We start from the raw sequence: 56,137 nt of genomic DNA, 5'->3' as shown, positions 1-56,137 counted from the left end.
TTCTCGCCGTGACCGTCGCCTCGATCGTACTGAACGTCACCGAGTTCGGCGGCATCCTGTCGATGCCGCCGTCGTTGGCGCCGACCTTCCTGCAACTGGACATCAAAGGCGCACTGGACATCGGTCTGGTCAGCGTGATCTTCGCCTTCCTGTTCGTCGACCTGTTCGACAACTCCGGAACCCTGATCGGCGTCGCCAAGCGCGCCGGCCTGATGGGCAAGGACGGCCACATGCCGAAAATGGGCCGGGCGCTGATCGCCGACAGTACGGCAGCCATGGCCGGCTCGCTGCTGGGCACGTCGACCACCACCAGCTACATCGAATCCGCAGCCGGCGTCAGTGCCGGTGGCCGCACTGGTTTGACCGCCATCGTCGTGGCAATCCTGTTCCTGCTGGCGCTGTTCTTCTCACCCCTGGCGGCCAGCGTTCCAGCCTTCGCCACCGCGCCAGCCCTGCTGTTCGTCGCCGTGCTGATGACATCCGGCCTGGCGGAAATAGACTGGGATGACATCACCGTGGCTGCGCCGGTTGTGATCACTGCACTGGCGATGCCGTTCACCTATTCGATCGCCAACGGCATTGCCTTCGGTTTCATCGCCTGGACCGCCATCAAGCTGCTGTCCGGCCGTGCCCGTGAGCTGAACCCGGCGCTGGTGATTCTGTCGATTCTGTTTGTGATCAAGTTGGGTTGGTTCAACGCATGAGTTTCGATTCCCAAGCCTACGCCGAACAACTCGAAGCCAAGGTCGCGCGCTTGCGTGAGCTGCTGGCGCCGTTCGATGCACCCGAGCCGACGGTGTTTGATTCGCCGTTGCAGAACTTCCGCCTGCGCGCCGAATTCCGCCTGTGGCGCGAGGGTGGCGAACGGCATTACGCGATGTTCTCTCAGGACGACAAGCGAACGCCGATCCTCATCGAGCAATTCCCGATTGCCAGCCTGCGCATCAATCAGTTGATGCCGCAGTTGAAAGCGGCATGGCAGGCCAGTTCGGCGCTGAGCCATAAGTTGTTCCAGGTCGAATTCCTGACCACGCTGGCCGGGGACGCGATGATCACCCTGTGCTATCACCGCCCGCTGGACGAGCACTGGCACGCGGCGGCGACTCGGTTGTCGGCCGATCTCGGCGTGAGCATCATCGGCCGCTCCAAGGGCAGGCGCGAAGTGCTTGGCCAGGATTATGTCGTCGAAAAGCTCGAAGTCGGCGGTCGCACCTTCAGCTATCGCCAGCCCGAAGGCGCGTTCACCCAGCCCAATGGCACGGTGAACCAGAAGATGCTCAATTGGGCATACGAAGCCTTGGGCGATCGCAGCGATGATCTGCTGGAGTTGTACTGCGGCAACGGCAACTTCACCCTGCCGCTGGCGACTCGCGTGCGCAAAGTGCTCGCTACCGAAATCAGCAAGACTTCGGTCAACGCAGCGCTGAGCAACCTCAGCGAAAACGCTGTGGATAACGTCACGCTGGTGCGTTTGTCCGCCGAGGAGCTGACCGAAGCGCTCAACGAAGTGCGCCCGTTCCGCCGCCTGCATGGCATCGATCTGAAGAGCTACGAATTCGGTAGCGTCTTCGTCGACCCACCGCGCGCCGGCATGGACCCGGACACCTGCGAACTGACGCGGCGCTTCGACAACATCCTCTACATCTCCTGCAACCCGGACACCTTGGCCGCCAACATCGCCCAACTGCACGACACCCATCGCATCACCCAGTGCGCGATGTTTGACCAGTTCCCGTGGACGCATCACATGGAATCGGGTGTGTTGCTGACCCGGCGCTGATTGCGGGTAGTTGAAATGAGAAAGCCGTCGTGATTGACGGCTTTTTTATGGGCGCTCTAAAAGATCGCAGCCTTCGGCAGCTCCTGCAGATAACCGCGTTCCACATGCAGGAGCGGCCTAAGGCTGCGATCTTTTGATCTGTGCGATTACCGAACATAAAACGCCAAGGTCATTTTTGTTCAATTGACCAATGTAACCACCTGGTACATTTTATCCCCACAGGCTGAAACCTCTCGGCCGATGCCAAAAACAAGAAGTGGAGTTGCCCCATGTCCCCTATCGTTCTGGTGCTTAACGGCCCGAACCTGAACCTGCTCGGCACGCGTGAGCCGGCGACTTATGGTCATGAAACCCTGGCGGATATTTCGGCGCTGTGTGGTCGCGCGGCTGACGAGTTCGGCCTGACGGTGGAGTTTCGCCAGACCAACCACGAAGGCGAGCTGCTCGACTGGATTCACGCGGCGCGCGGTCGTTGCGCGGGGATCGTGATCAATCCGGCCGCGTGGACGCATACGTCGGTGGCTATTCGCGATGCCTTGGTCGCCAGTGAGTTGCCGGTGATTGAGGTGCATCTGTCCAACGTGCATGCCCGCGAGCCGTTCCGTCATCACTCGTTTGTTTCCGGCATCGCCACGGCGGTGATGTGCGGCTTCGGCAGCCATGGTTATCGCCTGGCGCTGGAGCATTTCAGTCAGCGGTTGCAGGGATGAAGGCCATGTCACGTTCCAGGGTGATACTCGCCGGGCTGATTGGCGCCGGCATTCAGGCTTCGCGCACGCCCGCCCTGCATGAGCACGAAGGTGATGCGCAGGGCCTGCGCTATCTGTATCAGCTCATCGACCTCGATCAGTTGCGCCTCGACAGCACAGCCCTGCCTGACTTGCTGCAAGCGGCGGAGCGAATGAATTACACCGGGCTGAACATCACCTTTCCGTGCAAGCAGGCAATCATCCCGTTGCTCGATGAATTGTCGCCGGAAGCCCGGGGCATCGGTGCAGTGAACACGGTGGTGCTGAAGGACGGCAAGCGCGTCGGCCACAACACCGATTGCCTCGGTTTCGCCGAGGGTTTTCGCCGGGGTCTGACGGATGCTGCCCGCGAACGTGTAGTCCAGATGGGCGCTGGTGGGGCTGGCGCGGCGGTGGCCCACGCGCTGCTCAGCGAAGGCGTACGGCAATTGACGATTTTTGATGTCGACCGCGAGCGTGCCGAGAGCCTGGCAAACAATCTGAATCAACATTTCGGCCCCGGTCGCGCGCAGGCCGGACGGGATTTGTCCGGGGCGCTGGCGCAGGCCGAGGGTCTGGTCAACACCACGCCGATGGGCATGGCCAAGCTTGCGGGTTCACCGGTGCCGGCCGGGTTGCTGCGTAAGGAAATATGGGTCGCGGAGATTGTGTATTTCCCGCTGGAAACCGAACTGCTGCGCGACGCCCGTGCCTTGGGCTGCCGCACGCTGGATGGCGGCAACATGGCGGTGTTTCAGGCGGTGAAGGCGTTTGAATTGTTCAGCGGCGTGGTGCCGGATGCGCAGCGCATGCTTGAGCATTTTCAAAGCATGAATGGTTGAAGAGCAAAAGATCGCAGCCTTCGGCAGCTCCTACTGGAAACGGTGCAGGCGCTACCGAAGGCTGCGATCTGTTGACTGTCAGGCCTTCAAATAGCGCAACACCGATTCGCAGATCATCTCGCGATGACGCTTCTTGATGGTTTCGTCCGGCAGGTCGATCTGGAAGATCTCACCCAGCGTGTGACGGTTCGACACACGATAGAAACAGAACGAACTGATCAGCAGGTGCACGTCCAGCGCATCGATGCCACGCCGGAACACACCTTCGTCCGCCCCCCTTTGCAGAATCCCGCCCAAGGTGTCGAGGATCGTGTTGTTCAGCGCCTTGATCGCATCGGAGCGCTTTACGTACTCGGCGTTGTGGATGTTTTCGATGCTGACGATGCGCACGAAATCGACGTTGTGATCGTGGTGATCGAAAGTGAATTCCACCAGTCGGCGGATCGCCAGTTCAGGCGGCAGTTCGTCCAGATGCAGACGGTTTTCCGTGCTGCGAATATCGCCGTAGAGTTTCTCCAACACCTCGACGTACAACTGCTCCTTACTGCCGAAGTAGTAATAGATCATGCGCTTGGAGGTGTGGATGCGCTCGGCGATCGCGTCGACGCGGGCGCCGGACAGGCCCTGCTGGACGAACTCGACGATCGCCTCCTGCAGGATGTTTTCGCGGGTCTTTTCCGGATTGTTCTTGCGACTCTTGCGCGGCACTGCGTCGGACTCGACAGCAGCGGCGGAAAGTTCTGAATTCATGGTCATCGCGGGCTCACGGCCATCACTGCACAAGCTGGCGATTATGGGCCGCGCGGGACAGTGAAGGAAGCCGCGCAGCCGGTGTTTAATCCCGCGTTTACGAATTCCCTACAACTTCGCCTGCCGCACCGCACCGCTGCGCGATTTCGCCATCGCGGCCAACCGCACTGCAACGTTGGCCGCGCCGTAGCCGGCATAGCCATTCTTGCGCTGGATGATCTCGAAGAAGAAACGCCCTTCGAACGGCTCGGTGTAGACATGAAACAACTCACCGCCCTGGGCGTCGCGGTCGTAGAGCACGTTGTAATAGGCCAGCTCGCTGAGAAACTCATCGTCGAAATCAAAGCGCGCCGCAAGGTCGTCGTAGTAGTTGAGCGGGATGTCCAGCAGCGGCACGCCGGCCTCTTTGGCGCGACTGACCTGGGCGAAGATGTCGTCACAATCGAAGGCGATGTGGTGAACGCCGGAGCCGCGATAACTCGACAGTGCATGAGAAATAGCGGTGTTGCGGTTCTCGGAAATATTCAGCGGCAGCCGGATCGAGCTGTCGCGGCTGCGCAACGCGCGGCTCTTCACCAGGCCGTATGGATCGGGCAGCACCACCTCGTCGTCGGCCTCGAAATCCAGCAGGCTTTTATAGAACAGCACCCAACTGTCGAGGCTGTCGGCCGGCAACGCCATGGCCATGTGGTCGATACGCTTGAGGCCGCCGCTGGTTTGCGCGTCCGGCAACAGATTGAAATCGGTGCCGTACACGTCGGCGTCCGCATCGACCAGATAAATCAGGCTGCCGTCCGGTGCACGCACTGCCGCCAGTTCCAGTTCATTCGGCCCGACCAGCCCGCGATAGGGCTGCCCTTTGTAAGCGACCGCACGGGCCAGCGCACTGGCGCTGTCCTTGACTCGCACGGCCGTAGCGCACAGCGATGGGCCATGGGCTTCGAAAAAACTGTGAGCAAACGAATAAGGCTCGGAGTTGAGAATCAGGTTGATATCGCCCTGACGCAGCAGGCTGACGCTCTTGGAGCGATGCTGCCCGGCCTTGGCAAAACCCAGGCGTTGCAGCCAGTGACCGAGCTTCGCCCCCAGCGCTTCGTCGACGGCAAACTCGAGAAATTCAACGCCGTTGTATTCGCTGGCCTGCGGCGTTTCGAAAAGAATTTCACGGTGGGCCACCGGCGCCGCTTCCTGCTCAAGACGCTGACGGGTCTTCTCTTCCAGATACAGCAGCGAGCGCAAACCGTCGGCGGCGTTGGCCCGTGGCGGCGCGGCGCGAAAGCCGTCATTGAAGATTTCCAGCGACAGCGGCCCGGTATAGCCACTCTTGATGATCGGCGCGAGGAAGCCGGGCAGATCGAATTCGCCCTGCCCCGGGAAGCAACGGAAATGCCGACTCCACTCCAGCACATCCATGGCCAGGATCGGCGCGTCGGCCATTTGCACGAAAAAGATCTTGTCGCCGGGAATATCGGCGATCGCGCTCGGATCACCCTTCAGCGACAGGGTGTGAAAGCTATCAAGGAGCACGCCGAGGTTGGGGTGATCGGCCTGACGGACGATGTCCCAGACCTGTTGATAAGTGTTGACGTGCCGGCCCCAGGCCAGCGCTTCGTAACCAATCCGCAGACCACGAACAGCAGCGCGTTCGGCCAGCAGCCGCAAATCATCGACGAGGATTTGTTGATCGCCGACACTGTCCGGCGCGGCGTTGCTGCACACCAGCACCAGGTCGGTGCCAAGTTCCTGCATCAGGTCGAACTTGCGCTCGGCGCGCTCCAGGTTGCGGGCCAGGCGATCGCGGCGGCAACCCTCGAAATCACGAAACGGCTGAAACAGGGTGATGGCGATACCGAGATCGGCGCACATCTGTTTAATTTCGCGGGGGCTGCCGTCGTAGTACAGGAGGTCGTTTTCGAAAATCTCTACGCCGTCGAACCCGGCGGCGGCAATGGCTTCGAGTTTTTCCGGCAGGGTGCCGCTCAAGGAAACGGTGGCAATGGAACGCTGCATGTTTCAACTCCCGGACTGCGCCGCTTTTGTGTAGGAGCTGCCGAAGGCTGTGATCGTTTGATGTTCTTTTCAGATCGAGATCAAAAGATCGCAGCCTTCGGCAGCTCCTACAAGGGAATGGGTTTTTATAGTGAGGGAAATTATTGGCTGCATCCCCGCGCGCAGCAATTTAAAGTGTACTACCCGGTTAGTTTTGCGTGCGATTATCGAACACTAAGGCGATTTGGCGAATTGACGATTTTTTGTTCACTGCCCAACATCGGCTGCACATCGAGTCCGGCCCCTAACCACCGGACAAGGTGTTCGACCGTAAAGAACACCAAATAACAAATCCAAAAACGGGTGGAACACATGATTCCTTCACAGACTTCCCGCATGGCTCCGGCCATGAGCACTGCCACGGGTGGCATCGGCGACAAGATCCGCGGCGCCATGGCCGTCGGCAAGACCCGCTGGGGCATGCTGGCGCTGGTGTTTTTTGCCACCACCCTCAACTACATCGACCGCGCCGCCCTCGGCGTCATGCAGCCGATCCTCGCCAAGGAAATGAGCTGGACGGCGATGGATTACGCCAACATCAACTTCTGGTTTCAGGTCGGCTACGCGATCGGGTTTGTCCTGCAAGGGCGACTGATCGACCGGGTCGGCGTCAAGCGCGTGTTCTTCTGCGCCGTGCTGCTCTGGAGCCTGGCCACCGGCGCCCATGGTCTGGCGACTTCGGCAGCCGGCTTCATGGTCTGCCGCTTCATCCTCGGCCTGACCGAAGCCGCCAACTATCCGGCCTGCGTGAAAACCACGCGCCTGTGGTTCCCGGCCGGTGAACGTGCCGTTGCTACCGGCATCTTCAACGCCGGCACCAACGTCGGCGCGATGTTCACGCCGATGCTGCTGCCGCTGATCCTGCATGCGTGGGGCTGGCAGGCAGCGTTCCTGTGCATGGCCGCACTCGGCGGGATCTGGTTGTTGTTCTGGGGCTTGAAGTACTTCAACCCGGAAGATCACCCGACGGTGAAACAGTCGGAACTCGATTACATTCAGCAGGAAATCGAACCGGAACAGGCCCGCGTACCGTTCAGCAAAATCTTGCGCATGCGTGGCACCTGGGCTTTCGCCCTCGCCTACTCGCTGACCGCGCCGGTGTTCTGGTTCTATCTGTACTGGCTGCCGCCGTTTCTCAATCAGCAATACAACCTCGGCATCAACGTCACGCAGATGGGTATTCCGCTGATCATCATCTACGTCACGGCTGACTTCGGCAGTGTCGGCGGCGGGATTCTGTCCTCGTTCCTGATCGGTCGCGGCATGAACTCGATCAAGGCGCGGCTGCTGTCGATGTTGCTGTTTGCCTGCTGCATCATCGGCGTGGTGATGGCCGCAGGCTCGGCGAATCTGTGGGTGGCGGTGGCGGCGATCTCGCTGGCGATCGGTGCGCACCAGGCCTGGACCGCGAACATCTGGAGCCTGGTGATGGACTACACACCCAAGCACATGATGAGCACAGTGTTCGGCTTCGGCGGCATGTGCGCGGCGATCGGCGGGATGTTCATGACCCAGATTGTCGGCCACATCCTCACCGTCACCCACAACAACTACACCGTGCTGTTCACGCTGATCCCGGCGATGTACTTCCTCGCACTGACGTGGATGTACTTCATGGCACCGCGCAAGATTCCTGCCGTTACCGAATAACCTGCCTGCATCGCTTCTGTAGGAGCTGCGGAACGCTGCGATCTTTTGATCTCGCTGTTGAAGATCAAAAGATCGCAGCCTCGTTTCACTCGTCAGCTCCTACAAGGGATTTTTGCTTTTCCTCAGCGCCGGCTCTGCCGCCAATCCGCTGCACCAGAGATCCTGCCGTTAGCGAATAACCTGCCTGCATCGCTTCTGCAGGAGCTGCGGAACGCTGCGATCTTTTGATGTCGCTGTTGAAGATCAAAAATCGCAGCCTCGTTTCACTCGTCAGCTCCTACAAGGGATTTTTACTTTTCCTCAGCGCCGGCTCTGCTGCCAATCCGTTGCACCAGAGATCCTGCCGTTAGCGAATAACCTGCCTGCATCGCTTATGTAGGAGCTGCGGAACGCTGCGATCTTTTGATGTCGCTGTTGAAGATCAAAAGATCGCAGCCTCGTTTCACTCGTCAGCTCCTACAAGGGATTTTTGCTTTTCCTCAGCGCCGGCTCTGCTGCCACGCTGCCGCCAATCCGCTGCAGCAAATCACCGCAATACCAATCACGGTCAAGCCGCTCGGTGTGTGATTGAACAGCAGCCAGCCCAACAACCCCGCGAAGACGATCTGGCAGTAGCCGAACGGCGCCAGCAATGCCGGTGCGGCGTGGCGAAAGGCTTGGGTCAGAAACAGATGTGCCGTCATTCCGCAGCTGCCCAGCGCGAGCATCAGCGCGGCATGAGTCAACGTCGGCACTTGCCAGAAGAACGGCACCAGCGCGCTCATCACCAGGGTATTGCACAGGCCGGCGAAGAAGTTGCTGGTGGTCGGGCTGTCCACTTCGGCGAGCTTGCGCGTCAGCAACTGGTAGAAGCAGAAAAACAGCGCCGAGCAGAACGGCAGCAGGATCGCCGGGGTGAACAGTTCGCCCCCCGGGTGGACGATGATCAGCACGCCGATGAAACCGCAGATCACCGCGATCCATTGCCCGCGCGTCACCCGTTCCTTGAGCAGTGGCACCGACAATGCGGTGACCAATACCGGCGCGAGAAAGTTGACCGCCGTGGCTTCCGCCAGCGGGATGTACAGCAGCGCCGTGGTGAAAAACAGACTGGTGCCGAGCAGGCACAGGGCACGGGCGAGCTGCCATAACGGCTTTTTGGTGCGTAGCACACGCAGGCCGGACTGCGGCAAAAATATCCCCGCCATCAACAGGGTGTGCACCACATAGCGCGCCCACACCACCATCACGATCGGATAAAAACCGGAGAGGTATTTCGACAACGCGTCGTGGCTGGAAAACAGGAACGTCGCCACGACAATCAGCAGGATCCCCTTGAAGGGCTGGTTGACACCGGAGAGCGGGGTGCTGACGGTCATTGGCAATCTCTGAAAAAAAACCGGGCGAACGTTCGCGCTGGCGGCAATCGTTGTGGCAATCATAGTCGGCTGAGCTTTCAGCAAACGCACAGGTTGCAATCCTGCTCGCCGGGAAACTGCCGTTGAGTACAACCGTGACGCAAGATTCCCGCCACTTCGGCGCCAGGCAAGTGTGCAACATCACAGACTGCTGTCGAAACAGCCGGTTCATGAATTCGGCGGAAGAAATTCCTCTCGGGATTGAATTTGCCGCCGGGTCAACCGTCAATACCAAGCCCGCACCACGCGAGCGCGCGTAATTGGACGGACGACCGGACTGGCGCCACACTCACACAGCGGCAACACTCATCAGCACCAGACTCATCACCCGTAATAAAAGAGGATTCCCACATGCTATGGAAAAAAGGCCGACGCAGTGACAACGTCGTCGACGCCCGGGGTGATGATGCCGGCGGTGGCGGCGGCATGCGCTTCGGTGGCGGCAAGGGCCTGAGCCTGACCGCCATCGTGCTGATCGTCGGCATCGGCTGGCTCACCGGCCAGGACCCGATGCAGATCCTCGGTCAATTGACCGGGCAGATGGAGCAACCAGCGGCCACTTCGCAAACCCGTCAGGCGCCGCCGGCCAATGATGAACAGGCCGAATTTGTCCGTTCGATCCTCGGCGACACAGAAGATACCTGGGGTCCGATCTTCCAGCAGGCCGGGCGCCAATACAAAGACCCGACGCTGGTGCTCTTCAGCAACCGGGTGAACTCGGCATGCGGCATGGCCACTTCTGCCACCGGCCCGTTTTATTGCCCGGCCGACCAGAAGGTCTATCTGGACATGGCCTTCTTTCAGGAAATGTCGCAGCGTTTCAAAGCCGCCGGCGACTTCGCTCAGGCTTACGTGATTGCACACGAAGTCGGCCACCATGTGCAGACGCTGCTTGGCGTCTCGGCGAAGATGCAGACGGCGCGCCAGCAAGGTCGGCAAATGGAAGGCGACGGCGGCTTGCTGGTCCGCCAGGAATTGCAGGCTGACTGCCTCGCTGGTGTCTGGGCGTACAACGCTCAAAAGCGCCTGAACTGGCTGGAACCGGGCGACATCGAAGAAGCCTTGAACGCCGCCAACGCCATAGGCGATGATCGCTTGCAGCAACAGGGCCAGGGCCGTGTGGTCCCGGACTCGTTTACTCACGGTACGTCAGCGCAAAGGGTGCGCTGGTTCAAAACCGGATTCGCGCAAGGCCAGGTAAGCCAGTGCGACACCTTTGCGGCGAAAACCCTGTAAATGCATAAATGGCTTGTGGCGTTACTGTTCATTGCCGGCACCGCGCAAGCGGCCGGCGTCGATGCGATCAGCCCCGGTCGCTTGCAGCTGAAGGCCGGGGAAATGGCGGTGGGGATCGGCCCGGCGCCGGAGAAGATCGAGCGTGTACTGATCGTCATTCACGGTCGCCTGCGCAACGCCGAGACCTACCGCAAAAGCGCGCAAAGCGCCGCCGAACTTGCCGGGCAGACCGCGCACACGCTGGTGATCGCTCCGCAGTTTCTCAATGAAAGTGACGTCACCCTATATTCCTTGCCGCCGACGGTGCTGCGCTGGCAGGGCGACGAATGGATGGGCGGCGGCTTGTCCATCGGGCCCAATCCGCTCAGTTCCTATGCAGCACTGGATGAAATCGTCGCGCGGCTCAGCGATCGCAAACAGTTTCCGGACGTGAAGCAGATCGTGATCTTCGGCCACTCCGGCGGGGGTCAGGTGGTGCAGCGTTACGCCCTGCTGGCCAAAGCTCAGCCGGCGCTCAAGGCCAACGGCATTCGCTTGCGCTATGTGGTGGCCAACCCCTCTTCCTATGCCTACTTCAACGAACAGCGGCCAGTGGCATTCGATCACGCGCAATGCCCGGGCTTCAATCGCTGGAAATACGGGCTGGCGGACATGCCGGTGTTTGCCGGCGGGCAAACGCCGTTGCAGGTTGAGAGCGCTTACGTCAAACGCGAGGTGATTTATCTGTTGGGGCAGCATGATGTCGACCCGGAACATCCAGCGCTGGACAAGAGCTGCGCGGCCGAGGCGCAAGGGGCTTACCGCTTGATGCGCGGGAAGCTGTATTTCGGCTACTTATTGCGTCGGCACCCGGAAGGGGTCAATCAACGGCTGATTGAAGTGCCAGGGGTCGGGCATGACGGGGATGGCATGCTGACTTCGGCGGAGGGGCAGAAGGCTTTGTTTGATCAGTAGGTTTGTATTGAATGTGCCGGCCTTTTCGCGAGCAAGCCCGCTCCCACATGGGTGCTGTGCCTTGCACAAAATATCTGCGCACTGAAGATCCAATGTGGGAGCGGGCTTGCTCGCGAAGGCGCCCGGTCAGGCAATGAAATCTCAACCCTGAAGCATCCGCCGCAACTCAACACAATCCTTTGCATGCCAATCGGTCAATTCCGGCCACGGGTTATCCGGCAGATTCACCAGCACCGTCCGCGCGCCCGCCGCTCGGCCGCAATCGAGATCAAAGCGGTAATCACCCACCATCACCATGTCACTGGCCGGCACCTGCCAGGCCTCGGCCAGTTTCAGCAAACCGCCAGGATGCGGCTTCGGCGGTGCTTCGTCGCGACCCAGTACATCCTCGACCGCGAAGCAGTCGGCCAGGCCGATCGCCTCCAGCGTCACGTGCGCCAGCTCACGCGCATTGCGCGTGAGAATGCCGAGGCGATAACCGCGCGCATGCAGGTCGCGCACCAGCTCCACCGCGCCGGTGGCCGGGATCGAGCCCAATGCCAGATCGCGTTCATGCTCAAGCAACCAGGCATGCTTGGCCGCTGCTTCATCCGCTGGCAATGCAGCGAGATGGGTGAGGATGTCGTCCTCCGGAGGAATCGCCAACGCCACGCGAATCGCCGCGAAATCATGCACGGCGACAGTCAGCGTGCCGTCCATGTCGAACACCCAATGACGAACCTCGGTCAGGCTCATGCCCAGTCCTTGCGATGGCGGATCAGACCTTCCTGAGTCACCGAAGCGACCAGTTGCCCGGCACGGTTGAACACGCTGCCACGGGAAAAACCACGGGAGTTGCCGGCCCATGGGCTGTCCATCGCGTAGAGCAACCAGTCATCGGCGCGCAGATCATTGTGGAACCACAGCGCGTGATCGAGGCTGGCGACCTGCATGTCTTTCTGCCAGACCGACTTGCCGTGGGGCAGCATCGACGTGGTCAGCAGACCGAAGTCCGAGGCATAGGCCAGCAGGTATTTGTGCAGCGCCGGGATGTCCGCCAGGGCGCCATCGGCGCGGAACCACACATATTTCACCGGATCGGCCGGCTGCGGGTTGTACGGGTCTTTTTCGGTGACCGGGCGTACTTCGATCGGTTTCGGGCACAGCAGTTTTTCACGCATGTGCTCGGGAATCAGGTGCGCGCGCTGCTGGGTCAGTTCCAGCTCCGAGGGCAGGTTTTCCGGGCCGACCACCGCTGGCATCTGGCCCTGATGCTCGAAGCCTTTTTCGTCGTACTGGAATGAAGCACTGCAGGTGAAGATCGGGTGGCCCTTCTGGATCGCCGTCACACGGCGGGTGCTGAAGCTGCCGCCATCGCGCACGCGATCAACCGAATAGACCACCGGCAACTTGGCATCGCCCGGGCGCAGGAAATAACCGTGCAGCGAATGCACATGGCGCGCCTCCTCCACTGTCTGACTGGCCGCCGACAGCGACTGGCCGAGCACCTGACCGCCGAATAACTGGCGGAACCCCAGATCCTGGCTGCGGCCACGGAACAGGTTTTCTTCGATCGGCTCCAGGGTCAGCAAATCGACCAGATCTTCCAGCACTTGGCTCATTCAGACTCTCCTCACACAAAGCAATGGCCGCGCAGTCTTGGCTGCGGCGGACGATTCAGGTTCTGGCACGGGCCAAATACGATGGCGGCCATTGTAAACGTCCGTGTCGGCTTATTCATGCAAGGTTTGCAGCCATTGTTCGCGGCTGATGCGATACAGGACATGGCGGCGCAACGGGTGATCGAGCGCTAGCTTGGGGTGATCGAAATCGTCCTGCGGATCGTGGTGCATGCCAATCGCCTGCATCACCTTTTCCGACTGCGCATTCTGCCCGGCGGTAAACGAGACGATTTCCTCCAGTTTCAACTGGTCGAAACCCGCGCGCAGTGCGGTCCACGCCGCTTCGCTGGCGTAACCCAGGCCCCAGTGTTCCTTAGCCAGACGCCAGCCGATCTCCACCGCCGGGGTAAACGGCGCATCGAAGCCGACCACGCCCAACCCGGTGAAACCGATGAACTCGCCCGTGTCCTTGCGCTCCAGCGCCCACAGGCCAAAGCCGTGCTCGGCAAAATGTCCGCGCACGCGGCCGATCAATGCGGCGCTTTCCAGCCGGGTCAACGGCGCCGGAAAGTAGCGCATCACCTGCGGATCGGCGCACATCGCGGCGAATGCCGGCAAATCCTCGTCCTGCCACTGACGCATCAACAACCGCGCGCTTTGCAACTCCAGTATCGGCTCCATCGTCCCCTCCATTTCCATGCCGTTGAGTCTACATCGCTGGTAGGATCGTTCATTCTTTCCCTGGTTCTGCGCGAAACAAGCCATGCCCTTGCCGTTGATCTATCACGAAGACTACAGCCCCGAGTTTCCCGCGGATCACCGCTTTCCCATGGACAAGTTTCGTCTGCTGCGCGATCACCTGGTCGACAGCGGCCTGACCCGCGACGCCGACCTGCTGCGCCCGCAGATCTGCCCCAACGACATCCTCGCCCTCGCCCATGACCGCAGCTATATCGAACGCTACATGAGCGGCGAGTTGTGCCGCGAAGACCAACGGCGCCTCGGCCTGCCCTGGAACGAGGCGCTGGCGCGACGCACCGTGCGCGCGGTGGGCGGTTCGATCCTGGCGGCAGAGCAAGCGCTGGAACATGGCCTGGCCTGTCACCTGGCCGGCGGCACCCATCACGCTCACTACGATTACCCCGCCGGCTTCTGCATCTTCAATGACCTGGCGATTATCAGCCAGTACCTGTTGCAGAGCGGCCGGGTCAATCGCGTGCTGATCTTCGATTGCGACGTGCATCAAGGCGACGGCACCGCGCGGATTCTGCATGACACGCCGGAGGCGATTACCGTTTCCCTGCACTGCGAAAAGAATTTTCCCGCACGCAAAGCCGAAAGTGACTGGGACATTCCGCTGCCCAAAGGCATGGGCGATGCCGATTATCTGCAGGTGGTCGATGACACGCTCAACTACCTCCTGCCGCTGTATCAACCGGATCTGGTGCTCTACGACGCTGGCGTCGATGTGCACAAGGACGATGCCCTCGGTTATCTGCAACTGACCGACGCCGGGGTGGCCGAGCGCGATGAACGGGTCATGCGCCATTGCCTGGGCCGCGACATTCCGGTGGTCGGGGTGATCGGCGGCGGCTACAGCAAGGATCGCCACGCCCTCGCCCGCCGCCACGGCATCCTCCATCACAGCGCGCAACGGGTCTGGGATTCACACGGCTGTCATTGAACCGTGCTGCGTTACCCACAATCGCTGTGCAACTGCCTGTGGATAACCCGTAGGAGCTGCCGAAGGCTGCGATCTTTTGATCTTGCTGTAAAAATCCACAGCAAAGATCGCAGCGTGCGGCAGCTCCTACAGAGGGCTCGGCTGTTAGAATGCGCGCCTTGTCCCGCCATACCGCAGCGCACGCCCATGACCCAGAATTCCGCCCCCGCCAACACCCACGTCGCCATCATCGGCGGTGGCCCCGCCGGCCTGATGGCCGCCGAAGTGCTGAGCCAGGCCGGAATCCGCGTCGACGTGTACGACGGCATGCCCTCGGTCGGGCGCAAGTTCCTGCTGGCCGGGGTCGGCGGCATGAACATCACCCATTCCGAAGCCTACCCGGCATTCCTCTCCCGCTACGCTGAGCGCGCACCGCAAATCGCCCCGCTGCTGCGCGCATTCGATGCCGATGCGCTGTGCCAGTGGATCCACGAACTGGGCATCGAAACCTTTATCGGCAGCTCCGGCCGCGTGTTCCCCACCGACATGAAAGCCGCGCCACTGCTGCGTGCCTGGCTCAAGCGCCTGCGCGACAGCGGCGTGGTTATCCACACCCGCCATCGCTGGCTCGGCTGGGATGCAAATGGCGCAATGCGCATCGACAGTCCCGAAGGCGAAATCCGCGTAACCCCCGACGCCACGCTGCTCGCCCTCGGCGGCGGCAGTTGGTCGCGGCTGGGCTCGGATGGCGCGTGGATGTTGCCGCTGGAACAGCGCGGCGTGGATCTGGCGCCGTTGCAGCCAAGCAATTGCGGCTTCGAGGTGCAAGCCTGGAGCGAGCTGATGGTAAGCAAATTCGCCGGCGCGCCGCTGAAAAACATCGCCATCGGTTTGAACGACGATATCCCGCGTCTGGGCGAATGCGTAATCACCGCGACCGGTATTGAAGGCAGCCTGATCTATGCGCTGTCGGCGCCGATACGCGAAGAGATCAATCGCTATGGCGCGGCGGTTATCCACATTGATCTGCTGCCCGGCCGGCCTGTGGATAAATTGCAGGCGGCGCTGAGCAAACCACGTGGCTCGCGCTCAATGGCCAAGCATCTGCACAGTCAGGTGGGGATTGATGGGGTTAAGGCAGCGTTGTTGCGCGAGCTGACCGATGCCGAAACATTCGCCGATCCCGCACTTCTGGCGCGAGCGATCAAGGCATTGCCGCTGACCTTGGTGAAAACCCGTCCGCTGGACGAAGCGATCAGCAGTGCCGGTGGCGTAAGGTTCGAAGCGATGGATGAGCGCTTGATGCTCAAGGCGTTGCCGGGGGTGTTTTGCGCGGGGGAGATGCTTGATTGGGAAGCGCCGACGGGCGGGTATTTGCTGACCGGGTGTTTCGCCAGCGGGCGCGCGGCGGGGTTGGGTATTGTGCAGTGGCTCAAGCACACAACCTTGTAGGAGCTGACGAGTGAAACGAGGCTGCGATCTTTTGATCTTCAAAAATCAACATCAAAAGATCGCAGCGTGCCGCAGCTCCTGCAGGGAAACGCATTCCCCTTGTGGGAGCGAGCCTGCTCCGAAGGCGCCATTACAGACGCCACATCAAATCAAGGCTTGCGCTTGCGCGGCCCGGTATTGAACACCGGCACTTTGCGCACCGGCTTGATCGACGGCTCCGGTGCCGAGGTCTCGCCGCTGTCGACCCACTTGCCCAGATTGCGTTTTCCACCGCCACCGCCCGAGGCTTTCGGCTTCTTCGGTTTTTTCGGCTTCTTGATCACCTGACCACTGGCATCGGTGTCCGGCACGCGGTGCTCGGGTTCGAAATCCGGTTCGTTCTGGCGCTTCAGGTTCTGCCGCGTCAGCATTTCGATCGCCGAGAGCATGTTCACTTCATCGGCACATACCAGCGAAATCGCCTCACCGGTGGCACCCGCGCGGCCAGTACGGCCGATGCGGTGAATGTAGTCCTCGGCGACGATCGGCAGATCGAAGTTGACCACCAGCGGCAGGTCTTCGATGTCCAGACCACGGGCGGCGACGTCGGTCGCCACCAGAATCTGCACTTCGCTGAGCTTGAAACGGTCCAGCGCGCGCTGGCGCGTAGCCTGCGGTTTGTCGCCATGGATGCCGTCAGCATTCACACCGAGGCCCTGAAGTTTTTCCACCAGCGCATCGACGCCGTTGCGGGTCTTGGCGAACACCAGCACCTGCTTCCACTTGTTCTTGCGCATCAGGTGCACGAACAGTTCGGCCTTGCGTTTCTTGTCTACAGTGACGATCCACTGCTTGACCGTGTTGGCAGCGACGTTACGCGGGCTGACTTCGACGCTTAAAGGATCGTTGAGCATCTGCCCGGCCAGCAGGCGAATGTCATCGGAGAATGTCGCCGAAAACAACAGGGTCTGGCGCTTTTTCGGCAGCATGCGGTAAATGTTCGCCAGTTCTTCGGAGAAGCCCAGATCGAGCATACGATCGGCTTCATCCAGCACCAGCGTTTGCAGCTGATTGAGTTTCAGCGCGTTCTGGCGGAACAGGTCGATCAAGCGACCGGGCGTGGCGACCAGCACATCGACGCCGCCGCGCAGCTTCATCATCTGCGGATTGATGCTGACACCGCCGTACACCGCATAAGTGCGCAGCGGCAGATTTTCCGCGTATTGGCGCACGGCTTCGTGAACCTGCTCGGCCAGCTCGCGGGTCGGCACCAGAATCAGCGCACGCGCCGAATTGGCGGTGACTTTCGGCCCTTCCATGGCCAGCAACTGCAGCAGCGGCAAGGCGAAACCGGCGGTTTTGCCGGTGCCGGTCTGGGCCGCTGCCATCAGGTCGCGACCGGCCAGCACCGCCGGAATGGCTTGCGCCTGCACCGGCGTCGGGGTCTGGTAGCCGAGCGTCTCGAGGGAGCGCAGCAAGGGTTCGATCAGGCCAAGGGAGGCGAAAGTCATGGGAGTACCGTAGGAAAAAATGACGCGGGGATGCAATGCCGCGCAGTTTACCCTAATTCGTACGCGCTTCCGTCGGAACGGCTTTCGCTTCCGCCCGTGTCTGCTGCGCGGGACGGCGCCACTGCGGCAGGCTGATCAGCAGCACCGCGCTGATGATCACCAGCATCGCCAGCGCTTCTTCGATGCCGATGGTCTCGCCAACAAACACCACGCCAAGCAATACCGCCACCGCCGGGTTGACGTAGGCATAACTGGTCGCTGCCGCCGGGCGCACGTGTTTGAGCAGATACATGTAGGAATTGAAGGCGATGATCGAGCCAAAGAAAATCAGATAGGCCAGCGCCAGCCAGCCTTCGATCGGCGGCAGCGCTTGCAGGTGCTCGCCGCTCAGCGCACTGCCGATCAGCAAGACCACGCCGCCAACGAGCATTTCCAGGGCGCTGGCCATCGCCCCCGCCGGCAACGGCAGGTATTTGCTCCACACCGAGCCGAACGCCCAGCTCGCCGCCGCGAAAATCAGCAACGCTGCGCCGAGCGGGCTCGATTGCAGGTTGGAGCCCATGTTGAGCATGGCGATGCCGAAAATGCCCAGCGCGACCCCGGCCCATTCCAGCCGCGTATTGCGTGCGCCCCAGAAGTAACCGAACAACAAGGTGAACAGTGGCACTGTCGCCACCGCCAGGGCCGCAACGCCGGAGGCCACGCCAGTGTGCTCGGCGACGCTGACCGCGCCATTACCGAAACTGAGCAGCAGAATGCCGACCAGCCCAGCCGCTTTCCACTGCGCCCAGGTCGGCGCCGGAGCCCCACGCCAGCGCAGCCAGGCGTACATCAAGCTGCCCGCAATGACGAAGCGCACCCCGGCCAGCAACAGCGGCGGCCAATATTCGACGCCGATGCGAATCACCAGATAGGTCGATCCCCAAATAACGTACAACGCAAAAAACGCGGCGATCAACGGCAGGGAAAAACGGCGCAAAGCAGACATGGGCGGCTCGACAGTCAGATTTCTGTGGAGGGCTTATTCTAGAAAGACTGTCACGCAAAAATAAGTTACAAAACCTGTTTTTCGCGCCGGTACACTTTTGCATCAAAGACATCCATCTTGGATCGTTCCCACGCAGAGCGTGGGAACGATCAGTCGGAGTGCCTGGAATCAGCGATAACGCTGCAGATGCTCGCCGACTTTCGCCGCAGGGACTTTCTGCAATTTGCACAGCAGGTCGTGATTCAGTTCGCGCACGCCATGCTTGCCCCGCAACTCTTGCGCCAGATGCGCCATCAGATTGGCCGCCATCTCCGCATCGGCCATGGCCCGGTGAGCCTGGCCGGTATGCGGCAACTGCGCGAAAGTGGTAAGCGTGCCGAGCTTGTGATTTGGCGCAGCGGGCATCAGCCGCCGCGCCAGCAGCAGCGAACAGGCGAAATTCTGCAGGCGCGTGCGCTTGATCCGGCCCAGTTCGAAATCCCAGAACTTCTGGTCGAACGAGGCGTTGTGCGCCAGCAGCGGCGTGCAGCCGACGAATTCGTTGACCTCCTCCATCACCCGCTCGGCTGGCGGCGCGGTGCGCAGCATGGCGTTGCTGATGCCGGTCAGTTGTTCGATGAACGCGGGGACGCGCACGCCGGCGTTCATCAGGCTCTGGTAACGCTCGACGATGCGGCCGTTCTCCAGCATGACCACGGCAATCTCCGTGGCGCGGCAGCTGCTGTTCGGCGACAGGCCAGTGGTTTCAAAGTCGATGACTGCAATGCGTTCCAAACCGGGAGGTACTCCGTTCAAATCTTCTATTCAGCTCAGCTCTTGAGCAACAGCGCGCCTTCGATCGGCACGTAGCGGCTGGCGGCGCGGATCAGCGAGTTGGCGGTAAGCCCAGGCACGCCATAAGCCACCGCTTGCACGCCGTGTTTGTTGATGATGCGTTCGAGCAGCATGTCGAAATCGCCGTCACCGGAGGCCAGCACCACTTCGTCGACATGGTCGGCGGCGTCCATGATGTCCAGGGTAATGCCTACGTCCCAGTCGCCCTTGGCCGAGCCGTCGCTGCGCTGGATGTAAGGCTTGAGCTTCACGGTGAAACCGAGGTTGCGCAGGATCTGTTGAAACTGCTGCTGCTTGCTGTCGCCTCGGTCGATGGCGTAGGCATAGGCCTCGACGATCTGCCCGTTCTTGCTGATGTCCGCCCACAGTGCGGCGTAGTTGAAGTGGCAACCATAGGCCTGACGCACGGTGTAGTAGAGGTTCTGCACATCGGCGAACACTGCGATTTTTTTCACCGGAGTTCCTGTGGGTGCGCGAGCGCACGAAGCGGGGTCAGGCGATCAGGCCCGAAAAAGGCGCTCAGTATGCCAGCCCGAAGGAGGGTTCCGCGAATAATCGGCCCGGAGCCCCGCAGGGCTCCGGACGAATGGTGAATCAGACGAAGGAGTCGTCGTCATCGAAGAACGACGAATTGTCGCTGCTGTAATCGGCGTCGCTGAAACCGCCCTGGTCATTGCCGGAAAAGCCGTTGTCCGCCACACGTTGATCATCGCCCCAGCCATTGCTGCTCTGGTCGGCGACCTGCGCCGGTTCTTCCTTGATGACCTCGACGATTTCTGCAGGTGCTTGGTTGTGATTGAACAGGCTGCTGATGCCCTGCGCCAGCATCACGCCACCGGCCACGCCGGCGGCGGTTTTCAGCGCGCCGCCGAGGAAGCTGTTGCCGGCCGCCGGAGCCGCCTGCTGCGCGTAGCTGGATGGCGCCGTGCCGAAACTCTGCTGCGGTGCCGGCGCTTGGTAGCTCTGTTGTGGGGCCGGTTCACGCCAGCCGCCAGTGGAGGACGGCGCGGCGTTCTGGCTCGGCGCCGGACGCGAATTGCCGCCGCCAAAAATGCTCGACAAGAAGCCACCGCCAGCGCTTGCTGCCGGTGCGCCATTCTGGGCCTTGGCCGCTTGCAGCTCGGCCTGCAGACGCTGGACTTGCTGGGTCAGCTGCTTGTTCTGCTCGTCGAGGCTTTTCAGCGCGGCCTCTTGCACCAGAATCGCCTGGGTCATGAAATAGCCTGCCGCCGGTTGGCGCGTCAGGTGTTCCTTGATCCGCGCCTCGGCCTGTGCGTCGCGCGGGGCTGCCTCCGTTTCGGCCTGTTGCAGCCGGGAAAACAGTCCATCGATCAGGGTTTGCTCTTCGCTGTTCATGGCGACCTCGTAGATTGCCGGTAATAACGTGCCCGCGCCCACTCCGGGCGCGGTGCTCTCCTGTAATGGAGACAGTGACAAAACGTTTCAATGACCTTTACCGAATGTTTACGTTTGTGTCGGCCCGCGTTGCATCGGTTAAAGTGAGCCACTGTTTTCGACCTGCGATACCGACTGATGAATGCCCTCGAAGTACTGCGCGACTCTTTGTATTTTTTCAAACGCCATTTGGGCAGCATCGTGCAGTTGTGCCTGCCATTGGTGATCGTCGAAGCCTTCCTGCAGCAGGCAGTCGATCACGCCACCGGGCCGGACACCTTTGCCGGGGTGAGCATCATCGTCGGCCTGCTGGTATATCCGCTGTACACCGCCGCGCTGATCCTGTTTCTCGATGCGCGCAGCCGTGGCGAGTCGCCGCGCAACCGCGACCTGCTGGCGATGGCGGCAACCCTGTGGCCGCGCTTCGCTGTGCTGACCGCCCTCAATACCTTGCTGATTCTGCTCGGCCTGTCGCTGTACTTCCTGCCGGGCCTGATGCTGATGGTCATGCTCGCCTTCGCTGAATATCTGCTGGTGCTGCGCGGTCTCGGGCCGTTGCAGGCAATGAAGGAAAGCCTGCGTCTGACCCGTGGGCATTTCTGGCGGATCCTGCTGTGCATTCTCTGTGTGATGACGCCGTTGTGGCTGCTCAAAGGCGCGACGCTGGCGGTGTACCCAGAGCCACAGAATCCATTGATCGCCGGGCTGATCGACAGCGCCCACAGCTTCCTGCAACTGTTCACCAGCGTGGTGCTGTTCCGCCTGTTCATGCTGATCAGCGAATTGCCTGACAAACGTAACGGAGCGGTCTGACCGCGCCATGCTTGGGCTTCGTTGCTGCCGTCAGGTATGCTCGGGGCCACTTTCTGTAACGCTATAAGCCGAGCCATGACCCGTCTGCTGCGCTACACCCTGCTCCTCGTCATCCTCGCCGTCGTCCTGTTCGGCGTGCTGCTGTTCAGCCTGACCTGGCGCCCCGACGCTCGCGAAACCCTGCCGGTCAGTTGCGGCACCACCGCGCCGACGCTGGTGCCCGGGCAAGCGCTGAAAGTCATGACCTGGAACGTGCAGTTCCTCGCCGGCAAGCGTTACGTGTTCTGGAATGATCTGGCTCAGGGCGACGACGAAGCGCCGACCCCGGAAGACATGGCGTTCAGCCTCGACGAAGTGGCGCGGGTCATCCGTGACGAACAACCCGATGTGGTGCTGTTGCAGGAGCTCGACGACGGCGCCAAGGCCAGCGATTACCAGAACCAGCTCAAGTTGTTGCAGGAGCGCGTCGCCGACCTGTACCCGTGCAGCACCAGCGCGTTCGACTGGAAGGCCGATTTCGTCCCTGAACCCCACATCTACGGCAGCGTCGGCCGCCAACTCGCCACGTTGAGCCGCTATCGCATCGAACACGCCGAACGTCTGCAGCTGCCCGTCGCCCCGAGCAACTTCATCAGCCGCCAGTTCCAGCCCAAAGACGCCTTGCTCGCAGTCAAACTGCCGCTCAGCGATGGCGGACAACTGACCGTGTTCAACACTCACCTGCAACGCGACAGCCAGGCGGACGGTAACGTGCAGGCGCAAGTCGCTGCGGTGGCTAAAGTGCTCGACAAGTATGAAAGCCAAGGCCTGCCCTGGCTGATCGGTGGCGATTTCAATCTGTTACCGCTCGGCCAGTACCGTCGCCTGCCCGTCGAGCGACGCACGCCCTACTCCGCCGACAGCGAACTGCATCTGCTGTGGGACAAATACCCGATGATCCCGACCAATAACGAAGCCGGCGGTATCGACCGGGCCAAATGGCTGACCCATTACCCCAACGACCCCGGCCTCAACGGCCCGGATCGCACCGTCGATTATCTGTTCCACAGCCCGAAGCTCAAGCGCGTGCAAGCGCAGGTGCGGCAGGACGATACCTTGCGCATCTCCGATCACTTGCCGGTGATCGCGCGGTTCCTGCTACCCGCTGCGCCGTAAGCGTTTTGCCCTTATAAACCGGGCGGAACGTAACCCGGAACATAGCGAACGTTAGCGCACTTGCCGTGCAGTATCCGCCCGTCTTCGATCAGGAACTGGGCGATCTTCTTCTGCTGATTGATCTTCGCCTGCAACTTGCAGGTAGAACTGTGGCCGACCTGTTGGTAGTGCTCGGTGTAGACCATGCCATTGCCGGTATGGGTCATCGAAGTGCCGGCCGCTTCGGTGGAACTCCAGCTCGCGGACTTGTGCCAGGTGAGCACGGCCAAGGGTTCGCCGTTCGGGCCGGTTTCCTTTCCCATCGAATCGGGTGTGCCGAACAGGTCCAGTGCTTCCTGGAGATCGCGGCCTTCCCAGCGGCTCTGCGCAATGGTCGAACAGCCGCTCAAGAGTAGACCAGCCAACAGGGTTGCCAGCCACAAACGTGTGTAAGTCATTGGAGTCCCCGGCTTATTTCTTGAGTTCGAGCAGGCTGTCGATGTTGTCCATCATCTGGCTCTTTTGCTGAATCGGCGCGAGCTTGAAGAACATCTGCTGCAGCATCTCGATCATTTGCAGGTATTCCATCTTGCCCACGACGGCCATGTCGTTTTTGGCACGACTGCCCGGTGCGCAGGCAAACTTCAGCGCTTGCTGGACCCAGAACTCTTTCGGGGTCTGCCACTGATTGGCAACTTTCAGATGACGCATGGTGTAAGCGAGACGCTCGATGGACTGGCCATTGATAAAACGTCCCTTGCCCGTAGCGCATTGGGCTTCGAGGTTATAAACGTCGATCATCGGTTTGCCGGGCTCTTCATACACCAGGGTCACCGCGACCATGGTCGCGCCTTTGGTTTTCTGCGAAGGCACTACTGAGGTGGCATCGGCGACGTACATGATGTTTTTCTGGGGCACGCCGTTGCCGTAGATAATCCACCAGTCGCCAATCGGGTTGGCTTCTTCGGCCATGGCTGAACTGGAGGCGGCCAATAGCGCAGCCGACAAGAAGATCAACTTCTTGAACTTGAAGAAAGAGGTCATGGGCAGTTCCGTTCCTTGGGCACAAGTTGTCAGGCAACAAGGCTTGTTATTGTTCAGGCGGCGATTCTGCGAGCCTGAACAACCAAGGGCAATTAGCACGGATGGGCTAATGGCGCGCTGCCATTGCCGGTCAGGTGCCCCGAGGTTTCGCCCGCGCCGTGGCTTCGGCAACCAAGGGATCGTCCGGCCAATAATGCTTGGGATATCGCCCCTTGAGATCCTTCTTCACCTCGGCATAGGTGCTGCGCCAGAAGTTGGCCAGATCCTGCGTGACCTGCACCGGCCGCCGCGCCGGCGACAGCAGATGCAGCTTGACCACTTGCCGGCCACCGGCGATCCGTGGTGTATCGGCCAGACCAAACAGCTCCTGCAAACGCACCGCGAGAATCGGTGGATGTTCGCTGTAATCCAGACGAATCGATGAGCCTGACGGCACGCTCAAATGATGCGGTGCCAGTTCGTCGAGCTTCTGCGGCAGTGGCCACGGCAGCAGATTGCGCACGATGCTCGACAGATCGAGGTTGGCGAAATGGCTGAGCCGCGAGACCTTGCCCAGATAGGGCATCAGCCAGTCTTCCAGCGTATTGAGCAATGCCGCATCGCTGACATCCGGCCATTGGCTGTCGTCCTGAGTGTTCAGATCGAGCTGGCGCAACAGCGCCACCCGCGCCTGCCACTGGCGCAGTTCCGGCGTCCACGGCAACAATTCCAGGCCCTTGCGCCGCACCAGATTGACCAGCGCCTGACTGCGTGCATTTTCATCCAGACCGGTCAATGGTTCACGGCTGAGAATCAGCTCGCCGACCTTGCGCTGGCGCTCGGCGCGCAATACGCCTTCACGCTCGTCCCAGTCGAGTTGATCGACGCTGCGCACTTGCTCGGCGAGCACCGAATCGAACAGCGCCGGATCGAAATCCGCCGCCAGGTAAATGCGTTCTTCGCGCTGGCCCTGACGGCTGCCGAGGTCGGCGATGACGATCCACTCGTGCTTCATCAGGCTGTCGGCCTCAGCGAACAGCGCGGCGCGACCGTTGGCCAAACGGTATTCAGCGCCGCCGTCACGCCGTTGCTGGGCGACGCGATCCGGGTAGGCCAGCGCCAATAGTGCACCGAGCCAGCGCGGATGCTCGGCATCTTTGACCGGTTCGCTCGGCTTGCCGCGCAGATAACCGCGATATTGCCGGGCCAATTGCCGGGCACGTTGCACCCCGCCCTGTGCACCACGACCGGCGCGCTCTTCACCGGAAAGCAGGACCAATCGGCTGTGCAGATCCGCGCCAGCGCCACGCAGGATATCGCGCTCGCCGAGCAGCGCCGCCACATCGCAGGCCATCGCCGCCAGCCCCAGCGCCTGACCGCGCAACAGCAAGTGCGCAATGCGTGGATGTGCCGGCAGCTCAGCCATGGCCTGGCCGTGGGCCGTCAGCGTATCGCCCTGCAGGGCGCCGAGACGTTGCAGCAAATCCTGCGCCTGGGCATACGCGGCGGCAGGCGGCACGTCGAGCCAGACCAGTTCGCCCGGGGTGACGCCCCAGCGCCCCAATTGCAAAGCTAGACTGGCCAGATCCGCCGAGAGAATTTCCGCGCTGCCATAAGCCGCCAGTTGTTCGTGCTGATCCTGCGACCACAGGCGATAACACACGCCCGGCTCCAATCGCCCGGCGCGGCCGGCACGCTGGGTGGCGCTGGCCTTGGAGATCCGTTGCGTGTCGAGGCGGGTCATGCCGCTGCCCGGGTCGAAACGCGGCACCCGCGCCAGTCCGGCATCGATGACCACGCGCACTCCGTTGATAGTCAGGCTGGTCTCGGCGATGTTGGTCGCCAACACCACTTTGCGCTGACCGGGCGGCGCCGGATCGATCGCTGCACGTTGCGCGTTGAGGTCGAGCTCACCGTGCAGCGGGCACAGCAAAACGTCTTTGCGCCCACCGATGACGTCGGCCAATTGCTGATGCACGCGACGGATTTCCGCTTGTCCCGGAAGGAACACCAACAGGCTGCCGGTTTCATCGTGCAGCGCTTCGAGCACGGTTTGCGTAACGCGCTGATCGATGTATTCGCCCGGCTGAAATGGCCGCCCCCAGCGCATCGTCACCGGGTACATGCGTCCTTCGCTGCGCAGGATCGGCGCGTCATCGAGCAAACTGGCGAGGCGCTCGCCTTCGAGGGTGGCCGACATCAGCAGAATCTTCAGCGGCTGTTCAGTACGAAACAGCTCGCGACCGTTCAGACTGAGCGCCAGCGCCAGATCGGCGTCGAGACTGCGTTCATGGAATTCGTCAAAGATCAGCAGGCCCACGCCGTCCAGCGCCGGGTCGTCCTGCAAGCGCCGGGTGAGGATGCCTTCGGTGACCACTTCGATACGGGTCTTCGGGCCGACCTTGCTGTCGAGGCGGATGCGATAGCCGACGGTTTCACCGACCTGCTCGCCGAGCTCGCTGGCCAAACGTTCCGCCGCCGCCCGCGCAGCCAGACGCCGTGGTTCGAGCATGACGATGGTCTGCCCGGCCAGCCAGGCTTCGTTGAGCAAGGCCAAGGGCACGCGGGTGGTCTTACCGGCGCCGGGCGGTGCTTCGAGCACGGCTTCGTGGCGTGACGCGAGGGCTTCACGCAGGGCGGGTAAAACATCGTCGATCGGCAAAGAAATCATGCTGGCTCCCAAACAGATCGGCGAGTATAACGGCGAACTGTTTGGCGTAGTCTGAACTCAAAACAGTAGCCGTTATTGTTCAGCTCTCAGGAGACATTTCCATGCGCTTACCCTCTCGCCTGATCGGCAGTGTTCTAGTCGCCACTCTGCTCACGCAACTCTCGGCGTGCGGTTCGATTTTCTACCCGGACCGGCGCGGCCAGATCGACGGCAAGATCGACCCGGCGATCGCCGTGCTCGATGCCGTCGGCCTGCTGTTCTACATCATCCCCGGGCTGATCGCGTTTGCCGTCGACTTCGCCACCGGGGCGATCTATTTCGAACCGGGCCACACCGCGCAGATCGATCCGGCCAAGCTCAAGCAAGCCATCGGCCCGGATGGTCAGGTCGACAATCACAAGTTGCAGGCGATTCTTGAGAGCGAACTGGGTAAAGACTTTCCTCTCGACGACCCGCGCCTGATCCAGCACAAGGGCAGCACTCAGCAACTGGCGATGTTCGGCCTGCAACCGGCCGCTTGAATAAGGACGTTCAATGACCTCCAGCCCCGAACACGCCCGCCTGCTGCGGCTGGCGACCCGCGCCTCGGTGGCGGTCGCCTGCACGCTGATCGTCGCCAAGGCAATTGCCTGGTGGTTCAGCGGATCGGTGAGCATGCTCGCCGGCCTCACCGACTCGGCGCTGGATGGCGTCACTTCGATGCTCAATCTGCTGGCGGTGCATTACGCCTTGCGTCCGGCCGATGACGATCACCGTTATGGCCACGGCAAAGCGGAATCGCTGGCGGGCATGGCGCAGGCGTTGTTCATCGGTGGCAGCGCGGTGTTGATCGCGTTCCAGGCCTACCAACGCTTGCAGACACCGGAGCCGCTTGGCGCGCCTTGGTTGAGCATCGGCGTGATCGTATTTTCGCTGTTGCTGACGGCGGCGCTGCTGATGTTGCAGCATCGGGTGATCAAGCAGACCGGCTCCAATGCCGTGCGCGCCGACTCGCTGCATTACCGTTCAGACCTGCTGCTCAACGGCAGCATCCTGATCGCGCTGCTGTTGGCCGGAATGGGTTTTGCGCAACTGGACGCGTGGTTTGGCCTGGGGATCGCCGCGTATATTTTCTGGAGCGCGATCCAGATCGCCCGGGAGAGTTTTTCGGTGCTGATGGACGAGGAACTGCCGACCGATGTCAGCCAGCACATGCTTGAGCTGGCATGCAGCGTGCCCGGCGTGCTGGGTGCGCATGACTTGCGCACGCGAATTTCCGGCAACCACTGGTTTGTGCAATTGCACCTGGAATTGCCGGGCGAACTGACATTGTCAGTCGCCCATGGCATCAGCGACCAAGCGGCGGCGGCGATTCACAAGGCCTATCCGAAGGCCGAGGTGCTGGTGCACGCTGACCCACAGGAAGTGGTGCTCGCCGCACGCGCTCAATAATTGACCTGATAACCGCGACTGCTCAGGCAGTTGCCCTGCGCTTGGCGATAGGCTTGAACCACTTCGGGCGCCGGTTGGTAGGTCGCGGTGCGCGGGTCGAAACCGCTTTGCTGCACCGCATACTGAGAGCACTGGTAACCGTCCTGCTGCACTTGCTGCGGCGACTGGCCGTTGGCCGGGTAGGCTTCGACGTCATAGCCTTGAGCTTGCGGCTGTTGCTGCAGCGGCGGCTCGACCACCACGTAATCCTGCGTCGCTTCTTGGTAGGCGTAATACGAGCCGGCGGCGAGGAACAGCAACGAACCACCGATCCACACTTCACGGGCGTAATCCGGCAGATATTGAATGCGGATCCCGCGCGGTGGCTGCACGACGATGTAGCGCGGGCCTTGCGGGCGATACCAGTAGCCGCCGGAATAGAAGTAATCCTGACCGCGATACGGCACGCGGTAATCACGATCCGGGAAACGGTCGATCACATGGCCCGGACGATACTGCGGGCCAGGCCCCCAGCCATTGCCATGACCGTTCGGCCGTCCCGGCCAGCGGTTGCCATCGGGACGCGGCGGCGTCTGCCATTGCTGATTGTGGTAACCGTTCTGCGGGCGCTCGTCGCGGTAGTAACCCTGACGCGGCTCCTGAGTCTGGTGCACAGCGTCGGGACGTGGCTGGATCGGCAGGTTGTTGCCCGGCTGGCGAGGTGGCTCTGGCCGATCATCAGGACGGTTGCGGTTCTGCCATTGACCGTCATTACTGCGCGGCTGTCCGTTGTGCTCGAACTGACGGCTGTTGTCGCCACGAATGATTTCATTGTTCTGCGGCCCATTGCCGGGCCCGCGACTCTGCGGCTCATCCGCCAGCGCTTGCACACTGACACCCACACAGAGCAAACCAACACCGGCCAGACGCCAGATGCGCGAATTCATGCTTTTCCTCACTGCGGGAGCCTGTCGTTGGGAGGGCCTGTTGCCAAGAGCTAAACAGGCCCAGCGGGTTGTGCAACAGGTTATCAGTCGCGCGACCTATTTATTGAGGCGCCAACATGAAATCGCGGGCAAGAAAAAAGGGAGACCCGTCGGCCTCCCTTCTGGAGAACTTCGTCCTGGCTCGACGCTTTTGACGTCGGCTCACCTCACGCCGTCTTCTGGACAGAGTGCAGCTCGGGGGCCGGCACATCCCCGGTGGGGGTGGCGGCCGCGGCGGGCCTGATTGGGCGGGCCGCGTGGACTGTGTTACCGAGCAGTGATTCTGGTGATAAGAATAAGCCCGAGGCCGCGACAGATGATTGCGAAGATTGCTCAAATAAACACCACTTGCGCAATTTTTAACCCTGGATAGATAATCCGCCGCAATAGTTACAGCCAAGGACAGATTGATGAGCAAACTCGACCGTTACGACCTGAGCATTTTGGCGGAATTGCAACGCGACGCCCGCATCTCCAACCAGGAGCTGGCCGAGCGCATCGGTCTGTCGCCCTCGCCTTGCTCGCGTCGGGTCAAGCAACTGGAAGACGACGGCTACATTTCGCGTCAGGTTGCGCTGCTCGATCGCAAGATGCTCGGGTTGAGCCTGACGGCCTATGTGCTGATCGGCATGGATCGGCATACACCGGAGCGCTTCGAGAATTTCGAAGCGGCCATTCGGACATTGCCGCAGGTGCTGGAGTGCAGTCTGGTGACGGGCGTGGATGCCGATTACCAGTTGAAAGTGGTGGTGCCGGATATGGATCACTATCAAAAGTTGCTGCTGGGGCATCTGACCCGGATCGAGGGGGTCACCAGCGTGCGGTCGAGTTTTGTGCTGAATCAGGTCCTCAACAGCACCGAACTGCCGCTGACCCATTTGCGTAGCTGATTTCGCTTTCGCGAGCAGGCTCGCTTTCACAGGGGATGCATTTCAACCTGTGGGAGCGAGCCTGCTCGCGAAGAGGCCGGCACAGGCGACACAGATCAATGCCCCGCCATCCGCCCTTGGCGTATACTCGCCGCCGCCCTTTCAGCCCGCCCCGCGCCGGAGATCGCCAATGGATCCAGCACTGCTCGAAGAATGGATGATGACCGGTCTGGTCAGCATCCTGATCATTTTCATGGGTTTCATCGTCTGGGATCTGGCGAAGAAGTCCAAGGCCGGGCGGTTCGGCTCGTTCATTCTGTTTTTCGTGCTGGGCCTGGGCGTGGCCGCGTTCATCATCAAGAGTGTGGTGATCGGCCTGATCGAGTCCGGCGCCTTATAAGCGCGCCGGCACTTCCCGCCACTGGCCCTGATCCAGCCCTTCAATCGTCCAGTCGCCTATCCTGACCCGCACCAGCCGCAACGTCGGTAAGCCGACCGCAGCGGTCATGCGCCGCACCTGACGGTTGCGTCCCTCGCGAATCACCAGTTCCAGCCATGCAGTCGGGATGGTCGCGCGAAAGCGTACCGGCGGGTTGCGCGGCCACAACTGGGGCTCATCCAGTTGCCGCGCTTCGGCGGGCAGCGTCATGCCGTCATTCAACTCGACGCCATCACGCAGGCGCTGCAACTGCTCGGCCGTCGGCTCGCCTTCCACCTGCACCCAATAAGTCTTCGCCAGTTTGTGTTTCGGATCGGCGATGCGCGCCTGCAACTGGCCGTCGTTGGTCAGCAGCAATAAACCTTCGCTGTCGCGATCCAGACGTCCGGCCGGATAAATCCCCGGCACATCGATGTAATCCTTGAGCGTCGCCCGCCCTTCGCCGTCGCTGAACTGCGTCAGCACATCGAAGGGTTTGTTGAACAGGATCAGCTTCGGCTCGGCCGGCGGCGCTTTGGCGACACGGCGTGGCGAGGAAGACTGCGGCTTCGCACCGGGACGGCGCGAAGGTGGACGTGGCGGACGGGACATAAGAAAGAGAACATTTAGCGATCAGGGCTGACAATGCTAGTGCCCCGACCGCCAAATGACCACGACTAACCGTTAGCGGAACGGCGGCTCGTCGAAGCTGCGCAGTTTGCGCGAGTGCAGCGAATTGAGTTCGGTGCGCAGCAGATCCACCGCTTCGATGCCGATCTTCAAGTGCTGGCTGACCGCGCGTTCATAGAAAGCGTTGGCCGAGCCCGGCAGTTTGATTTCGCTGTGCAGCGGTTTGTCCGAAACGCAGAGCAACGTGCCGTACGGCACCCGCAGGCGATAACCTTGCGCGGCGATCGTGCCGCTTTCCATGTCCACCGCCACCGCGCGGGACAGGTTGATCAGCGGTCGCTCCTGGGCCCAACGCAGCTCCCAGTTACGGTCGTCATAGGTCAGAACCGTGCCGGTGCGCAGGCGCTTCTTCAGATCGTCGCCCTTCTCGCCGGTGACATTCGCCGCTGCCTGTTGCAGGGCAAGTTGCACTTCGGCCAATGCCGGGATGGGGATATTCGGCGGTACCACGCGATCGAGAATGCCGTCGCGACGCATATAAGCGTGAGCCAATACGTAATCGCCGATGGTCTGCGACTGACGCAGGCCGCCGCAGTGGCCGATCATCAACCAGCAATGCGGGCGCAACACGGCCAGGTGATCGGTGATGTTCTTGGCGTTGGACGGGCCGACGCCAATATTCACCAGCGTGACGCCGTGACCGTCATTGGCGATCAAGTGATACGCAGGCATCTGATAACGGTGCCAGACCACACCGGCGGCGATTGCGGATGCCTCACCGTGGTCCATGCTCTTGTCGATGATCACGTTGCCCGGCAGGACCATGCGCACGAAACGCGGGTCGTTGCGCAGTTGCTCCAGGCCATGGACGATGAACTGATCGACGTAACGGTGATAGTTGGTCAGCAGAATCCACGGTTGTACATGGCGCCAGTCGCTGCCGGTGTAATGCACCAGACGGCGCAAGGAAAAGTCCACGCGCGCGGCGTCGAAAAGCGCCAATGGCAGCGGATCGGTGTTTTCCCAGTCGTAGAGTCCGTCGGCAATGCCATCGGTGGCGGCGGACAGGTCGGTACTCGGGAACACTCGCGCCAGCACCGCCGCAGTGACGCCGGAACCGGCCAGTTCATCGCCCTGCTCGACCACGTACGGATACGGAATGTTCTGCTGGCTGACGCCGACTTCGACGGTCACGGTGAAGTCGTGCATCAACGGCGTCAGTTGTTCGAGCAGGTATTTGCGAAATGCTGCCGGGTGGGTGACGGTGACGCTGTAAGTGCCCGGCAACTGCACCTTGGCGTACGCCCGGGTGGTCTGCGGGACTTCGCCCTGGCAGTGGTAGGTCAGACGCAGTTCGGGATAACGAAACAGGGCACGCTGTTCGGCGTCGGGCTCGACGCGGTCCTTGAGGTAACGCTTGAGGGCAGAATTCAGCGCGTTGGTGGCCCGCTCATGCAGCTCGGCCAGACGATCCACGGCTTGTTCGGCGGTTTGAACGACAATAAACGCTTCGGTCACGATCAGCTTCCTGTGTTCTGACTTGCAGAGCTTCATCTTGCCTGCATCGTGGTCGCACGGGAACAGTGGCATGTTGGCAATGCGTTCATCTGCGCATAAATCCTGTGGGAGCGGGCTTGCTCGCCAATTCGGTTTGTCATTCAACTTGGATGTCGACTGATACACCGCTATCGCGAGCAAGCCCGCTCCCACAGGGTTTTGTGGTGTTTGGAAGATTGGGCTTAGAAAAGCTGTGGGGTCGAGCGGGCGACGATGGCTTCAACGTCCAGCCCACGCGGCAATGCCCCGTAGACGCGGCCGCCACCACTCAAGCGGCTGGCAATAAAAGCATCACTGACGGCCGAATTTCCGGCCTCCAGCAAAAGCCTGGCCTGCAAACCGAGCGCGATGTCTTCGGTCAATTGCCGCGCCCGATACTGAATGTCGCTGGTGTCCCTGAACTGCGCCTGCAAGCGCTGAATATGCTCAGCCAAACGCTTGTCGCCATGGCCATCGCCCAGTTCGCTGAACAGCACATCCAGCACGCCTGGCTCCTTCGACAGTGCGCGCAGCACGTCGAGACACTGCACATTCCCCGACCCTTCCCACGTTGAATTCACCGGTGCTTCGCGGTACAGGCGCGGCAGGATGCTGTCTTCAACATAACCGGCACCGCCCATGCATTCGGCGGCTTCGTTGATCATCCCTGGCGCACGTTTGCAAATCCAGTATTTGCCCACCGCCGTTACCAGCCGCGCAAATTGCGCTTCGTGGCGATCATCGAGGTGATCCAGCGCCTTGCCCATGCGCAGACTCAGGGCCAGCGCGGCTTCGCTTTCCAGCGCCAGATCGGCCAGTACGTTTTGCATCAGCGGCTGCTCGCTGAGCAACTTACCGCCGACCTTGCGGTGCGCGCAGTGATGGCTGGCCTGGGTCAGCGCCTGGCGCATCAGCGAGCTGGAACCGACCATGCAATCGAAACGGGTCATCGCCACCATCTCGATAATGGTCGGCACGCCGCGCCCCTCTTCGCCGATCATCCACGCCAGCGCGCCACGGAACTCCACTTCGCTGGAGGCGTTGGACTGGTTGCCGAGTTTGTTTTTCAGACGCTGGATGTAGAACTGATTACGCGAGTCATCCGGGCGATGGCGCGGCAGCAGAAAGCAGCTCAGACCCTTGTCGGTCTGCGCCAACGTGAGGAAGGCGTCGCACATCGGTGCCGAGCAGAACCACTTGTGCCCGACCAGCTCATAAGCCTGACCCGGTCCGCTGGCACCGACCGGATAAGCCTTGGTGGTGTTGGCGCGCACATCGGTGCCGCCCTGCTTCTCGGTCATCGCCATGCCGATGGTCACGCCGGCCTTGTGCGCCATACCGACATTGCGCGGATCGTATTCGGTGGCGAGGACTTTCGGCAGCCACTGTTCGGCCAGGTCCGGCTGCAAGCGCAGGGCCGGCACGCTGGCGAAGGTCATCGTCAACGGGCAGCCACTGCCGGCTTCAGCCTGGCTGTGCAGATAGGTCATCGAAGCGCGGGCAACCTGTGCGCCGTCCTGCGGGTGTGCCCACGGCAGCGAGGTCAGGCCATGTTCGATCGCGGTGCGCATCAGCTCGTGGTAAGCGGGGTGAAACTCGACCAGATCAATGCGATGGCCGTAGCGGTCATGGCTGGCAAATACCGGTTTGTTCTGGTTGGCGAGAAACCCCGCTTCCATCAGCGGCCCCCCCGCCAGTGCGCCGTAGGCATCGATCCGCGACTCGGCCCAACCGGCACCGAAGCGCCGCGACCACTCCTGTAGCGGCAGGTCGATGCGGTACAGGTTGGTGCCGTCCAGCGATGGCGGCTGATTGGTGACTTCGTGGGTTTCGGCGAACTGATGCAGGTTCATGACGGCGCTCCGTGTTCAGCAATGGCACCAGTTAAGCACTGGTGCTTTTTTGAACAAAGTGTCATACGCGCCGTTTTTGCGGCGCTTTTACCCCATCAGCAACTGAGCACGCGGCGCTGCAACGCAGCCTGCAGATCCTCGAATTTCACCGGTTTGTGCAGATAGTCGATGGCCGCACCCGGGGCGCATTGCTCGCGGTCAGCGCTCAACGCGAGCATGAACACCGGCAAATGCGCACAGCCCGGCAGCGCATGGATCTGGCAGCACAGCGATGCACCTTCGTGGCAGGGCAACTGGCAATCGATCAGCACCGCATCGAAGCTTTCCCGCTGCAGACAGTCCAGTGCGGCGGCGCCGCTGTCGGCGCTGCGCACACGAAAACCGAGCTTGAGCAGCATGCCGCGCATCACCAGTTGGTTGACGCTGTTGTCGTCCACCAGCAGCACCGTGCAATCCTGCGGCGCACGAATGCAATCGCGGGCGGGCTGATCAGCAGCCGCTTCGATAATTGGCAGTTCGAATTCGACATCGAGCTGGAATCGGCTGCCGCATCCAGGCTCGGAGCGGTGAGTAAGTTTGCCCCCTAGCAGTTCGACCAGTTGTCGGCAGATCGCCAGCCCCACCCCCAGGCCGCCGTATTCGCGAGTCATCGAACCGTCGAGCTGGAAGAAGCGCTGATACAGCGTGGCCTCGCCCAGATCGGTGAAACCGATGCCGGTGTCGATCACCGCAAACGACAGCGCCATGCGGTTATCCGTCGACGGCCGCCCCGTGACGCGCAGCGCCAGACCGCCGACACGGGTGAACTTGATTGCATTGTCCAGCAGGCATTCCAGACACTGCGCCAGTTTCGCGCCGTCGCCGTGCAGGCGATCCGGCAGGATCGGCAGCACCTCGACCTTGAAGTCCAGCGACTTGCTCGCCGCATTACCTTCGAACTGCACGCGCAGCGCCTCAACTACCGCACGCAGGCTGAAACTGCCTGGCGTGACCTTGAGCTTGCCGGCCTGCAATTCAGTAAGCGTGAGGATACCGTTGACCATGCGCATCATGTCGCGGGCGGAACCGGCGGCGGTCTGTTGATATTGCTCAAGCTCGGGATCGAGGTCGACGGTCTGCATCAGCTCCAGCGAACCGATCACCCCGTTCATCGGCGTGCGCAGTTCGTGGGTCAAAGTGGCGAGGAATTCATCCTTGAGCTTGTTGCTGTGGGCCAGTTGCTGGTTGAGCACTTCGAGCTTCTGCCCGGCGTCATACAAGGTCTGCGCCTGTTGCTCGCGCATGGCGTTGATGCGGTCGGCCAGCGCCAGCGACAGCAGCGCGACCTCGATCGCCGAGCCGATCTGGCTGGCGTACATGGTCAGGAACACATTGGGCAGCAGGCCCAGCACCATCAGCGTGTTGACGATGCCGCCGAGCAGGAATGCCGACCAGGCGATAATGAAGTAACGCGCCACCCGCAAGCCGCGCCACCAGGCGAGGATCCCGGCCGCAAAGATCACCACGGTGAAGGTCAACGCCAGTGTGGTCGCCAGGCGCAGGGCCAGGGCGTAGCTGGTCATCAGCGACAGACCGATCACCAGCGCACTGAAGGCAATCAAACCGATCAGCAAGCGATCCAGCCAGGCGCTGTGGGTTTTGGTCTGCAAAAAGCTGCGGGCAAACTGGCTGCCGAACAGGCCGGCGCAACCGATGAAAAACGGCGTCGCGGCGTTGGCCCACCATGGGTTGTCCGGCCAGAAATACTCGACCGCCGCGCCGTTCACCGACAATTGATAGAGGCCGAACGAGCCGATATAGAAGATGTAATAGAGGTAACTTGTGTCGCGCACGCTCAGGTAGATGAACAGGTTGTAGACCAGCATCCCCAGCAGCACGCCATAAATGATGCCGAGTACATACAGGCGCACCGGCTGATCTTCAAGGTACGCGGTGCTCGACCACAACGTTACCGGTGCCTGAATCGAGCCTTCACTGGCCAGGCGCAGGTACAGCGTTTGCTGTTGATCCGGTTTGAACGGCAAGTCGAACAGGTAATTGTTCTGGCGGATCTCGCGGCTGGCGAACGGCAATGCATCGCCGGTCTGGCGCACCAGTCGGTATTCGCCGCTGGCGTCGGGCAAGTACAAGTCGAGGTGATCAAGCGGCGGATACGCCAGTTCCAGCAGCCAGGTGCGCTGGGCGGCCGGGTTGCTCGGGCGGTAATGCAGGTCGATCTTCAGCCAGAACGCCGAACGTGAGTAACCGGCATTGAGCGTGGCTTTGTCGTGGGCTTTGAACTGGCTGGCATCTTGTGCGCGGACGTCGGCAATCGTCGCCTGACCGCTCGGGTCTTCGAACACTTGCAGCGATCGGCCCAGTGGCAGGCTCTGGGTGAATTCGTCGAATTCGACGGCGCTCGCCATGAGCGGCAAGCAGAACAGCAACATCAGCAAATAGCGCATTGAAGCCCCAGCGTGGCTCGTCCGGTTGTGTCAGGAAGCCCCCCATTCCCTTTGAGTAGACGTAAAACCGGTATTACCTGTGATTGTTTGGATCCAGCCTAGCATAGCCGTTGATGGCCATTGAGCACCATGGAAATTTTTCCTACAACGGCTCTAGAACGGGCGTTACAGGGCAAAGCACCGAGATAGAGCTGTTGGAATGGTCAGGAACGTCAAAGATTGCAGCCTCCGGCAGCTCCGGCATTTATCTTGCTCTGCCACCCACACCCGTAAATCAGCTTTGGTGGTAAGCTCGCGCACCATGAATATCTACAGCTCCCGCCCCGTTGTCCTCTGTCTCTCCGGCCACGACCCCAGTGGTGGCGCCGGCTTGCAGGCAGATATCGAAGCCTTGCTTGCGCAGGGTTGCCATGCGGCTCCGGCCGTCACCGCCCTGACCGTGCAAGACACCGTCAACGTCACTGACTTTCGCGTCCTCGACCGCGAGTGGGTACTGGCTCAGGCCAACGCCGTGCTCAACGACTCCGAAGTCGCGGCGGTGAAACTGGGCATGCTCGGTTCGCTGGAAATGGTCGACACGGTTGTCGAACTGCTCTCGGCCCACCCGCATCTGCCGGTGGTCTGCGACCCGGTGCTGCGTGCCGGCGGCGGCGGACGCCTGGGCAAGGACGAGGTCGGCTATGCGATGCGCGAGCGTCTGCTGCCGCTGTCGATCATTGCTACCCCGAATCTTCCCGAGGCACGCATCCTCGCCGAACTGCCCGAAGGCACGGCCGACGAGTGCGCGGAAAAACTCCTGCCATTCATCAAAAACCTGCTGATCACCGGCGGCCACGGCGACGAGACTGAAATCCACAACCGCGTGTACAGCCGCGACGGCCTGCGTGAGACCTTTATCTGCCAGCGCCTGCCGGGCAGCTATCACGGCTCGGGTTGTACGCTGGCCAGCGCCCTCGCCGGTCGCCTGGCTCAGGGCGAACACCTCGCCAGCGCCGTGCGCAGTGCGCTGGATTACACCTGGCGGACCCTGCGCGACGCGGAACAACTGGGCCGAGGCCAGTTCGTGCCGCGTCGCCTGCCGCTGGATTTCTGCTCGTAACGTCGTGAGGTCTGTCCGATGAAACTACGTGGCCTGTATGCCATTACCGACAGCCAGTTGCTGGCGGGCAAGTTTCTGTCTTACGTGGAGGCGGCGCTCGATGGCGGCGTCACCCTGCTGCAATACCGCGACAAAAGCAGCGACGAGGCGCGCCGCCTGCGCGAGGCCGAGGCGCTGCGCAATCTGTGCGAGCGTTACAAGACGCAGTTGATCATCAACGATGACGCTGAGCTGGCCGCGCGCCTCAATGTCGGCGTGCACTTGGGCCAGACCGACGGCCCGCTATCGCCGACCCGCGCCCTGCTCGGTTCGAAAGCGATCATCGGTTCGACCTGTCACGGGCAAATCGCCCTGGCTGAACAGGCCGCCCAAGAAGGTGCGAGTTACGTCGCCTTCGGCCGCTTCTTCAATTCCACCACCAAACCCGGTGCGCCGAGTTGCAGCCTCGACTTGCTCGACGAAGCCAAACGCACGCTGCACTTGCCGATTTGCGCGATTGGCGGCATCACCCTCGATAACGCCGCGCCACTGGTCGAGCATGGGGTCGATCTGCTCGCCGTGATCCACGGCCTGTTCGGCGCCCAGAGCTGCGCCGAAGTGACCCGCCGCGCCCGCGCCTTCAACGAACTTCTGAAAATCTGATTTGAGAGCCCGATCATGTCTCGTTCCGAAACCCTGTTTGCCAATGCTCAGAAACACATCCCCGGCGGCGTCAACTCGCCGGTGCGCGCGTTCAAGAGCGTCGGCGGCACACCGCTGTTCTTCAAACATGCCGAAGGCGCTTACGTCACCGACGAAGACGACAAGCGTTATGTCGATTACGTGGGTTCGTGGGGGCCGATGATCCTTGGCCACAGCCACCCGGACGTGCTCGACGCGGTGCGCAATCAACTGCAGCACGGCCTGTCCTACGGCGCGCCGACGTCGATGGAAACCGAGATGGCCGATCTGGTCTGCTCGCTGGTGCCGTCGATGGACATGGTGCGCATGGTCAGCTCCGGCACCGAGGCGACCATGAGCGCGATCCGTCTGGCCCGTGGTTTCACCGGTCGCGACAGCATCATCAAGTTCGAAGGCTGCTACCACGGTCACTCTGACAGCCTGCTGGTCAAGGCCGGTTCCGGCGCTCTGACCCAGGGCGTACCGAGCTCCGCCGGCGTCCCGGCTGCATTCGCCAAACACACCCTGACCCTGCCGTTCAACGACATCGAAGCGGTCGAGCAGATGCTTGCCGAAGTCGGTGAGGACGTCGCCTGCATCATCGTCGAGCCGGTCGCCGGCAACATGAATTGCGTGCCGCCAGCGCCGGGCTTTCTCGAAGGCCTGCGTTCGCTCTGTGACAAGCATGGCGTGGTGCTGATTTTCGACGAAGTGATGACCGGTTTCCGTGTCGCTCTCGGCGGTGCCCAAGCGCATTACGGCGTGACGCCGGACCTGACCACCTTCGGCAAGATCATCGGTGGCGGCATGCCGGTGGGCTGCTTCGGTGGCAAGCGCGAGATCATGCAGCGCATCGCCCCGCTGGGCCCGGTGTACCAGGCCGGTACGCTGTCGGGTAATCCGCTGGCGATGGCGGCCGGCCTGACGACTTTGCGTCTGATCAGCCGCCCGGGTTTCCACGCCGAGCTGACCGACTACACCGCGCGCATGCTCGACGGCCTGCAGCAGCGAGCCGATGCTGCGGGCATCCCGTTCGTGACCACCCAGGCTGGCGGCATGTTCGGTCTGTACTTCAGTGGCGCCGACGACATCGTCACCTTCGACGACGTGATGGCCAGCGACGCAGCACTGTTCGGTCGCTTCTTCCACCTGATGCTGGAAGGTGGCGTGTACCTGGCGCCGAGTGCCTTCGAAGCTGGGTTCACGTCGATCGCCCACGGCGAAGCCGAGTTGCAACTGACGCTGGACGCTGCCGAGCGTGCCTTCGCCGCGTTGAAATAATCGCCGCACCGCTGACGTTGGCTATGGCCAGCGTCAGCTTTCACCTACATCCGCGTGGTTTTTCCAACGTGCCTGCGCAAATCCTGCCTGAATCGGGCGATATATTCCCCACGCAGCAGAAAAACGAGTAAAGACTTTGTAAGGTTGGCCCTGCTTATTTCATAATGCGCGCTTATTGGATCCCTCGACGGGTCCGCGTGCCCTTCAGAGGTAAGTCGATTCCCATGAACCGCACCGGCCGCACCCTTGCATTGGGCTGCCTGTTGCTCCTTCAGCCCCTGCTCGCGCATGCACAAGCAGGCGGCAACTCGTTGTTGATCCCGGCGATGGGTCGTTGCACCCTCAATACTCAGCCGCAAGACGTCACGCAGGCACTGGCCGCCTGCCAGAAAGCGGCGGACGAAGGGGACGCGCAAGCGCAATACGAGTTGGGTGAGTTCTACTACGACGGCAAGAACGCGCCGCGCGACCTCAATCAAGCCCTGAGCTATTTCGAAAAAGCCTCATTGCAAGGCCACGCTCAGGCGCAATTCAAGCTCGGCAGCATGTTCTTCCACGGTGAAGGCGTGCAGGCCAACAATATCCAGGCCTACATCGTGCTGAAGATGGCAGCGGTCAACGGTGCCGAAGAGGCGCTGGACACGGCTGACGAAGTCTCGGAAAAGATGTCCCGCGAAGATCTGGAAACCGCTACCCAGGTGCTCGGGCAGATCTTCCGCAAATACCTGATGGAACTGCAAAGCGCCGACGGGCGTACGCCGTTTTCACCTCTTCCCTGACTATTGATCGTTCCCACGCAGAGCATGGGAACGATCATCTGAAACCGGTTTACTTTTCGGGCATCGGCATCGGGAACGGCATGACATTGCCGACCGCGCCGCGGGCTTCGCTGATTTTCGGCGTGCCCAGACGCTCAACCTCGTCGATGCGCACAATCGAATGCATCGGCACAAAGCTGCGCACCACGCCTTCGAATTGCGCCTTGAGCTTTTCTTCGCTCGGATCGACGACCATTTGCGTGCGCTCGCCAAAGACGAATTCTTCAACTTCCAGGAAACCCCACAGATCACTCTGATAGATCTGCTTGGCGTACATTTCGAACACCTGGCCCTGGTTGAGGAAAATCACCTTGTAGATTGGAGCTTCGCGTTTGGTCATGGCGGGCGGATAACATCGGGGTAAAAATGGGGGCGCGAACTATAGCATAGCCACCGGACGCACAGCGGTAGGAACCTGACGGCTTGTTCCCTATAATGCGCGGTTCTTTGAATCACGTGACGACCCGAATCCATGGCCAAGAAGCTTTACATCGAAACCCACGGTTGCCAGATGAACGAGTACGACAGCTCGCGCATGGTCGATCTGCTGGGCGAACATCAGGCCCTGGAAGTCACCGCCCGCGCGGAAGACGCCGACGTGATTCTGCTCAACACCTGCTCGATCCGCGAGCGCGCGCAAGATCGCGTGTACTCGCAGCTCGGCCGCTGGCGCGAACTGAAGCTGGCCAACCCGGAGATGGTGATCGCCGTCGGCGGTTGCGTGGCGAGCCAGGAAGGCGCGGCGATCCGCGATCGCGCACCGTACGTCGACGTGGTGTTCGGCCCGCAGACCCTGCACCGCCTGCCGGAAATGATCGACGCGGCACGCATCACAAAGCTGCCGCAGGTCGACGTGTCGTTCCCGGAAATCGAAAAATTCGACCACTTGCCCGAGCCGCGCATCGATGGCCCGAGCGCCTATGTGTCGGTGATGGAAGGTTGCAGCAAATACTGCACGTTCTGCGTGGTGCCTTATACCCGAGGCGAAGAAGTCAGCCGACCGTTCGATGATGTGATCGCCGAAATCATTCACCTCGCCGAAAACGGCGTGCGTGAAGTGACCTTGCTCGGGCAGAACGTCAACGGCTACCGCGGCCAGACCCACGACGGTCGTCTGGCCGATCTGGCCGAACTGATCCGCGTGGTTGCCGCTGTCGATGGCATCGACCGCATTCGCTACACCACCTCGCACCCGCTGGAGTTCTCCGACAGCCTGATCCAGGCCCACGCCGAAGTGCCGGAACTGGTCAAGCACCTGCATCTGCCGGTGCAGTCGGGCTCGGACCGGATTCTCGCGGCGATGAAGCGCAACCACACAGCGCTGGAGTACAAATCCAAGCTGCGTAAACTGCGCGCCGCCGTGCCGGGGATCTGCATCAGCTCGGACTTCATCGTCGGCTTCCCCGGTGAAACCGAAAAAGACTTCGAACAGACCATGAAGCTGATCGCCGATGTCGGCTTCGACTTCTCCTACTCGTTCGTTTACAGCCAGCGCCCAGGCACGCCCGCCGCCGACCTGGCCGACGACACCCCTGAAGAATTGAAGAAAGAACGTCTGAACGCGCTGCAACATCGCTTGAATCAGCAAGGCTTCGAAATCAGCCGACAAATGGTCGGCTCGATCCAGCGCATTCTGGTCACCGATTATTCGAAGAAAGACCCGGGTGAGCTGCAGGGGCGCACGGAGAATAACCGTATCGTCAACTTCCGCTGCGACAATCCCACCCTGATCGGTCAGTTCGCCGACGTGCACATCGACGCCGCGCAGCCACACTCGCTGCGTGGCTCTTTAATTCAATAGCACCACATTTCCCTTGTGGGGGCGGGCCTGCTCGCGAAAACGGTGTATCAGCATCGTCGATGGAGGCTGACACGACGCTTTCGCGAGCAAGCCGCTCCCACAGGTCAAGCGCAGCGGCGCTTATCGGCTGAGCTGATTTAAGAGCTTTCGCACCCACGCCACTGGCGTTATCCTTGATTTCACTTCAATTGCCCCAGGGCGGCTAAATACGACCTTGAACGCACCTATCGAACCACATCGCTTTCTCCTCGAGCCGTTTGAGGCTCGCCGCTTCGCCAATCTGTGCGGGCAATTCGACGAGCATTTACGCTTGATCGAACAGCGCCTGGCCATCGAGATCCGCAACCGCGGAAACCAGTTCGAGCTGATTGGCGATCCAAAACTCACCACATCTGCGGAAAACCTGCTGCGCCGCCTGTACCGGGAAACCAAGGGTACCGAGCTGTCGCCAGACCTGGTGCACCTGTTCATTCAGGAATCAGCAGATCTCGACAACCCCGCCCCTGCCGAAGCGACCGTCGCCCTGCGCACCAAGAAAGGCATGATTCGCCCGCGCGGCTTGAATCAGCAGCGCTACGTGAAGGAAATCCTCGGTAACGACATCAACTTCGGCATAGGCCCGGCCGGTACCGGCAAGACCTATCTGGCCGTGGCCTGCGCGGTTGACGCGCTGGAGCGCGAGCAGATCCGCCGCATCCTGCTGGTGCGTCCGGCGGTCGAAGCGGGCGAAAAACTCGGCTTCCTGCCCGGCGACCTGTCGCAGAAGATCGACCCGTACCTGCGCCCGCTTTACGACGCGCTGTACGAAATGCTCGGCTTCGAATATGTCGCCAAGCTGATCGAAAAACAGGTGATCGAAGTCGCACCGCTGGCCTACATGCGCGGTCGCACGCTGAACAACAGTTTCATCATTCTCGACGAGAGCCAGAACACCACGGTCGAGCAAATGAAGATGTTCCTGACGCGCATCGGCTTCGGCTCGACCGCCGTCATCACGGGTGACATCACCCAGGTCGACCTGCCGCGCGGCACCAAGTCCGGGCTGCACCATGTCATTGAAGTGCTCAAAGACGTGCCGGGCATCAGCTTCACCCACTTCCAGCCCAAGGACGTCGTGCGCCACCCGTTGGTGCAGCGGATTGTCGAGGCCTACGAGCGCTTCGAGACCCGTGCCGAAGCCGCCAGGGAAGCCTCGCGCGATGCTTGAGCTGGATCTGCAAATCGCCACCGAGGCCAGCGCGCCAAGTGAAGCCGAGTTCCGCCAATGGTGCGAACTGGCTCTGCGTCAGCGCAGCGCCGACTCGGAGATGACCATCCGTCTGGTCGACGAGGAAGAAGGCCGCGAGCTTAACCACACCTGGCGCCACAAGGATTACGCGACCAATGTGTTGTCATTCCCGGCCGAAGTACCCGACGAGTTTCTCGATATTCCGCTGCTCGGCGATCTGGTGATCTGCGTGGCCGTGGTCGAACGCGAAGCCGCCGAGCAGGGCAAGGAACTAAAGGCCCACTGGGCACATCTGGTCATTCACGGCTGCTTGCATCTGCTCGGTTACGACCATATAGATGACGACGAAGCCGAGGAAATGGAAGCACTGGAACGCGAGTTGCTTGCTGAACTGGGCTATCCCGATCCGTACGCGGACGACGAAACCGAACCAACCCCCATCGTTACAACAAAGGATTCAGAGTAATCGCTATGAGCGAAGATCGATCGAGCAACGGGCAGAAGTCATGGCTGGGTAAACTGACCCAGGCTTTTGCCCACGAGCCGAAGAACCGTCAGGAGCTCCTCGAGCTGCTGCGTGATGCACATCAGAACAAACTGCTGGACAGCGAAGCGCTGGCCATCGTCGAAGGCGCCATCCAGGTGGCTGACCTGCAAGTACGCGACATCATGGTGCCGCGCTCGCAGATGATCAGCATCAAGGCGACCCAGACCCCCCGCGAATTCCTCCCTGCTGTGGTCGACTCGGCCCACTCGCGCTACCCGGTAATCGGCGAAAGCCATGACGACGTGATGGGCGTGCTGCTGGCCAAGGACCTGCTGCCGCTGATCCTCAAGGAGAACGGCGACAGTTTCAACATCAAGGACCTGCTGCGCCCGGCCACTTTCGTGCCGGAGTCCAAGCGTCTCAACGTGTTGCTGCGTGAATTCCGCGCCAACCACAACCACATGGCCATCGTCATCGACGAGTACGGCGGCGTGGCCGGCCTGGTGACCATCGAAGACGTGCTTGAGCAGATCGTCGGCGACATCGAAGACGAGCACGACGTCGAAGAAGACAGCTACATCAAGCCGCTGCCCAGCGGTGACTTCCTGATCAAGGCACTGACGACGAGTTCGACACCGTCGGCGGTCTGGTGATGAGCGCGTTCGGCCACTTGCCAAAACGCAACGAAATCACTGAAATCGGCGCCTATCGTTTCCGCATCCTGAATGCCGACAGTCGTCGGATTCATTTGCTGCGACTCACGCCAATCGCTCGGTAACAAACTTAAGGACTGAAATGCGCTGGACTACCCGCCCCGGCTGGCCCGGTAACCTGCTGGCCGTGGCGGCCGGTGCTATCACCACCTTCGCTCTCGCCCCGTTCAACATCTGGCCGCTGGCATTGCTGGCGGTCGGTCTGTTCTATGCCGGCTTGCGTGAACTGAGCCCGCGGCAGGCGCTGGGCCGTGGCTGGTGCTTCGGCTTCGGCCTGTTCGGCGCCGGTACCAGCTGGATCTACTACAGCATTCACCACTTTGGCGGCGCTTCGGTGTTACTCGCCGGGTTCTTGATGCTGCTGTTCACAGCGGCAATTGCCTGGTTCTTCGCCCTGCCCGCCTGGCTGTGGGCGCGCTGGTTGCGCCGTAACGAAGCACCGGTCGCCGATGCCTTGGCCTTTGCGGCGTTGTGGGTCGGGCAGGAAGCGTTTCGCGGCTGGTTCCTTACCGGTTTCCCATGGCTGTATTCGGGTTACAGCCAGCTCGACGGCCCGCTGGCCGGGCTCGCACCGGTGGGCGGCATGTGGCTGGTGTCGTTTGTTCTGGCACTTACCGCAGCGCTGATCCACAACGCGCCGCGCCTGTTGCAGGCGCGGCGCAAGGGTTTTATCGCGGCCGGTCTGGTGCTTCTGGTCGGCCCTTGGGTGACGGGTATCGCCCTTAAAGGCCATGCCTGGACCAGCCCGTCCGGTGCACCGCTGACGGTCGCCGCGATTCAGGGCAACGTCGCGCAAAGCATGAAATGGGACCCAGCCGAGCTCAACGCGCAACTGGCGCTGTACCGCGACTTGAGTTTGCGCTCCAAACCGGTCGATCTGCTGATCTGGCCGGAAACCGCCGTGCCGGTCCTGAAGGAGTCCGCCGAGGGCTACCTGACGATGATGGGCAACTTCGCCGCCGAGCGTAAATCGGCGCTGATCACCGGTGTGCCGATTCGCCAGACCGTGCATCACGAACGGCGCTTCTTCAACGGCATCACCGTGGTCGGCGAAGGCGACGGCACTTACCTGAAGCAGAAACTGGTGCCGTTCGGGGAATATGTGCCGTTGCAGGATGTGTTGCGCGGCTTGATCGCATTCTTCGACCTGCCAATGTCGGACTTCGCTCGTGGCCCGTCCGATCAGGCGCTGTTGCAAGCCAAGGGTTACCAGATCGCACCGTTTATCTGCTACGAAGTGGTCTATCCGGAATTCGCCGCCGGGCTGTCGGCACGCAGTGATCTGTTGCTGACGATCAGCAACGACACCTGGTTCGGCACGTCCATCGGCCCGCTGCAACATCTGCAAATGGCGCAGATGCGCGCGCTGGAGGCTGGACGCTGGATGATCCGCGCGACCAACAACGGCGTTACCGGCCTGATCAACCCGTTCGGCCAGATCACCGAGCAGATTCCGCAGTTCGAGCAAGGCGTGCTGTACGGCGAAGTGGTGCCGATGCACGATCTGACACCCTATTTGCAATGGCGCTCGTGGCCGCTGATCGTGTTGTGCATGCTGCTGTTTGGCTGGGCGCTGATGGCCAGCCGGATGTCGAAGACTCTTTAAAGCAAAAGATCGCAGCCTGCGGCAGCTCCTACATGGGATTGAGATTCCCTCTGTAGGAGCTGCCGCAGGCTGCGATCTTTTGATCTTCAGCGGTAAAACAGCGAATACCCCACCTGCCCCACCGCCTCATTGAGCAGTTGCCCGCTCTGCCAGATCGATTTGAACTCGGGCAGCCAGCCGCCAAACGGCCGGGCGTTATCAGTGCCGAGGAAGCCAACCGGCGCCGGTACCACCTCGAATCCCGCCTGTTCAAAGCTCCATACCGCGCGCGGCATGTGCCACGCCTGCGTCACCACGACGACCCGCTTGATCTCCTGCGGCAACAGAATATCTGCCGTCATCCTGGCGTTTTCCCATGTGGTGCGGCTCGCGCCTTCCTGCCAGCGCACGGTCACGTCGAAGTCATCGCGCAGTGAATCCGCCATCAATTTCGCCTCGGTCGGTGGCGTGCCGTAATGCAGGCCGCCACTGGTCAGGATCGGCAAGCCCGAGGCTTTGGCCAGGCGTGCGGCGTATCGCTGACGCTCAAGGCCGACGCCGGTCGGCTGGTCTTCGCCCCAAGCCAGATCACCGCGCTCACGCCCCGAACCCAACACCACAATCGCATCGGCGCGTTGCGCCAGGGTCGTCCACTCTGACCGCGCTAGCGGCGGCTCACGTTCCAGCGCCTTGGCGCCCCACTGCACCACCACCGGCAGGCTCATCAGCAGCAGGCCACCAAAACCAAAGCCGAAACACACGCCCGCCAGGCGCGGCCGCGAGCGGCGCAGCCACCAGGCGGCCAGCAACAGCAGCAAAAGAATGCCGGGCGGCAATAAAAGTTGTTTGATGAAATATCGAAAGGGCATCGGGCATCTCCAAAGATGCCCGAAGCCTAAGAGTGTTAATTACGAGTTACAACCAATAGGCGGGATCCTGTTGCAAAAGATCCGTGTCCTGACCTGCCATGCGCTTACTTGGCCTGCACAGAACGCACCTTGCCGGTGTCTCTGCGCGGCGCCTTGTCCTTGAGCCAGATGACCTTGGCCGAATGTGTCGCATCGAGCTGCTTCACTGCTTGAGACAGGCATCCCTGCGTTTCACGTTCACTGCGATCCAGATAGGCCTTGACCAGTTTGAACTCGGCGGGGCTCAAGCCACGCAATTCCAGTTCCAGGGGGCGCTCGTCGCGCAGCCGGCCAGCGGTTTTCACGGCGTCCAGCGCCATGCCCAGACGATCGATCAACCTTTCGTACAACTCGGGTTTCGTTACGTTTTTTTTCCGTTGCTCCACCATCCCTCACCTCATTGAAGATAAGACTCACTCCCCAGTTAGAGCTTAGCTTCGCTGCACGAACCGGCTACACGCCGCGACCAACGGCCCTCGCCACTCAAACGCTCGGGCAAACAGCTGTAATCAGGGTTTCCCTCGGTCAAGCGCGGTCATGTATGCTACGGCGCTTCCTGTCATTCCACTTCCAGCGCATCCCGGATGCCGCCGTCGAAGAGGATTAGGCCACCCCTATCCAGTACAAAAGTAGCCATGCACGAACAATATCAGCCCCGTGAGATCGAAGCCGCCGCCCAGTCCTTCTGGGATGAGCAAAAGTCCTTTGAAGTCAGTGAACAGCCAGGCAAGGAAACCTACTACTGCCTGTCGATGTTCCCTTACCCCAGCGGCAAGCTGCACATGGGCCACGTGCGCAACTACACCATCGGCGACGTGATCTCGCGTTACCAGCGCATGCAGGGCAAAAACGTTCTGCAGCCAATGGGTTGGGATGCGTTCGGCATGCCGGCGGAAAACGCCGCGATGAAGAACAACGTAGCGCCTGCCAAGTGGACCTACGAAAACATCGCTTACATGAAGTCGCAGCTGCGCAGCCTCGGCCTCGCCGTGGACTGGTCCCGTGAAGTGACCACCTGCAAGCCGGACTACTACCGCTGGGAGCAATGGCTGTTCACTCGCCTGTTCGAAAAGGGAGTGATCTACCGCAAGAACGGCACCGTGAACTGGGACCCGGTCGACCAGACCGTACTGGCCAACGAGCAAGTCATCGACGGGCGCGGCTGGCGCTCCGGCGCGCTGATCGAAAAGCGCGAAATCCCGATGTACTACTTCAAGATCACCGCTTACGCGGACGAGCTGCTGGAAAGCCTCGACGAACTGACGGGCTGGCCAGAACAGGTCAAGACCATGCAGCGCAACTGGATCGGCAAGTCCCGTGGCATGGAAGTGCAGTTCCCGTACAACGTCGATTCGATCGGCGAAGCCGGCACCCTGAAAGTCTTCACCACCCGTCCGGACACACTGATGGGCGCGACCTATGTCGCCGTGGCCGCCGAGCACCCGCTGGCTACCCTGGCCGCGCGGAACAACCCTGAGCTGCAAGCGTTCATTGCCGAGTGCAAGGGCGGCAGCGTCGCTGAAGCCGATGTCGCCACCCAGGAAAAGAAAGGCCTGCCCACCGGCCTGTTCGTCGAGCACCCGCTGACCGGTGAAAAACTGCCGGTGTGGGTCGCCAACTACGTGCTGATGCACTACGGCGACGGCGCGGTCATGGCCGTACCGGCGCACGACGAGCGCGATTTCGAATTCGCCCACAAGTACAACCTGCCAGTGAAATCGGTGGTGCGCACCAGCTCCGGTGACACCAACCCCGCGCCGTGGCAAGACGCCTACGGCGAGCATGGCACGCTGATCAACTCCGGTGAGTTCGACGGCCTCGACTTCGCCGGCGCATTCGACGCCATGGAAGTGGCCCTGATCAAGAAAGAGCTGGGCGCCTCGCGCACCCAGTTCCGCCTGCGCGACTGGGGCATCAGCCGCCAGCGCTACTGGGGTTGCCCGATCCCGATCATCCACTGCGCTGCGTGCGGTGATGTACCAGTGCCGGAAGATCAGTTGCCTGTCGTTCTGCCGGAAGACGTGGTCCCGGACGGCGCCGGTTCGCCGCTGGCGCGCATGCCCGAGTTCTACGAATGCAGCTGCCCGAAATGCGGCGCACCGGCCAAGCGTGAAACCGACACCATGGACACCTTTGTCGAGTCGTCCTGGTACTACGCCCGCTACGCCTCGCCGCACTTCGAAGGAGGTCTGGTCGAGAAATCCGCCGCTGATCACTGGCTGCCGGTGGATCAGTACATAGGTGGTATCGAACACGCCATTCTGCACCTGCTCTATGCGCGTTTCTTCCACAAACTGATGCGCGACGAAGGTCTGGTCAGCTCCAACGAGCCATTCAAAAACCTGCTGACCCAGGGCATGGTGATCGCCGAGACTTACTATCGTCGCGAAGCCAACGGCGCCTATACCTGGTTCAACCCGGCCGACGTAGAACTGGAACGCGACAGCAAAGCCAAGGTCATCAGCGCCAAACTGAAAACCGACGGCCTGCCGGTGGAAATCGGCGGTACCGAGAAGATGGCCAAGTCGAAGAACAACGGCGTCGACCCGCAGTCGATGATCGACCAGTTCGGCGCCGACACCTGCCGTCTGTTCATGATGTTCGCCTCGCCGCCTGACATGAGCGCGGAATGGTCGGACTCCGGCGTTGAGGGCTCGCACCGCTTCCTCAAGCGCGTCTGGCGTCTGGCGCAAGCTCACGTCACTCAGGGCTTGCCGGGCAAACTCGATATCGCCGTTCTGAGCGACGAGCAGAAGACCGTGCGTCGTGCGATCCACCTGGCGATCAAGCAGGCCAGCCATGACGTCGGCCAAAACCACAAATTCAACACGGCCATCGCTCAGGTGATGACGCTGATGAACGTACTGGAAAAAGCCGCGCAAGGCAGCGAACAGGACCGCGCGCTGCTGCACGAAGGCCTGGAAGCGGTGACCCTGCTGCTAGCGCCGATCACCCCGCACATCAGCCATGAATTGTGGAAGCAGTTGGGCCACGCCGATGCCGTAATCGACGCAGGCTGGCCGGCCGTGGATGAAAGTGCTCTGGTGCAGGACAACCTGACCCTGGTCATTCAGGTCAACGGCAAGCTGCGTGGGCAGATCGAAATGCCCGCCAGCGCCACTCGCGAAGAAATCGAAGCCGCCGCGCGCGTCAACGAAAACGTGCTGCGTTTCGTTGACGGCCTGACCATTCGCAAGGTGATCGTGGTACCGGGCAAACTGGTCAACATCGTCGCCAGCTAAATTGGATCGGGTGCCGGGTCGCCTGGCACCCAGTTAAACCTTTCGGGCCGCAGAGTCGGCTCACCTGGTTTCAAGGGGAGCAACACAATGATCAAACGCAATCTGCTGGTGATGGGCCTCGCCGTTCTGCTGAGCGCCTGCGGTTTCCAGTTGCGTGGTACCGGCACCAACGAACTGTCGATCAAGGAACTCGACCTGAGCGCGCGCAATGCTTACGGCGAAACCGTGAGACAGCTGCGTCAGACGCTGGAGTCCAGCGGCGTCAAGGTCTACACCGGTGCGCCGTACAAGCTGTATTTGGCTGACGAGCAGGAAAGCCAGCGCATCCTCAGCTATGCCGGTGCCGGTCGCACGGGCGAGTACCAGGTCAGCACCGTGCTGAGCTATGACATCCGCGGCGACAAGGATCTGTCCCTGCTCAGCGACAAACTCGAAGTGCAGAAGGTCTTCATTCACGACGGCAACAACCTGGTCGGCTCCGATCAGGAAGCCAACGACGCCCGTAATGAAATCCGCCGCGAGCTGGTGCAGCGCATGATGCTGCGCTTGTCGCAGCTGACCCCGGGTCAGTTGCAACAACTGCAACAAACCGCCAATGACCGCGCCAAGGCTGAGGCCGATGCGCTGGAAGCGGCGCAAAAGGCTGAGGCGGAAACTCCGCGTCAGTCGCCGCTCGAAATTCCGCAGCAGTAAGCCGGCCGGGGTGCTCAGGCACCCCGCTCGCCCTTCTTATGAAGCTCGCTCCCGCGCAACTCGGCAAACACCTGCAAGGCGCACTCGCGCCGGTCTACATCATCAGTGGCGATGACCCGTTGCTGTGTCAGGAAGCCGCCGACGCCATCCGCAGTGCTGCTCGCCAGCAAGGTTTCGATGAACGCCAGGTTTTCGCCGCCGACGCCAATTTCGATTGGGGCACGTTGCTGCAAGCTGGCGCGAGCATGTCGCTGTTCGCCGAAAAACGCCTGCTGGAGCTGCGTCTGCCATCAGGCAAACCCGGCGACAAAGGTGCTGCGGCGCTGATCGAATACTGCTCGCGCCCCGCTGAAGACACTGTTCTGCTGATCAGCTTGCCCAAGCTCGACGGCAGCGCGCAGAAAACCAAATGGGGCAAAGCGCTGGTCGAAGGCCCGCAAACCCAGTTCGTGCAGATCTGGCCGGTGGATGCCAATCAGTTACCGAGCTGGATCCGTCAGCGCCTGTCGCAGGCAGGCCTGTCGGCCAGCCAGGACGCGGTCGAACTCATTGCTGCGCGTGTCGAGGGCAACCTGCTCGCCGCCGCGCAGGAAATCGAAAAGCTCAAGCTGATGGCCGAAGGTGGGCAGATTACCGTCGAAACCGTGCAGGCTGCGGTAGCTGACAGTGCACGTTTTGACGTGTTCGGCCTGACCGACGCGGTGCTCAACGGCGAGCCGGCCCACGCCTTGCGCATGCTTGAAGGTTTGCGCGGCGAAGGCGTCGAGCCGCCGGTGATCCTCTGGGCGCTGGCGCGGGAGTTGCGCCTGCTGGCCAATATCTCCCTGCAATACAGTCAGGGCACGCCGCTGGACAAGTGCTTCAGCCAGTCGAAACCGCCGGTCTGGGACAAGCGCAAGCCACTGATGAGCAAGGCTCTGCAACGCTATTCGGCGCAACGCTGGGCGCAGTTGCTGCTCGAAGCGCAGCGTATCGACGCGCAGATCAAGGGCCAGGCAGCCGGTTCGCCGTGGATGAGCCTCAGTCGCCTGGCTCTGTTGATGGCAGGCCAGCGCCTGTCTTTGCCTGCCGAATAAGATCAAGAGATCGTCCGAACGCGGCCCGAGCCTTCGGCTGCTCTTACACCAATCCTTGCAGGAGCTGCGGCACGCTGCGATCTTTTGATCTTGTTTTCCCACAAACATTACCCATATTTGCCCTATAGACAGACGCGTCACATCGGCAGATTATTTCCCCCGCAAAATCCACCTCACCGAGAGAATCGTCATGAGCAAAAAGCCAGCAAAGCATGGCCCCAACAAGGCCAAATCCATCGTCGCCCAGCCCTTGTTCCGCAGCCGCCAGGAACGACCAGCCAAGGGCAAAGGCAGCTACCGCCGCGAAGCCTTCCGGTCTGACAACCGGGAGGCTTTTTACTTTCTGGCTGCCTGAGGCGCACTACCCCCCGCTCATGTTAAGGTCTGCACCTGATTCGTTTCCCCTGGAACTGTGCATGCCCCCAAGTCTTTCCCGTCGATGGCCCGTGCGCCAATTGATCGCTGCCTCCAGCTTCATCCTGCTTGTCGCCTGCGCGGAAAAACCCACCGCCGCCGATGCACAACCCCTTCAAGCCGCCCCGGTCACCACGGCCCCAGCGATCATCCCGCCGGTAGTGCCGTCCGCTGATCCGCTCGACATTCAACCGACCCAGACCTTCGCCGAATGGCAAGCCGGTTTCCGCAAGGATGCCCTGGCCGCCGGGATTCGCCCCGAGCTGTTCGATCAGGCATTTGCCAATGTCAGCTTCGACGCCAGCGTGATTCGTGCCGATCGCAGTCAGCCGGAGTTCTCTCGTCCGGTGTGGGAATACCTCGACGGTGCGTTGTCACCGTTGCGCGTGCGTAAGGGTCAGGCGCTGATCAATCAGTACGCCGACATTCTGCAAAGCATCGAGCAGCGTTATGGCGTTGATCGTCAGGCACTGGTCTCGGTGTGGGGCATGGAAAGCAATTTCGGCCAGTTTCAGGGCAGCAAGTCGGTGATCAACTCGCTCGCTACCCTCGCCTACGAAGGCCGTCGTCCAGGCTTTGCCCATGCGCAATTGATCGCCGCCCTGCAGATTCTGCAACAGGGCGATATCACCCCGGAGAAAATGCTCGGCTCGTGGGCCGGAGCAATGGGCCAGACCCAGTTCATTCCGACCACTTACAATACTCACGCCGTGGACTTTGACGGCGACGGTCGCCGCGACATCTGGGGCAGCCCGGCCGATGCGCTTGCCTCGACCGCTCACTACTTGCAAAGCTCGGGATGGCAGCGTGGCCAGCCGTGGGGCTTCGAAGTACAGCTGCCGAGTGGCTTCAACTACACCCTGGCCGATGGCGCGATTCGTAAAAGCGTCGCCGAATGGCGGCAACTGGGCGTGAACCTGCCCAATGGCGCGCAGGTGCCAGCCGGCTCCGAACAACTCTCCGCTGCCCTGCTGTTGCCGGCCGGTTATCGCGGCCCGGCGTTCCTGATCCTCGACAACTTCCGCGCGATTCTCAAGTACAACAATTCCTCGTCCTATGCACTGGCGGTAAGCCTGTTGTCCGAGCGCTTTGAAGGCGCGGGTCTGATCAATGGCAATTGGCCGAAAGATGATCTGCCGCTAAGCCGCACGGAACGCATCGAACTGCAAACGCTGCTCAGCGCGCGCAACTACGACGCCGGCACGGCGGACGGGATTATCGGCGCCAATACGCGCAAAGCGATTCGCAGTGCCCAGCAAGCGCTGGGGTGGCCGGCAGATGGTTATCCGACGCACAAGTTGCTTGAGAGCCTTCGCGCCCAATAAAAGCTTTCGGGAGCAAGTCCCCTCTCACATTCGACGGTGTTCCAACTGAGGGACGCGTTCAAATGTGGGAGGGGCTTGCTCCCGAAGACAATGTGTCTATCGACAAATCTTCAATCTTTGATGACTACATCCTGCTCCAGCAGCAACTCCTGCTTCCCCGCATCCAGCCGCACCAGCGCGCCCAACGGCAGCGTCAGGTTCGGGTCGCAATGGCCACTGCGCCAACCCGACAACACCGGAATCCGCAACGGCCCAAAGGTTTGCTTGAGCAAGCGATTCAGCGCGGTGACATCCACCCCGGCGATATCACCAACCAGCACACCGCGCAGTCGGGCCAGCTTGCCGGCCAGACGCATCTGGGTCAGGAGCCGGTCGATGCGATACAACGGCTCGTTGATGTCTTCAATGAACAGAATCACCCCTTCGACGTCGATTTCGTAAGGCGTGCCCAGGGTCGCGGCGATCATCGCCAGATTGCCGCCGAGCAAGCGCCCATGCGCGATGCCCGGTTCGACGGTTGATAACGGATACGCCACCGGATGGCTCAGCACACTCCCCGTCCTCATTTGCCCGCGCAGCATGGCGAAAAATGAAGTCACCGTCGGCGGCTCCTTGTCGCCCAGCAAGTCGGCATTGAGCAGCGGTCCGTGAAAGGTCACAAAACCGGCGTAACGACTGATCGCCAGGTGCAACGCGGTGATATCGCTGTAGCCGACAAACGGCTTGGCATGACGGCTCAGCAGATCGTAATCGATGCGGTCCAGCAGACGCGGTGTGCCGTAGCCGCCGCGCAGACAAATGATCGCGTCGACTTCGGGATCAACGAACGCCGCGTGCAGATCGCGCAGGCGTACCTCGTCACTGCCGGCCAGATAGCCATCCCTTTCATAGACGCCGGGAAAGACTTTCAGCCCATAGCCGCGGGCGCGCATCCATTGCACCGCCTTATCAGTGTCCAGAGCACCAGGGCCGGCAGGTGCAATGACACCGATCAGCCCTTCCGAGGGCAGTGCGGGCACGGCTTTGTGAGGGCAAAGTGTATGGGTCGGTCGAACGGTCATCCTTGGATCTCCCTGCGAATTGATGCTCACACATTAGTCAGGAACGTGAACAAACAGAAGAGGATCACTCACGCCGTGCTTCGAAGGAAAAATCAGCAGCGAATGTAGGCCGGGCAAAAAAATGCCCGCCGGGCTATCAAACCTCGGCGGGCATATTCTGTGGCGCTGAATCAGGAACCCAGCAGCTCGGCCTTGACCAGCTTCGCCTGTTCGTCGGCGTGGTACGAGGAGCGTACCAGCGGACCCGAAGCGACGTTCTTGAAGCCCATCTTGTAACCTTCCTCGGCGAACCAGGCGAAGGTGTCCGGGTGCACGAAACGCTGCACCGGCAAGTGGCTGCGCGACGGCTGCAGGTACTGACCGAGAGTCAGCATGTCGATGTCGTGTTCGCGCATGCGCTTCATGACTTCGATGACTTCGTCGTCGGTCTCGCCCAGCCCCAGCATCAGGCCGGACTTGGTTGGAATGTGCGGCATCATCTGCTTGAAGCGTTGCAGCAGGGTCAGCGACCACTGGTAATCCGAACCCGGCCGCGCGGCCTTGTACAGACGCGGCACGGTTTCCAGGTTGTGGTTGAATACATCCGGCGGCTCGGCGGCGGTAATTTCCAACGCAATGTCCATGCGCCCACGGTAGTCCGGGACAAGGGTCTCAAGCTGCACGTTCGGCGACAGTTTGCGGATTTCGCGGATGCAGTCGGCAAAGTGCTGAGCACCGCCGTCACGCAGGTCGTCGCGGTCAACCGAAGTGATCACCACGTATTTGAGCTTGAGGTCAGCGATGGCGATGGCCAGGCTTTCCGGCTCGTTGACGTCCAGTGGCTTCGGACGACCGTGGCCAACGTCGCAGAACGGGCAGCGACGGGTGCAGATGTCGCCCATGATCATGAAGGTCGCGGTGCCGCCGGAGAAGCATTCGCCTAGGTTCGGGCAGGACGCTTCTTCGCAGACACTGTGCAACTTGTGCTTGCGCAACAGGCTCTTGATGCGGTCGACTTCCGGCGAAACCGGGATGCGCACGCGGATCCAGTCGGGTTTCTTCGGCAGTTCGGTGGTCGGGATGATCTTGACCGGGATGCGCAACCTTCTCGGCGCCGCGCAGCTTGACGCCGGCTTCAACCTTGGGACGCGGGGCCGGGCGCTCGGTCACG

At 61.3% G+C, this 56,137-nt stretch carries 51 protein-coding genes and 2 pseudogenes (1 of these 53 cut by a window edge); 29 read left to right on the top strand and 24 right to left on the bottom strand.

The genetic code is table 11. From position 1 onward, the window contains the following. The 4 genes from ACIGDJ_RS12950 to ACIGDJ_RS12935 all read left to right on the top strand — a co-directional run. Positions 1-704 carry the 3' portion of an NCS2 family permease gene (locus tag ACIGDJ_RS12950; RefSeq protein WP_313005435.1) on the top strand. Its footprint begins 592 nt before the window's first position, so only the last 704 of its 1,296 coding nucleotides appear in the window; the start codon falls outside the window, past its left edge; the stop codon is at positions 702-704. Beyond that, on the top strand, positions 701-1,780 hold the full coding sequence (trmA, locus tag ACIGDJ_RS12945) for a tRNA (uridine(54)-C5)-methyltransferase TrmA (RefSeq protein WP_101158816.1): 1,080 nt from the start codon (positions 701-703) through the stop codon (positions 1,778-1,780). Before ACIGDJ_RS12950 ends, trmA begins: the two co-directional genes overlap by 4 nt. A gap of 269 nt (positions 1,781-2,049) precedes the next feature. Continuing rightward, positions 2,050-2,490, top strand: a complete 441-nt coding sequence (aroQ, locus tag ACIGDJ_RS12940; protein WP_101158817.1) for a type II 3-dehydroquinate dehydratase — start codon at positions 2,050-2,052, stop codon at positions 2,488-2,490. A gap of 5 nt (positions 2,491-2,495) precedes the next feature. Next, on the top strand, positions 2,496-3,350 hold the full coding sequence (locus ACIGDJ_RS12935) for a shikimate dehydrogenase (RefSeq protein ID WP_397479661.1): 855 nt from the start codon (positions 2,496-2,498) through the stop codon (positions 3,348-3,350). A gap of 78 nt (positions 3,351-3,428) precedes the next feature. Here the strand turns inward: ACIGDJ_RS12935 and ACIGDJ_RS12930 are convergent, their stop codons facing one another. Together ACIGDJ_RS12930 and quiC are read right to left on the bottom strand one after the other, a co-directional pair. After that, positions 3,429-4,106 (bottom strand): TetR/AcrR family transcriptional regulator, encoded by a 678-nt coding sequence (locus ACIGDJ_RS12930; protein ID WP_101158818.1) that lies wholly within the window; start codon positions 4,104-4,106, stop codon positions 3,429-3,431. Between the two features lie 102 nt (positions 4,107-4,208). Then, on the bottom strand, positions 4,209-6,110 hold the full coding sequence (quiC, locus tag ACIGDJ_RS12925) for a 3-dehydroshikimate dehydratase QuiC (protein ID WP_397479660.1): 1,902 nt from the start codon (positions 6,108-6,110) through the stop codon (positions 4,209-4,211). Between the two features lie 351 nt (positions 6,111-6,461). Between quiC and ACIGDJ_RS12920 the strand changes: the two genes are divergently transcribed. Next, positions 6,462-7,799 carry an MFS transporter gene (locus tag ACIGDJ_RS12920; protein ID WP_313005444.1) on the top strand — a complete coding sequence of 446 codons (1,338 nt, stop codon included), beginning with the start codon at positions 6,462-6,464 and terminating at the stop codon, positions 7,797-7,799. Between the two features lie 479 nt (positions 7,800-8,278). Here the strand turns inward: ACIGDJ_RS12920 and ACIGDJ_RS12915 are convergent, their stop codons facing one another. Beyond that, entirely contained in the window at positions 8,279-9,157 is an 879-nt protein-coding gene (locus ACIGDJ_RS12915) for a DMT family transporter (RefSeq protein WP_101160797.1), read from the bottom strand. A 390-nt stretch (positions 9,158-9,547) separates the two neighbouring features. Here ACIGDJ_RS12915 and ACIGDJ_RS12910 point away from each other — a divergent pair, with 390 nt between their 5' ends. Both ACIGDJ_RS12910 and ACIGDJ_RS12905 read left to right on the top strand, forming a co-directional pair. Further along, entirely contained in the window at positions 9,548-10,432 is an 885-nt protein-coding gene (locus ACIGDJ_RS12910; protein WP_073475567.1) for a neutral zinc metallopeptidase, read from the top strand. Next, positions 10,433-11,386 (top strand): alpha/beta fold hydrolase, encoded by a 954-nt coding sequence (locus ACIGDJ_RS12905; RefSeq protein WP_313005448.1) that lies wholly within the window; start codon positions 10,433-10,435, stop codon positions 11,384-11,386. 141 nt (positions 11,387-11,527) lie between these two features. Here ACIGDJ_RS12905 and ACIGDJ_RS12900 read toward each other — a convergent pair whose 3' ends face one another. The 3 genes from ACIGDJ_RS12900 to ACIGDJ_RS12890 form a co-directional block, all read right to left on the bottom strand. After that, positions 11,528-12,121 carry an HAD family hydrolase gene (locus tag ACIGDJ_RS12900; RefSeq protein WP_397479659.1) on the bottom strand — a complete coding sequence of 198 codons (594 nt, stop codon included), beginning with the start codon at positions 12,119-12,121 and terminating at the stop codon, positions 11,528-11,530. Next, entirely contained in the window at positions 12,118-12,987 is an 870-nt protein-coding gene (tesB, locus tag ACIGDJ_RS12895) for an acyl-CoA thioesterase II (RefSeq protein WP_101160533.1), read from the bottom strand. The genes ACIGDJ_RS12900 and tesB overlap by 4 nt, the downstream gene beginning before the upstream one ends. A 111-nt stretch (positions 12,988-13,098) precedes the next feature. Next, complete coding sequence (locus ACIGDJ_RS12890) at positions 13,099-13,668, bottom strand: GNAT family N-acetyltransferase (protein WP_024014420.1); 570 nt, start codon at positions 13,666-13,668, stop codon at positions 13,099-13,101. An 82-nt stretch (positions 13,669-13,750) separates the two neighbouring features. Here ACIGDJ_RS12890 and ACIGDJ_RS12885 point away from each other — a divergent pair, with 82 nt between their 5' ends. After that, on the top strand, positions 13,751-14,671 hold the full coding sequence (locus ACIGDJ_RS12885) for a histone deacetylase (protein ID WP_397479658.1): 921 nt from the start codon (positions 13,751-13,753) through the stop codon (positions 14,669-14,671). A gap of 186 nt (positions 14,672-14,857) precedes the next feature. Beyond that, positions 14,858-16,102: a TIGR03862 family flavoprotein gene (locus tag ACIGDJ_RS12880; RefSeq protein WP_397479657.1), complete on the top strand. Its 1,245-nt coding sequence runs from the start codon at positions 14,858-14,860 to the stop codon at positions 16,100-16,102. A gap of 149 nt (positions 16,103-16,251) precedes the next feature. Here ACIGDJ_RS12880 and ACIGDJ_RS12875 read toward each other — a convergent pair whose 3' ends face one another. From ACIGDJ_RS12875 to ACIGDJ_RS12855, 5 genes are all read right to left on the bottom strand, one after another. After that, complete coding sequence (locus ACIGDJ_RS12875; protein WP_024014423.1) at positions 16,252-17,592, bottom strand: DEAD/DEAH box helicase; 1,341 nt, start codon at positions 17,590-17,592, stop codon at positions 16,252-16,254. Between the two features lie 52 nt (positions 17,593-17,644). Further along, on the bottom strand, positions 17,645-18,580 hold the full coding sequence (gene yedA / locus ACIGDJ_RS12870; protein WP_397479656.1) for a drug/metabolite exporter YedA: 936 nt from the start codon (positions 18,578-18,580) through the stop codon (positions 17,645-17,647). A 168-nt stretch (positions 18,581-18,748) separates the two neighbouring features. Continuing rightward, a complete protein-coding gene (locus ACIGDJ_RS12865) occupies positions 18,749-19,354 on the bottom strand; it encodes a PolC-type DNA polymerase III (RefSeq protein WP_024014425.1) in 606 nt (201 codons plus the stop codon). Positions 19,355-19,389: 35 nt separating this feature from the next. Next, a complete protein-coding gene (locus tag ACIGDJ_RS12860; protein ID WP_056790604.1) occupies positions 19,390-19,869 on the bottom strand; it encodes an NYN domain-containing protein in 480 nt (159 codons plus the stop codon). 139 nt (positions 19,870-20,008) lie between these two features. After that, positions 20,009-20,770, bottom strand: a complete 762-nt coding sequence (locus ACIGDJ_RS12855; RefSeq protein WP_101160543.1) for a DUF2076 domain-containing protein — start codon at positions 20,768-20,770, stop codon at positions 20,009-20,011. Positions 20,771-20,947: 177 nt separating this feature from the next. Here ACIGDJ_RS12855 and ACIGDJ_RS12850 point away from each other — a divergent pair, with 177 nt between their 5' ends. Together ACIGDJ_RS12850 and ACIGDJ_RS12845 are read left to right on the top strand one after the other, a co-directional pair. Beyond that, positions 20,948-21,622 (top strand): YciC family protein, encoded by a 675-nt coding sequence (locus tag ACIGDJ_RS12850; protein WP_016773061.1) that lies wholly within the window; start codon positions 20,948-20,950, stop codon positions 21,620-21,622. Positions 21,623-21,697: 75 nt separating this feature from the next. Beyond that, positions 21,698-22,777, top strand: coding sequence for an endonuclease/exonuclease/phosphatase family protein (locus ACIGDJ_RS12845; RefSeq protein WP_101160544.1), 1,080 nt, complete (start codon positions 21,698-21,700; stop codon positions 22,775-22,777). Between the two features lie 11 nt (positions 22,778-22,788). Here ACIGDJ_RS12845 and ACIGDJ_RS12840 read toward each other — a convergent pair whose 3' ends face one another. The 3 genes from ACIGDJ_RS12840 to hrpB form a co-directional block, all read right to left on the bottom strand. Further along, complete coding sequence (locus tag ACIGDJ_RS12840) at positions 22,789-23,214, bottom strand: hypothetical protein (RefSeq protein ID WP_101160546.1); 426 nt, start codon at positions 23,212-23,214, stop codon at positions 22,789-22,791. Positions 23,215-23,227: 13 nt separating this feature from the next. Continuing rightward, the gene (locus tag ACIGDJ_RS12835) at positions 23,228-23,800 is read right to left on the bottom strand and encodes a hypothetical protein (RefSeq protein WP_397479655.1); all 573 of its coding nucleotides are present in this window, start codon (positions 23,798-23,800) and stop codon (positions 23,228-23,230) included. A 130-nt stretch (positions 23,801-23,930) separates the two neighbouring features. Then, positions 23,931-26,450 (bottom strand): ATP-dependent helicase HrpB, encoded by a 2,520-nt coding sequence (gene hrpB, locus ACIGDJ_RS12830; RefSeq protein WP_397479654.1) that lies wholly within the window; start codon positions 26,448-26,450, stop codon positions 23,931-23,933. 101 nt (positions 26,451-26,551) lie between these two features. On the opposite strand from hrpB, the gene ACIGDJ_RS12825 reads away from it, so the two are divergent. Together ACIGDJ_RS12825 and ACIGDJ_RS12820 are read left to right on the top strand one after the other, a co-directional pair. Next, positions 26,552-26,971 (top strand): polyribonucleotide nucleotidyltransferase, encoded by a 420-nt coding sequence (locus ACIGDJ_RS12825; protein ID WP_101160552.1) that lies wholly within the window; start codon positions 26,552-26,554, stop codon positions 26,969-26,971. A gap of 13 nt (positions 26,972-26,984) precedes the next feature. After that, positions 26,985-27,881, top strand: coding sequence for a cation diffusion facilitator family transporter (locus ACIGDJ_RS12820; RefSeq protein WP_101160553.1), 897 nt, complete (start codon positions 26,985-26,987; stop codon positions 27,879-27,881). On the opposite strand, the gene ACIGDJ_RS12815 is transcribed toward ACIGDJ_RS12820, so the two are convergent. Next, the gene (locus ACIGDJ_RS12815) at positions 27,875-28,807 is read right to left on the bottom strand and encodes a DUF6515 family protein (protein ID WP_397479653.1); all 933 of its coding nucleotides are present in this window, start codon (positions 28,805-28,807) and stop codon (positions 27,875-27,877) included. The genes ACIGDJ_RS12820 and ACIGDJ_RS12815 overlap by 7 nt on opposite strands. Before the next feature lie 449 nt (positions 28,808-29,256). Here ACIGDJ_RS12815 and ACIGDJ_RS12810 point away from each other — a divergent pair, with 449 nt between their 5' ends. Then, positions 29,257-29,736 (top strand): Lrp/AsnC family transcriptional regulator, encoded by a 480-nt coding sequence (locus ACIGDJ_RS12810; RefSeq protein WP_007909658.1) that lies wholly within the window; start codon positions 29,257-29,259, stop codon positions 29,734-29,736. Between the two features lie 169 nt (positions 29,737-29,905). Further along, entirely contained in the window at positions 29,906-30,115 is a 210-nt protein-coding gene (locus ACIGDJ_RS12805; RefSeq protein WP_007909655.1) for a DUF2788 domain-containing protein, read from the top strand. Here ACIGDJ_RS12805 and ACIGDJ_RS12800 read toward each other — a convergent pair. The 4 genes from ACIGDJ_RS12800 to ACIGDJ_RS12785 all read right to left on the bottom strand — a co-directional run bounded on the left by ACIGDJ_RS12800 (position 30,110) and on the right by ACIGDJ_RS12785 (position 36,596). Continuing rightward, positions 30,110-30,745 (bottom strand): pseudouridine synthase, encoded by a 636-nt coding sequence (locus ACIGDJ_RS12800; RefSeq protein ID WP_101160559.1) that lies wholly within the window; start codon positions 30,743-30,745, stop codon positions 30,110-30,112. The genes ACIGDJ_RS12805 and ACIGDJ_RS12800 overlap by 6 nt on opposite strands. A gap of 72 nt (positions 30,746-30,817) precedes the next feature. Further along, positions 30,818-32,317: an AMP nucleosidase gene (gene amn, locus ACIGDJ_RS12795; protein WP_178081222.1), complete on the bottom strand. Its 1,500-nt coding sequence runs from the start codon at positions 32,315-32,317 to the stop codon at positions 30,818-30,820. A gap of 185 nt (positions 32,318-32,502) precedes the next feature. Further along, the gene (locus ACIGDJ_RS12790; RefSeq protein ID WP_313003850.1) at positions 32,503-34,152 is read right to left on the bottom strand and encodes an acyl-CoA dehydrogenase family protein; all 1,650 of its coding nucleotides are present in this window, start codon (positions 34,150-34,152) and stop codon (positions 32,503-32,505) included. A gap of 95 nt (positions 34,153-34,247) precedes the next feature. Beyond that, positions 34,248-36,596: a hybrid sensor histidine kinase/response regulator gene (locus ACIGDJ_RS12785; RefSeq protein ID WP_101160564.1), complete on the bottom strand. Its 2,349-nt coding sequence runs from the start codon at positions 36,594-36,596 to the stop codon at positions 34,248-34,250. 301 nt (positions 36,597-36,897) lie between these two features. On the opposite strand from ACIGDJ_RS12785, the gene ACIGDJ_RS12780 reads away from it, so the two are divergent. The 4 genes from ACIGDJ_RS12780 to ACIGDJ_RS12765 all read left to right on the top strand — a co-directional run bounded on the left by ACIGDJ_RS12780 (position 36,898) and on the right by ACIGDJ_RS12765 (position 40,415). Then, a complete protein-coding gene (locus tag ACIGDJ_RS12780) occupies positions 36,898-37,695 on the top strand; it encodes a hydroxymethylpyrimidine/phosphomethylpyrimidine kinase (protein ID WP_101160567.1) in 798 nt (265 codons plus the stop codon). An 18-nt stretch (positions 37,696-37,713) separates the two neighbouring features. Beyond that, positions 37,714-38,337: a thiamine phosphate synthase gene (gene thiE / locus ACIGDJ_RS12775; protein ID WP_397479652.1), complete on the top strand. Its 624-nt coding sequence runs from the start codon at positions 37,714-37,716 to the stop codon at positions 38,335-38,337. 15 nt (positions 38,338-38,352) lie between these two features. Further along, complete coding sequence (gene hemL, locus ACIGDJ_RS12770; protein ID WP_313003861.1) at positions 38,353-39,636, top strand: glutamate-1-semialdehyde 2,1-aminomutase; 1,284 nt, start codon at positions 38,353-38,355, stop codon at positions 39,634-39,636. Between the two features lie 224 nt (positions 39,637-39,860). Beyond that, positions 39,861-40,415, top strand: a complete 555-nt coding sequence (locus ACIGDJ_RS12765; RefSeq protein ID WP_064364065.1) for a tetratricopeptide repeat protein — start codon at positions 39,861-39,863, stop codon at positions 40,413-40,415. A gap of 49 nt (positions 40,416-40,464) precedes the next feature. On the opposite strand, the gene ACIGDJ_RS12760 is transcribed toward ACIGDJ_RS12765, so the two are convergent. After that, entirely contained in the window at positions 40,465-40,794 is a 330-nt protein-coding gene (locus ACIGDJ_RS12760) for a DUF1820 family protein (protein WP_016773045.1), read from the bottom strand. Between the two features lie 132 nt (positions 40,795-40,926). On the opposite strand from ACIGDJ_RS12760, the gene miaB reads away from it, so the two are divergent. The 5 genes and pseudogenes from miaB to lnt all read left to right on the top strand — a co-directional run bounded on the left by miaB (position 40,927) and on the right by lnt (position 46,289). Then, on the top strand, positions 40,927-42,255 hold the full coding sequence (miaB, locus tag ACIGDJ_RS12755) for a tRNA (N6-isopentenyl adenosine(37)-C2)-methylthiotransferase MiaB (RefSeq protein ID WP_101160579.1): 1,329 nt from the start codon (positions 40,927-40,929) through the stop codon (positions 42,253-42,255). 214 nt (positions 42,256-42,469) lie between these two features. Beyond that, positions 42,470-43,462, top strand: coding sequence for a PhoH family protein (locus tag ACIGDJ_RS12750; RefSeq protein WP_101160582.1), 993 nt, complete (start codon positions 42,470-42,472; stop codon positions 43,460-43,462). After that, a complete protein-coding gene (gene ybeY, locus ACIGDJ_RS12745; protein WP_101160585.1) occupies positions 43,455-43,949 on the top strand; it encodes an rRNA maturation RNase YbeY in 495 nt (164 codons plus the stop codon). Before ACIGDJ_RS12750 ends, ybeY begins: the two co-directional genes overlap by 8 nt. 5 nt (positions 43,950-43,954) lie before the next feature. Then, positions 43,955-44,748 (top strand): annotated as a pseudogene (locus tag ACIGDJ_RS12740) (HlyC/CorC family transporter). A gap of 17 nt (positions 44,749-44,765) precedes the next feature. Further along, positions 44,766-46,289 (top strand): apolipoprotein N-acyltransferase, encoded by a 1,524-nt coding sequence (gene lnt / locus ACIGDJ_RS12735; RefSeq protein WP_397480210.1) that lies wholly within the window; start codon positions 44,766-44,768, stop codon positions 46,287-46,289. Positions 46,290-46,375: 86 nt separating this feature from the next. On the opposite strand, the gene ACIGDJ_RS12730 is transcribed toward lnt, so the two are convergent. Further along, positions 46,376-47,137: a YdcF family protein gene (locus tag ACIGDJ_RS12730; RefSeq protein WP_397480211.1), complete on the bottom strand. Its 762-nt coding sequence runs from the start codon at positions 47,135-47,137 to the stop codon at positions 46,376-46,378. Between the two features lie 104 nt (positions 47,138-47,241). After that, complete coding sequence (locus tag ACIGDJ_RS12725) at positions 47,242-47,565, bottom strand: hypothetical protein (RefSeq protein ID WP_313003886.1); 324 nt, start codon at positions 47,563-47,565, stop codon at positions 47,242-47,244. 246 nt (positions 47,566-47,811) lie between these two features. Here ACIGDJ_RS12725 and leuS point away from each other — a divergent pair, with 246 nt between their 5' ends. From leuS to ACIGDJ_RS12700, 5 genes are all read left to right on the top strand, one after another. After that, positions 47,812-50,418: a leucine--tRNA ligase gene (gene leuS / locus ACIGDJ_RS12720; protein WP_397480212.1), complete on the top strand. Its 2,607-nt coding sequence runs from the start codon at positions 47,812-47,814 to the stop codon at positions 50,416-50,418. Between the two features lie 87 nt (positions 50,419-50,505). Next, positions 50,506-51,111, top strand: coding sequence for an LPS assembly lipoprotein LptE (gene lptE, locus ACIGDJ_RS12715; RefSeq protein ID WP_101160600.1), 606 nt, complete (start codon positions 50,506-50,508; stop codon positions 51,109-51,111). A gap of 38 nt (positions 51,112-51,149) precedes the next feature. Further along, positions 51,150-52,187 carry a DNA polymerase III subunit delta gene (gene holA, locus ACIGDJ_RS12710; protein ID WP_101160601.1) on the top strand — a complete coding sequence of 346 codons (1,038 nt, stop codon included), beginning with the start codon at positions 51,150-51,152 and terminating at the stop codon, positions 52,185-52,187. A 190-nt stretch (positions 52,188-52,377) separates the two neighbouring features. Then, positions 52,378-52,542 (top strand): alternative ribosome rescue factor ArfA, encoded by a 165-nt coding sequence (gene arfA / locus ACIGDJ_RS12705; RefSeq protein ID WP_016773035.1) that lies wholly within the window; start codon positions 52,378-52,380, stop codon positions 52,540-52,542. A 61-nt stretch (positions 52,543-52,603) separates the two neighbouring features. Beyond that, positions 52,604-53,926, top strand: a complete 1,323-nt coding sequence (locus tag ACIGDJ_RS12700; RefSeq protein ID WP_101160603.1) for a lytic murein transglycosylase — start codon at positions 52,604-52,606, stop codon at positions 53,924-53,926. A gap of 110 nt (positions 53,927-54,036) precedes the next feature. On the opposite strand, the gene ACIGDJ_RS12695 is transcribed toward ACIGDJ_RS12700, so the two are convergent. Next, complete coding sequence (locus ACIGDJ_RS12695; protein ID WP_313003902.1) at positions 54,037-54,987, bottom strand: LD-carboxypeptidase; 951 nt, start codon at positions 54,985-54,987, stop codon at positions 54,037-54,039. Positions 54,988-55,157: 170 nt separating this feature from the next. Next, positions 55,158-56,136: pseudogene (gene lipA, locus ACIGDJ_RS12690) on the bottom strand (lipoyl synthase). Between the last annotated feature and the right edge of the window lies 1 nt (position 56,137).

It is taken from the genome of Pseudomonas sp. NPDC079367, from assembly GCF_044542195.1.
In the GTDB taxonomy this organism is placed as follows: domain Bacteria; phylum Pseudomonadota; class Gammaproteobacteria; order Pseudomonadales; family Pseudomonadaceae; genus Aquipseudomonas.
This window is presented reverse-complemented; position numbering and strand designations above follow the sequence as displayed.

What these genes read in the sequence shown, in the direction of transcription:
- trmA (WP_101158816.1), top strand. Translation starts at nt 701, where the DNA reads ATGAGTTTCGATTCCCAAGCCTACGCCGAACAACTCGAAGCCAAGGTC.
- aroQ (WP_101158817.1), top strand. Translation starts at nt 2,050, where the DNA reads ATGTCCCCTATCGTTCTGGTGCTTAACGGCCCGAACCTGAACCTGCTC.
- ACIGDJ_RS12935 (WP_397479661.1), top strand. Translation starts at nt 2,496, where the DNA reads ATGTCACGTTCCAGGGTGATACTCGCCGGGCTGATTGGCGCCGGCATT.
- ACIGDJ_RS12930 (WP_101158818.1), bottom strand. Translation starts at nt 4,106, where the DNA reads ATGACCATGAATTCAGAACTTTCCGCCGCTGCTGTCGAGTCCGACGCA.
- quiC (WP_397479660.1), bottom strand. Translation starts at nt 6,110, where the DNA reads ATGCAGCGTTCCATTGCCACCGTTTCCTTGAGCGGCACCCTGCCGGAA.
- ACIGDJ_RS12920 (WP_313005444.1), top strand. Translation starts at nt 6,462, where the DNA reads ATGATTCCTTCACAGACTTCCCGCATGGCTCCGGCCATGAGCACTGCC.
- ACIGDJ_RS12915 (WP_101160797.1), bottom strand. Translation starts at nt 9,157, where the DNA reads ATGACCGTCAGCACCCCGCTCTCCGGTGTCAACCAGCCCTTCAAGGGG.
- ACIGDJ_RS12910 (WP_073475567.1), top strand. Translation starts at nt 9,548, where the DNA reads ATGCTATGGAAAAAAGGCCGACGCAGTGACAACGTCGTCGACGCCCGG.
- ACIGDJ_RS12905 (WP_313005448.1), top strand. Translation starts at nt 10,433, where the DNA reads ATGCATAAATGGCTTGTGGCGTTACTGTTCATTGCCGGCACCGCGCAA.
- ACIGDJ_RS12900 (WP_397479659.1), bottom strand. Translation starts at nt 12,121, where the DNA reads ATGAGCCTGACCGAGGTTCGTCATTGGGTGTTCGACATGGACGGCACG.
- tesB (WP_101160533.1), bottom strand. Translation starts at nt 12,987, where the DNA reads ATGAGCCAAGTGCTGGAAGATCTGGTCGATTTGCTGACCCTGGAGCCG.
- ACIGDJ_RS12890 (WP_024014420.1), bottom strand. Translation starts at nt 13,668, where the DNA reads ATGGAGCCGATACTGGAGTTGCAAAGCGCGCGGTTGTTGATGCGTCAG.
- ACIGDJ_RS12885 (WP_397479658.1), top strand. Translation starts at nt 13,751, where the DNA reads ATGCCCTTGCCGTTGATCTATCACGAAGACTACAGCCCCGAGTTTCCC.
- ACIGDJ_RS12880 (WP_397479657.1), top strand. Translation starts at nt 14,858, where the DNA reads ATGACCCAGAATTCCGCCCCCGCCAACACCCACGTCGCCATCATCGGC.
- ACIGDJ_RS12875 (WP_024014423.1), bottom strand. Translation starts at nt 17,592, where the DNA reads ATGACTTTCGCCTCCCTTGGCCTGATCGAACCCTTGCTGCGCTCCCTC.
- yedA (WP_397479656.1), bottom strand. Translation starts at nt 18,580, where the DNA reads ATGTCTGCTTTGCGCCGTTTTTCCCTGCCGTTGATCGCCGCGTTTTTT.
- ACIGDJ_RS12855 (WP_101160543.1), bottom strand. Translation starts at nt 20,770, where the DNA reads ATGAACAGCGAAGAGCAAACCCTGATCGATGGACTGTTTTCCCGGCTG.
- ACIGDJ_RS12850 (WP_016773061.1), top strand. Translation starts at nt 20,948, where the DNA reads ATGAATGCCCTCGAAGTACTGCGCGACTCTTTGTATTTTTTCAAACGC.
- ACIGDJ_RS12845 (WP_101160544.1), top strand. Translation starts at nt 21,698, where the DNA reads ATGACCCGTCTGCTGCGCTACACCCTGCTCCTCGTCATCCTCGCCGTC.
- ACIGDJ_RS12840 (WP_101160546.1), bottom strand. Translation starts at nt 23,214, where the DNA reads ATGACTTACACACGTTTGTGGCTGGCAACCCTGTTGGCTGGTCTACTC.
- ACIGDJ_RS12835 (WP_397479655.1), bottom strand. Translation starts at nt 23,800, where the DNA reads ATGACCTCTTTCTTCAAGTTCAAGAAGTTGATCTTCTTGTCGGCTGCG.
- hrpB (WP_397479654.1), bottom strand. Translation starts at nt 26,450, where the DNA reads ATGATTTCTTTGCCGATCGACGATGTTTTACCCGCCCTGCGTGAAGCC.
- ACIGDJ_RS12825 (WP_101160552.1), top strand. Translation starts at nt 26,552, where the DNA reads ATGCGCTTACCCTCTCGCCTGATCGGCAGTGTTCTAGTCGCCACTCTG.
- ACIGDJ_RS12820 (WP_101160553.1), top strand. Translation starts at nt 26,985, where the DNA reads ATGACCTCCAGCCCCGAACACGCCCGCCTGCTGCGGCTGGCGACCCGC.
- ACIGDJ_RS12815 (WP_397479653.1), bottom strand. Translation starts at nt 28,807, where the DNA reads ATGAATTCGCGCATCTGGCGTCTGGCCGGTGTTGGTTTGCTCTGTGTG.
- ACIGDJ_RS12810 (WP_007909658.1), top strand. Translation starts at nt 29,257, where the DNA reads ATGAGCAAACTCGACCGTTACGACCTGAGCATTTTGGCGGAATTGCAA.
- ACIGDJ_RS12805 (WP_007909655.1), top strand. Translation starts at nt 29,906, where the DNA reads ATGGATCCAGCACTGCTCGAAGAATGGATGATGACCGGTCTGGTCAGC.
- ACIGDJ_RS12800 (WP_101160559.1), bottom strand. Translation starts at nt 30,745, where the DNA reads ATGTCCCGTCCGCCACGTCCACCTTCGCGCCGTCCCGGTGCGAAGCCG.
- amn (WP_178081222.1), bottom strand. Translation starts at nt 32,317, where the DNA reads ATGAAGCTCTGCAAGTCAGAACACAGGAAGCTGATCGTGACCGAAGCG.
- ACIGDJ_RS12790 (WP_313003850.1), bottom strand. Translation starts at nt 34,152, where the DNA reads ATGAACCTGCATCAGTTCGCCGAAACCCACGAAGTCACCAATCAGCCG.
- ACIGDJ_RS12785 (WP_101160564.1), bottom strand. Translation starts at nt 36,596, where the DNA reads ATGCGCTATTTGCTGATGTTGCTGTTCTGCTTGCCGCTCATGGCGAGC.
- ACIGDJ_RS12780 (WP_101160567.1), top strand. Translation starts at nt 36,898, where the DNA reads ATGAATATCTACAGCTCCCGCCCCGTTGTCCTCTGTCTCTCCGGCCAC.
- thiE (WP_397479652.1), top strand. Translation starts at nt 37,714, where the DNA reads ATGAAACTACGTGGCCTGTATGCCATTACCGACAGCCAGTTGCTGGCG.
- hemL (WP_313003861.1), top strand. Translation starts at nt 38,353, where the DNA reads ATGTCTCGTTCCGAAACCCTGTTTGCCAATGCTCAGAAACACATCCCC.
- ACIGDJ_RS12765 (WP_064364065.1), top strand. Translation starts at nt 39,861, where the DNA reads ATGAACCGCACCGGCCGCACCCTTGCATTGGGCTGCCTGTTGCTCCTT.
- ACIGDJ_RS12760 (WP_016773045.1), bottom strand. Translation starts at nt 40,794, where the DNA reads ATGACCAAACGCGAAGCTCCAATCTACAAGGTGATTTTCCTCAACCAG.
- miaB (WP_101160579.1), top strand. Translation starts at nt 40,927, where the DNA reads ATGGCCAAGAAGCTTTACATCGAAACCCACGGTTGCCAGATGAACGAG.
- ybeY (WP_101160585.1), top strand. Translation starts at nt 43,455, where the DNA reads ATGCTTGAGCTGGATCTGCAAATCGCCACCGAGGCCAGCGCGCCAAGT.
- lnt (WP_397480210.1), top strand. Translation starts at nt 44,766, where the DNA reads ATGCGCTGGACTACCCGCCCCGGCTGGCCCGGTAACCTGCTGGCCGTG.
- ACIGDJ_RS12730 (WP_397480211.1), bottom strand. Translation starts at nt 47,137, where the DNA reads ATGCCCTTTCGATATTTCATCAAACAACTTTTATTGCCGCCCGGCATT.
- ACIGDJ_RS12725 (WP_313003886.1), bottom strand. Translation starts at nt 47,565, where the DNA reads ATGGTGGAGCAACGGAAAAAAAACGTAACGAAACCCGAGTTGTACGAA.
- leuS (WP_397480212.1), top strand. Translation starts at nt 47,812, where the DNA reads ATGCACGAACAATATCAGCCCCGTGAGATCGAAGCCGCCGCCCAGTCC.
- lptE (WP_101160600.1), top strand. Translation starts at nt 50,506, where the DNA reads ATGATCAAACGCAATCTGCTGGTGATGGGCCTCGCCGTTCTGCTGAGC.
- holA (WP_101160601.1), top strand. Translation starts at nt 51,150, where the DNA reads ATGAAGCTCGCTCCCGCGCAACTCGGCAAACACCTGCAAGGCGCACTC.
- arfA (WP_016773035.1), top strand. Translation starts at nt 52,378, where the DNA reads ATGAGCAAAAAGCCAGCAAAGCATGGCCCCAACAAGGCCAAATCCATC.
- ACIGDJ_RS12700 (WP_101160603.1), top strand. Translation starts at nt 52,604, where the DNA reads ATGCCCCCAAGTCTTTCCCGTCGATGGCCCGTGCGCCAATTGATCGCT.
- ACIGDJ_RS12695 (WP_313003902.1), bottom strand. Translation starts at nt 54,987, where the DNA reads ATGACCGTTCGACCGACCCATACACTTTGCCCTCACAAAGCCGTGCCC.